44 protein-coding genes are annotated in these 57671 nt (G+C 50.4%); 20 read left to right on the plus strand and 24 right to left on the minus strand.

The annotated features are described in order from the left end of the window. Window positions 1-135: 135 nt before the first annotated feature. The 4 genes from IC617_RS13385 to IC617_RS13400 all read right to left on the minus strand — a co-directional run bounded on the left by IC617_RS13385 (window position 136) and on the right by IC617_RS13400 (window position 6273). Window positions 136-2313, minus strand: coding sequence for a M3 family metallopeptidase (locus tag IC617_RS13385; RefSeq protein WP_191145497.1), 2178 nt, complete (start codon window positions 2311-2313; stop codon window positions 136-138). A 252-nt stretch (window positions 2314-2565) separates the two neighbouring features. Further along, on the minus strand, window positions 2566-4173 hold the full coding sequence (locus IC617_RS13390) for a polysaccharide lyase 6 family protein (protein ID WP_191145498.1): 1608 nt from the start codon (window positions 4171-4173) through the stop codon (window positions 2566-2568). 184 nt (window positions 4174-4357) lie between these two features. Then, window positions 4358-4840 carry a response regulator gene (locus IC617_RS13395; RefSeq protein ID WP_191145499.1) on the minus strand — a complete coding sequence of 161 codons (483 nt, stop codon included), beginning with the start codon at window positions 4838-4840 and terminating at the stop codon, window positions 4358-4360. A gap of 11 nt (window positions 4841-4851) precedes the next feature. Then, on the minus strand, window positions 4852-6273 hold the full coding sequence (locus IC617_RS13400; protein WP_191145500.1) for an SLC13 family permease: 1422 nt from the start codon (window positions 6271-6273) through the stop codon (window positions 4852-4854). Window positions 6274-6655: 382 nt separating this feature from the next. Between IC617_RS13400 and IC617_RS13405 the strand changes: the two genes are divergently transcribed. Together IC617_RS13405 and IC617_RS13410 are read left to right on the plus strand one after the other, a co-directional pair. Next, a complete protein-coding gene (locus IC617_RS13405; protein WP_191145501.1) occupies window positions 6656-7771 on the plus strand; it encodes a methyl-accepting chemotaxis protein in 1116 nt (371 codons plus the stop codon). 10 nt (window positions 7772-7781) lie between these two features. After that, window positions 7782-8600, plus strand: coding sequence for a nitrate- and nitrite sensing domain-containing protein (locus IC617_RS13410; protein WP_191145502.1), 819 nt, complete (start codon window positions 7782-7784; stop codon window positions 8598-8600). Window positions 8601-8676: 76 nt separating this feature from the next. On the opposite strand, the gene IC617_RS13415 is transcribed toward IC617_RS13410, so the two are convergent. Beyond that, window positions 8677-8865 carry a hypothetical protein gene (locus IC617_RS13415; protein WP_191145503.1) on the minus strand — a complete coding sequence of 63 codons (189 nt, stop codon included), beginning with the start codon at window positions 8863-8865 and terminating at the stop codon, window positions 8677-8679. 361 nt (window positions 8866-9226) lie between these two features. On the opposite strand from IC617_RS13415, the gene IC617_RS13420 reads away from it, so the two are divergent. The 3 genes from IC617_RS13420 (at window position 9227) to IC617_RS13430 (ending at window position 14849) form a co-directional block, all read left to right on the plus strand. After that, the gene (locus IC617_RS13420; protein WP_224746005.1) at window positions 9227-11980 is read left to right on the plus strand and encodes a bifunctional diguanylate cyclase/phosphodiesterase; all 2754 of its coding nucleotides are present in this window, start codon (window positions 9227-9229) and stop codon (window positions 11978-11980) included. A gap of 2 nt (window positions 11981-11982) precedes the next feature. Beyond that, window positions 11983-13461, plus strand: a complete 1479-nt coding sequence (locus IC617_RS13425) for an alpha-amylase family glycosyl hydrolase (RefSeq protein WP_191145504.1) — start codon at window positions 11983-11985, stop codon at window positions 13459-13461. Between the two features lie 149 nt (window positions 13462-13610). Beyond that, window positions 13611-14849: an ROK family protein gene (locus tag IC617_RS13430; RefSeq protein ID WP_191145505.1), complete on the plus strand. Its 1239-nt coding sequence runs from the start codon at window positions 13611-13613 to the stop codon at window positions 14847-14849. Window positions 14850-14863: 14 nt separating this feature from the next. Here IC617_RS13430 and IC617_RS13435 read toward each other — a convergent pair whose 3' ends face one another. From IC617_RS13435 to IC617_RS13455, 5 genes are all read right to left on the minus strand, one after another. Continuing rightward, window positions 14864-17287, minus strand: coding sequence for a glycoside hydrolase family 3 protein (locus IC617_RS13435; RefSeq protein ID WP_191145506.1), 2424 nt, complete (start codon window positions 17285-17287; stop codon window positions 14864-14866). Between the two features lie 201 nt (window positions 17288-17488). Further along, entirely contained in the window at window positions 17489-18064 is a 576-nt protein-coding gene (locus IC617_RS13440) for a PqiC family protein (RefSeq protein ID WP_191145507.1), read from the minus strand. Further along, a complete protein-coding gene (gene pqiB, locus IC617_RS13445) occupies window positions 18061-19680 on the minus strand; it encodes an intermembrane transport protein PqiB (protein ID WP_191145508.1) in 1620 nt (539 codons plus the stop codon). The genes IC617_RS13440 and pqiB overlap by 4 nt, the downstream gene beginning before the upstream one ends. Beyond that, window positions 19677-21014, minus strand: coding sequence for a PqiA/YebS family transporter subunit (locus IC617_RS13450; protein WP_369410405.1), 1338 nt, complete (start codon window positions 21012-21014; stop codon window positions 19677-19679). The genes pqiB and IC617_RS13450 overlap by 4 nt, the downstream gene beginning before the upstream one ends. 15 nt (window positions 21015-21029) lie before the next feature. Further along, window positions 21030-21542, minus strand: a complete 513-nt coding sequence (locus tag IC617_RS13455) for a retropepsin-like aspartic protease family protein (protein ID WP_191145509.1) — start codon at window positions 21540-21542, stop codon at window positions 21030-21032. Between the two features lie 98 nt (window positions 21543-21640). Between IC617_RS13455 and IC617_RS13460 the strand changes: the two genes are divergently transcribed. Next, a complete protein-coding gene (locus IC617_RS13460; protein WP_191145510.1) occupies window positions 21641-22990 on the plus strand; it encodes a hypothetical protein in 1350 nt (449 codons plus the stop codon). On the opposite strand, the gene IC617_RS13465 is transcribed toward IC617_RS13460, so the two are convergent. Then, window positions 22987-23307: a DUF3301 domain-containing protein gene (locus tag IC617_RS13465; RefSeq protein WP_191145511.1), complete on the minus strand. Its 321-nt coding sequence runs from the start codon at window positions 23305-23307 to the stop codon at window positions 22987-22989. The two genes, IC617_RS13460 and IC617_RS13465, sit on opposite strands and share 4 nt — an antisense overlap. A gap of 74 nt (window positions 23308-23381) precedes the next feature. Next, on the minus strand, window positions 23382-23705 hold the full coding sequence (locus IC617_RS13470) for a hypothetical protein (RefSeq protein ID WP_191145512.1): 324 nt from the start codon (window positions 23703-23705) through the stop codon (window positions 23382-23384). A gap of 510 nt (window positions 23706-24215) precedes the next feature. Here IC617_RS13470 and IC617_RS13475 point away from each other — a divergent pair. From IC617_RS13475 to IC617_RS13495, 5 genes are all read left to right on the plus strand, one after another. After that, window positions 24216-25505: an alpha/beta hydrolase gene (locus tag IC617_RS13475; RefSeq protein WP_191145513.1), complete on the plus strand. Its 1290-nt coding sequence runs from the start codon at window positions 24216-24218 to the stop codon at window positions 25503-25505. 17 nt (window positions 25506-25522) lie between these two features. Then, complete coding sequence (locus tag IC617_RS13480; protein ID WP_191145514.1) at window positions 25523-26281, plus strand: MlaA family lipoprotein; 759 nt, start codon at window positions 25523-25525, stop codon at window positions 26279-26281. Between the two features lie 117 nt (window positions 26282-26398). Next, window positions 26399-27535 (plus strand): efflux RND transporter periplasmic adaptor subunit, encoded by a 1137-nt coding sequence (locus IC617_RS13485; protein ID WP_191145515.1) that lies wholly within the window; start codon window positions 26399-26401, stop codon window positions 27533-27535. 18 nt (window positions 27536-27553) lie between these two features. Beyond that, window positions 27554-30682 carry an efflux RND transporter permease subunit gene (locus tag IC617_RS13490; protein WP_191145516.1) on the plus strand — a complete coding sequence of 1043 codons (3129 nt, stop codon included), beginning with the start codon at window positions 27554-27556 and terminating at the stop codon, window positions 30680-30682. 95 nt (window positions 30683-30777) lie between these two features. Then, window positions 30778-31362 carry a Tll0287-like domain-containing protein gene (locus IC617_RS13495; RefSeq protein WP_224746006.1) on the plus strand — a complete coding sequence of 195 codons (585 nt, stop codon included), beginning with the start codon at window positions 30778-30780 and terminating at the stop codon, window positions 31360-31362. On the opposite strand, the gene IC617_RS13500 is transcribed toward IC617_RS13495, so the two are convergent. The 4 genes from IC617_RS13500 to IC617_RS13515 all read right to left on the minus strand — a co-directional run bounded on the left by IC617_RS13500 (window position 31359) and on the right by IC617_RS13515 (window position 34965). Beyond that, the gene (locus IC617_RS13500; RefSeq protein ID WP_191145517.1) at window positions 31359-32150 is read right to left on the minus strand and encodes a hypothetical protein; all 792 of its coding nucleotides are present in this window, start codon (window positions 32148-32150) and stop codon (window positions 31359-31361) included. The genes IC617_RS13495 and IC617_RS13500 overlap by 4 nt on opposite strands. After that, complete coding sequence (locus IC617_RS13505; protein ID WP_191145518.1) at window positions 32140-32694, minus strand: sigma-70 family RNA polymerase sigma factor; 555 nt, start codon at window positions 32692-32694, stop codon at window positions 32140-32142. Before IC617_RS13505 ends, IC617_RS13500 begins: the two co-directional genes overlap by 11 nt. After that, window positions 32678-34498, minus strand: a complete 1821-nt coding sequence (locus tag IC617_RS13510) for a vWA domain-containing protein (RefSeq protein WP_191145519.1) — start codon at window positions 34496-34498, stop codon at window positions 32678-32680. The genes IC617_RS13505 and IC617_RS13510 overlap by 17 nt, the downstream gene beginning before the upstream one ends. A gap of 77 nt (window positions 34499-34575) precedes the next feature. Then, window positions 34576-34965: a YbaN family protein gene (locus IC617_RS13515; protein WP_191145520.1), complete on the minus strand. Its 390-nt coding sequence runs from the start codon at window positions 34963-34965 to the stop codon at window positions 34576-34578. Window positions 34966-35094: 129 nt separating this feature from the next. Between IC617_RS13515 and IC617_RS13520 the strand changes: the two genes are divergently transcribed. The 3 genes from IC617_RS13520 (at window position 35095) to cspE (ending at window position 37202) form a co-directional block, all read left to right on the plus strand. Next, window positions 35095-36048, plus strand: coding sequence for an acetylxylan esterase (locus IC617_RS13520; RefSeq protein ID WP_191145521.1), 954 nt, complete (start codon window positions 35095-35097; stop codon window positions 36046-36048). Between the two features lie 20 nt (window positions 36049-36068). Next, window positions 36069-36797 carry an esterase family protein gene (locus tag IC617_RS13525; RefSeq protein WP_191145522.1) on the plus strand — a complete coding sequence of 243 codons (729 nt, stop codon included), beginning with the start codon at window positions 36069-36071 and terminating at the stop codon, window positions 36795-36797. 198 nt (window positions 36798-36995) lie between these two features. After that, on the plus strand, window positions 36996-37202 hold the full coding sequence (gene cspE, locus IC617_RS13530; RefSeq protein ID WP_191145523.1) for a transcription antiterminator/RNA stability regulator CspE: 207 nt from the start codon (window positions 36996-36998) through the stop codon (window positions 37200-37202). A gap of 70 nt (window positions 37203-37272) precedes the next feature. Here cspE and IC617_RS13535 read toward each other — a convergent pair whose 3' ends face one another. The 3 genes from IC617_RS13535 to IC617_RS13545 all read right to left on the minus strand — a co-directional run bounded on the left by IC617_RS13535 (window position 37273) and on the right by IC617_RS13545 (window position 41418). Next, window positions 37273-38013 (minus strand): DeoR family transcriptional regulator, encoded by a 741-nt coding sequence (locus IC617_RS13535; RefSeq protein ID WP_191145524.1) that lies wholly within the window; start codon window positions 38011-38013, stop codon window positions 37273-37275. Between the two features lie 79 nt (window positions 38014-38092). Beyond that, entirely contained in the window at window positions 38093-40516 is a 2424-nt protein-coding gene (locus IC617_RS13540; RefSeq protein WP_191145525.1) for a formate C-acetyltransferase/glycerol dehydratase family glycyl radical enzyme, read from the minus strand. A 2-nt stretch (window positions 40517-40518) separates the two neighbouring features. Continuing rightward, entirely contained in the window at window positions 40519-41418 is a 900-nt protein-coding gene (locus IC617_RS13545; protein WP_191145526.1) for a glycyl-radical enzyme activating protein, read from the minus strand. 204 nt (window positions 41419-41622) lie between these two features. On the opposite strand from IC617_RS13545, the gene IC617_RS13550 reads away from it, so the two are divergent. Then, complete coding sequence (locus tag IC617_RS13550; protein ID WP_191145527.1) at window positions 41623-42297, plus strand: fructose-6-phosphate aldolase; 675 nt, start codon at window positions 41623-41625, stop codon at window positions 42295-42297. An 87-nt stretch (window positions 42298-42384) separates the two neighbouring features. Here IC617_RS13550 and IC617_RS13555 read toward each other — a convergent pair whose 3' ends face one another. The 5 genes from IC617_RS13555 to acs all read right to left on the minus strand — a co-directional run bounded on the left by IC617_RS13555 (window position 42385) and on the right by acs (window position 49250). Continuing rightward, window positions 42385-44847 (minus strand): ricin-type beta-trefoil lectin domain protein, encoded by a 2463-nt coding sequence (locus IC617_RS13555; RefSeq protein WP_191145528.1) that lies wholly within the window; start codon window positions 44845-44847, stop codon window positions 42385-42387. Between the two features lie 451 nt (window positions 44848-45298). Further along, complete coding sequence (locus IC617_RS13560; protein WP_224746007.1) at window positions 45299-45541, minus strand: hypothetical protein; 243 nt, start codon at window positions 45539-45541, stop codon at window positions 45299-45301. Between the two features lie 32 nt (window positions 45542-45573). Further along, complete coding sequence (locus IC617_RS13565; protein ID WP_191145529.1) at window positions 45574-45807, minus strand: hypothetical protein; 234 nt, start codon at window positions 45805-45807, stop codon at window positions 45574-45576. A 190-nt stretch (window positions 45808-45997) separates the two neighbouring features. Then, the gene (locus IC617_RS13570) at window positions 45998-47179 is read right to left on the minus strand and encodes a DcaP family trimeric outer membrane transporter (RefSeq protein ID WP_191145530.1); all 1182 of its coding nucleotides are present in this window, start codon (window positions 47177-47179) and stop codon (window positions 45998-46000) included. Between the two features lie 166 nt (window positions 47180-47345). Further along, entirely contained in the window at window positions 47346-49250 is a 1905-nt protein-coding gene (gene acs / locus IC617_RS13575; protein WP_191145531.1) for an acetate--CoA ligase, read from the minus strand. Between the two features lie 335 nt (window positions 49251-49585). Here acs and IC617_RS13580 point away from each other — a divergent pair, with 335 nt between their 5' ends. From IC617_RS13580 to IC617_RS13600, 5 genes are all read left to right on the plus strand, one after another. Further along, entirely contained in the window at window positions 49586-49852 is a 267-nt protein-coding gene (locus IC617_RS13580; protein ID WP_191145532.1) for a DUF4212 domain-containing protein, read from the plus strand. 2 nt (window positions 49853-49854) lie between these two features. After that, window positions 49855-51561: a sodium:solute symporter family protein gene (locus IC617_RS13585; protein ID WP_191145533.1), complete on the plus strand. Its 1707-nt coding sequence runs from the start codon at window positions 49855-49857 to the stop codon at window positions 51559-51561. A gap of 66 nt (window positions 51562-51627) precedes the next feature. Further along, complete coding sequence (locus IC617_RS13590; protein WP_191145534.1) at window positions 51628-53436, plus strand: DUF294 nucleotidyltransferase-like domain-containing protein; 1809 nt, start codon at window positions 51628-51630, stop codon at window positions 53434-53436. Next, complete coding sequence (locus tag IC617_RS13595) at window positions 53437-54126, plus strand: exonuclease domain-containing protein (RefSeq protein ID WP_191145535.1); 690 nt, start codon at window positions 53437-53439, stop codon at window positions 54124-54126. A gap of 62 nt (window positions 54127-54188) precedes the next feature. Next, entirely contained in the window at window positions 54189-57617 is a 3429-nt protein-coding gene (locus IC617_RS13600; RefSeq protein WP_191145536.1) for a hybrid sensor histidine kinase/response regulator, read from the plus strand. The last annotated feature ends 54 nt before the right edge of the window (window positions 57618-57671 follow it).

Below are 57671 nucleotides of genomic sequence, written 5' to 3' on the forward strand. Positions count from 1 at the left end.
AAGTGCTGTGGCAAGGATGGCTCAAATTACAAGCCATCCTTGAAGGGTACGAATTAGCCAAGTCTCTTGAACTCTAAGATGTGATCAAGAGACAGGGCAACATGCCTGGCTTGATTAATGACGAAGCGATAGCTTTTAGCTAGCAGGTCCCGCCAATCCGCGGCGGATCAGCAAAGCTTCGGTAGTCGGCTGCTGACCGCGAAGCAACTCATAGCTGGTTGCTGGCAGCTTGCTGTTACCGACAGAAAGAATGAATTTGCGGTACAAATCACCGTTCTCACGGGTCAAACCGCCGTTTTGCTGGATAAAAGCAAACGCATCAGCGGCAAGGATCTCACTCCACATGTAAGCGTAATAACCGGCCGAGTAACCACCGGCAAAGACATGGGCAAAGTATGGTGACTTATAACGCGGTGGAATTGCGGCGATATCAACACCATGCTTTTTCAAAGCTTGCTGCTCAAAGGCCTCTGCATCTTGCAGTGGCGCATCGGCACTCAAGGCATGCCATTCCATATCCAGCAATGCCGAAGCCATGTACTCAAGCGTGTCAAACCCTTGATTAAAGCTACGTGATTTCAGCACCTTGGCTAACAACTCCTGAGGGATCGGCGCGCCGGTTTCATAATGACGGGCATAATTGCCAATAACCACAGGATCTTTCGCCCAGTCTTCTTGGAAGGTCGATGGGAACTCAACGAAATCGCGTGAAACACTGGTACCAGCGAGCGTCTGATAGTTGACGTCGGAGAACATGCCATGAACGCCGTGACCAAACTCGTGGAACATGGTGGTGACATTGTCATAGCTAACCAATGTAGGCTGGCCTTCTGGCGCTTTTGGAATATTCATGACATTGACGATTACAGGCTTGTTGTTCAGCAAGCGGCTCTGCTGAACAAAAGCACTCATCCAGGCGCCACCGCGTTTACCTTCACGTGCAAAGTAATCGCCGTAGAAAATCGCCACGCTGCTACCATCTTCGTCAAACACTTCATAGGCCTTCACATCAGGGTGATAAACCGGCAAATCTGGGCGAGGTTTCAGGGTGATACCAAACAAGCGGTTCATGGTGAAGAACACGCCATCATTCAGCACTCGCTCAAATTCGAAGTATTGCTTAACCTCGGCTTCATCCAAGTCATATTGGTCCTGGCGAACCAACTCGGCATAGTATTCCCAGTCCCACGGCTGCAGCTCAAAATCGCCACCGGTTTTGGTGATCATCGCCTGAATCGCCGCTGCTTCTTTCTCGGCATTGGCGACCACAGCTGGCACCATGCTGGCAAACATGTCCATCACGGCTTGCGGCGTTTTCGCCATGGTGCTGTTGAGTTGATAATCAGCCCAGCTATCAAAACCCAGTAACTTGGCGCGTTGCGCTCGGATCTGAGCCAAACGAGTCAGCACAGGGCGGTTATCCAATTCGCCAGATACACCACGACCCGCCGATGCCTGCCACAGCTTTTGACGGCTGTCACGGTTATCCATCGATGATAGCAGTGGGTGGCGTGTGGTATTGGTCAACTCGACCACGTACTGCCCTTCCAAACCTCGATCAGCAGCGGCTGCCGCGGCAATGGCAAGCTGTGCCTCGCTGAGACCGGCAAGTTGCTCTTTCGAGCTGAATACCACCGCGCCTTGGCGAGCAATTTTTAGTAAGTTCTGACCAAAGTCATTGGTCAATGCCGCATGTTCCTCATTCAAGGCGCGGATTTGCGTTTTTTCAGCTTCAGTGAGCAAGGCGCCGGCGGCGACGAAATTGTCATAATACACTTCCACCAAGCGCAATGATTCGGCATCTAATGCCAGCGACTGGCGATTCTGATAAATCTGCTGAACCCGCTTAAACAGCGCGTCATTCAAGTAAATATCATCTTCATGAGCACTGAGCATTGGTGCCATACGGCCTTCAATGGCGCGAATTTCTTCGGTGCTATCGGTACCCGCTAGATTGTAAAACACACTCATCGCGCGATTCAGCAACTGGCCACTGCGCTCCATCGCGACAATGGTGTTATCAAACGTGGGCGCTGCTGAATTTTCAGCAATCGCTTTAATTTCTTCCGCTTGCTGGGCAATACCGGCTTGCATTGCTGGCTCAAAGTGCTCACTGCGAATCACGGTAAAATCAGGCGCCTGATATTGCAGTTCGCTTGCTGTCATCAGTGGGTTTGACGCCACCGCAGGTGTTGGTTGCGTAGTTTTCACTTCGGTAGTTGGTTGTTCAGTAGACTGAGTGGTCGCTTGCTCGGAGCAAGCGGAAAGTGCCAGTGCAGAAGCAACGACGCTGGCGATTAGCGTAAAACGCATGGAAAACCTCATTGTTGTCGGTATGGAGTAAAGCGCTGCCGCTTGATGCGGCTAAGTCATTGTTATATTCCAACTTCCCGATTTCGACCTGACTTCTGCAAACATATATATTTCATTTTAAATACAATATGTTAACAATTTAAAAGAGAAGTGGAGCGTCGATTGTACTCAGCCTTTGGCTGGGCACAAGCGACCTCGGGAAAAAGCTGCGATAGACATGATCCGGAACAAAACTGGCGCAGCCCGACAACGTTAGGAGCAAGCAGAGTAAGTTTTGGCCTCATCCAGCCAATTGCCATTCAGCCAAGCTGGCCCTAATTTGGCAGATTTCATTTGTTGCTGCCAAAGCAAAGGTGCCGCCATCAACGACAGATCCGCGCCAGCGCCATTGAGCGGTTCGAATAGCTCATCACCAGTCGCAAATGCATCACAGCCTTTGAGCTTGGTTGTGCGATCAATGCGCACCCCTTGCTTAACTAAATCAGACACAGCCCAATCAGAAATATTGCCGCTAAGGGCTTTAAACGATGGATAGTATTCCGCCACATTAGGTCGGCCCTGCTTATTGATGTATTGCGATTCAGGCGTAAAGTCGACACTGATCGACTGCCCTTTCACCCAATATTCATCGAGTGGTTGGTAACCCATTTGCATCACCAGATTATTGGTGAACGTGGTTTGCTGCGGAGGCCGAGTCATATCCTGATCGCGCTTGTACCAAGCCGACAACATCACCGGCTGCACCGAGCGCACCACGGTATTGTGGTCAAACACATTATTGACGCTGAGCTGATAACCATTGATATGGGCTTTATCATCAGCTTCAGAGTAACCGGCCGCCATACCAAGCGCTGTGCGATAGGTTTTTCCTTCGGTCTCGCCCTTTGCCCCTGCCGCACCATCGATATAGTTGTTGCGCTCGACATTGTCTTTACCGATCACTCTTACGCCACCGGAGCCTGCGCGCTGATCCTGTAAAAACCAGTTGTATTGCACCGTATTGCGATCCCCATGGCGCAGCGTCAAGCTCGCGGAGGTATTGCGAATGGTGTTGTATTGATAGAGATTATCAGACGACTTGTTGGAGATGACTTCCGGCTCGCCAGCAACCGACGCATCATCAAACAGGTTCATCTCCACCCGCACTTGCGCCGACACATGTTGACGGCTGGACTCACCAATCAACAATGCTTCGCCGCCATTGTCCAGCGCTTCTCCTTCATTTCGGGAGGCAAAATAGTTGTATTGGATGCGGTGGTTGGCTGGTTTGTTTTCTTTATCGGCATGCTTGAGGTTTACCTGCAGCACTCGGCCCTGAGATTTCTTGGCACCAAAATAGTTGTGCCGGACAATGTTGTAGTAGCCATAAATATCGACCCAGCGATAATCGTCAGCTAAGGCATCATTGTGCTCCTGATCGATACGAATATGCTGCAAAATACACATGTGGCACATATCAGCCGACTTTTCCGTGCTTGCTCCCGGTTTCATATTGGCAATCGGCGCCCGCAGCTTGTTTTTGTAAACTGAAGGTTTAATGTTTTTCAGATCAAAGCCATCAACAACCACGTACTGACCGTAGTAATAAATCCAGCTTTCACCGGTCAGCACGACGCCGCCGGGCGTTTGCGCTTTCAGTCGGACCGGCTTGGCGCGTTTACCCTTGCCTTGAATGGTGATCTTTAAGTTATTGTATTCGCCATCTGGAATGACAATGACATCACCGCCGCGAACGCCGGTTTTCTTCCATTCCTCATTGCCGTTTCCGTCATAGTTAATGGTTTTGGCCTGACCCTGAGCCAATAGACCTAGCCAGATAAAAACAATATAAATAAGCTTTTTGATGAGGTTAGCGCACACAACAGCACTCCAGTTAATTGATCACAACCGAAAACCATTGTCATACCAATAAACAAATTTATCCAAACCAATATTTATAAAATAGATAAACCACACAAATATTGGTTAAACCAATATTAAAAAGCCCGCGAGTTCTGAGAACTCGCGGGCTCTGGCGTATTGCGCTGCACGTCAATGGCTACGGCTAACCTCTGCCAGCAACCAACTCAAAGGTTTTTTCAGCATCCAGCACGGGTTGATAGTCAAGGTAATCCAGGCCGGCAGCAAAGACAAAGCGAGTCAGCGCTCGCTTACATTCCGCCAGCAACTCATCGGGATCCCAAGCCTTTTCAAAATACTGATCAATGCCCGCCTGATTAATCGCTTGTATCGTGTCTTGGTGGGTTGCCAAGCCGGTTAGCAAAAACAGTCGCGTGGTTTTGAAACGACCGTCGCTTGCGATTTCGGTCAGCATTTGGACGCCATTTTTCTCTGGCATCACATGATCCGAGATCACTAACGCAATGGGTTTGCCTTCGGCATCTAACTCTTCTAGCAGGTCAAGACACTCCTGCGCTGACTGACATTCTTCAATATCACAGTGAGAGCTTAGCGAGCCGATGTCACGAGCCACCGCATTAAGAACTTCCGGTTGGTCATCAACACAAATAATCGTTAATTTTTCCATCTTGTTATTCCTTATACGTAGCCAACAACGCGCATCAAATACACCATGACGAATGTCAGGGCGACACCAATGGCGCCCAACGCTGCGCCAACTTTCGCCATATCACCGGTTGTGGTGTGACCCGCGGCATGAGCCAAAGCATTTGGTGGCGTACTAATCGGCAGTGACATGCCAAGAGACGCAGCAAAGGTCACGCACAGCAAAATCGCTTTGGTGCCGCCAAAGCCTGCCAAGCTATCCATGCTCACCGCTAAGGCAGCCACAATTGGCATCAGCAAGTTAGCCGTTGCCGTGTGTGACATGAAGTTGGCCATCAGCAAACACAGTAAAGTGACCGCAAAAATAACCAGCAGCGGCGAGAATTCAGCAAATGGAATAGCACTCACCGCATGAGATGCTAAACCTGTTTTATCTAACGCCAGCCCTAGCGCAAAACCACCGGACACCAACCACAGCACATCCCAAGAGATGTTCTTCAAATCATCCTTGCCGATGATTTTAGTGACCGAGAATACCGCCACTGGGATTAATGCCACGGTGTAGGAATTCATCCCATGTGAGCTACCCATTAACCACAATAAGATGGTGACCGCGAAAGTGACGTAAACCACAATGGCTTTGGGCGTTTTGAGGAACTTGCCTTTGATCGCCAATTCCATTTTATCTTGCTGGCTTGGGAATAGCGTTTTCAGTAAAAACCATGCGATCAGTAGCATCACCACCACAAATGGCACGGCAAAGGACATCCATTCACCAAAGCCAATGTAGTTGTCCCCAGTGAGGTATTTCAGAGCAATGGCGTTGGGCGGCGTGCCAATCGGTGTGCCGATGCCGCCGATGTTAGCCGCAACTGGAATAGCCAGTGCAAACGCAGCTTTGCCACGATCGCCGGGGGAGAAAATCGACAGTACCGGAACTAGGATCGCCAACATCATCGCGGTGGTCGCCGTGTTCGACATAAACATCGAGAAAATTGCCGTGATCACCATCAAACCGAGCATGACGTTGGCCGGCTTATGGCCAAAGGGCTTGAGCAACACCCGCGCTAAATTGACGTCAAGACGATACTTTGTCGCTGCCATGGCGAGGAAGAACCCTCCCAAAAACAGCATGATAATCGGCGAGGCAAAGGTCGCCATAATATCTTTGTAATTCAGAACCACACCGAAATCAGGCTGTTCCACACCGCTTTTAAAGAAGATCAGTGCTTTGTCTGATAACACCAATAGTTCAAGCACAATCACCAACACCGAGGTTGCATAAATGGGGATCGGCTCTAACACCCAACACAATGCGGCCATCACAAATATTGCGACAACTCGTTGTTCCTGAATGGTCATACCCTCAATGCCAAATGCCGATAACGGCAAGCATAAAATGACAATAGGTAAGCCAAAGGCGAGCAAATACCGGAGCGCTTCCTTAAGTTTCACAGCAGACAAATCCTTCGATTGATGGGAGGTATCGAGATGACGGAACTTGAGAGTCTAGTCAAATCAACAGGCATTGCGAATGCGTCAGATCAACTCGCCACACATGTGCGTCATGTTGCACCCAATTGGACAAGCAATCTTGCACAAATGAGAAGCATTCATAGTCAACCACATCCATATGCACCATCAAGGTTCATTTGGCTCACAATTGAATAACGAACGCCAAAACAACGAAAAACACAATTAACCAAACAAATACAATAATTTAAATAAACACTGCTTTATATTAGTGCGTTTGGTTCGGTACTTGCTTAGAAAAACTGTCATTAATTTTTACAGTAGTAACAATGATTCAGTTCAACACACAGGAAGCGAGTCACGGATGATAAGTCGACTATTACAGCAGCTAGGATGCTCCGGCTGCTACAAAATCAGCTTGTTGATGCCTATTCCAGCGATTGTAAGCGCTTTTTTCGGCCACATGGAAATAGCATTTGCATGCGCCCTAATCGGACTAGGTATCCAAACCATTTTATTCAAAGTCATCGACAACGACAGCGTTGCCTTGAATGAGTATTTGCATGAATTAGAAACACAACATGACAATCATGTTGAACGCTGGCTGAAAGGTCCGCTACGGCAAATTCAAGAACCATTCGTTGATATGCTGCGCAGCAAAAGTCGCAGTCTGGAAAGCTTGCAAGCCATCGTTCACGAAATGGGTTATTCCAGCGCTGAGCTGGCTAACAACGCCAACCAAGTTGCCACCCACTCCGAAGATCAGTCTGCCGCCACCACCAGCACCGCAGCAGCAACCACCGAGATATCCCAGAGTATTGATGAGGTGGCCCAACGCATTGAAGATACCCGCACCGCCTCCGAAAGTGCCAAAGCGATCTGCTCCGAGGGCCATCAAGCGCTGCGCTCAGCACAACAGCAAGTCAACACAGTCACAGCTCTGGCCAACGAAACCGGCGCGAGAATTAAGTCGCTGGAGGACAACCTATCGACAGTGGTAAGCATGTCTCAGATCATTCGAGAGATTGCAGAGCAAACCAATTTACTGGCATTAAACGCTGCCATCGAAGCCGCCCGAGCGGGTGATCATGGCCGCGGCTTTGCTGTGGTTGCTGACGAGGTTCGGGGACTGGCGCAACGCAGTCACGAGTCGGCCAATGCCATTACCGAACATGCTTCGGGCGTTACTAACAACATGAAACAGGTGGCGGATCACATGGATCATGTGGTGTCGCAAAGCGATCAATGCCTGACCAGCGTGTCTTCGGCAGTGGACGTACTGGAGCAAATTGTCAGTACGTCTGACCAAGTTTCCAATGAAATTGCCGGTATCGCCAGTGCTACTGAGCAGCAAGTCATTGCCACCCGAGAAATTTCTTCTCATATCGAAAACGTCGCTGTTACTGCTAAGGAGAATGCCTTTATGGCAAAGCAAACAGCCGATGTGGCTCAACACCTCCGAGCCTTAGTTCAGTCATAGGAATATTCTGATGGATAATTATCTCAATATCGTTTTGGTGGTGTTAGCGGTATCCGCCCTTCTCGCAGTGGTCGTATGGTTTTCCAACTATCGCATCCGCCAGCAAACCAACATGCGTTACCAGCAAGGGATTGACTGGTTACAGCAGTTACGCGAACTGCTGACCGCAGTGCAGCAGCATCGCGGTCTCACCAATGGCTACCTCAATGGTGATGAATCGGCCAAAATCAGAATTGCTGAGTTGCAGCGACAAATCGGACAAGCCATTGCCAAGCTGAACCAACAAGGCCCCTGGATCCAACGTTCTGAGCGCTGGAAGAGTATTCAGGATCACTGGGCACGGCTATCCACTAACTATATCAATCATCAGGCCAGTTACGCGCTGGAGCAGCACAACCGCCTGGTGTTGAACGTCTTGCATCTGATTGAAGACTGCGCCGAGCAACACCACTTGCAAGAGCTGCAGCTGGCTGCTAACCAACCCGCCGAGGAATTGTGGAAGTCGACCTTGTTTAATGCCGAATACATCGGTCAGGCCCGCGCATTAGGTACCGGAGTCGCGGCATCGGCTCATTGCAGCAGCGTTGAGCGGATCCGCTTAAAGTATTTACACAGCAAGCTTGAGGAATACCAACTGTCGGTGGCTACCAGCCAAATTAAAGGCAAGCTGTCGCCCTTGTTATCGAGTATTGAAACCAACGTGATGGTGTCACATCCATCAATTCAGCCAAGCGCTTACTTCGCCTTAGCAACGGAAGCCTTGGACAGTGTCATTGTCGGTTTTGATCAAGGTCTGGAGCAACTGAACCGCCAGATCAAAACCAGTTGAAACGATGATTAAGATGCAAAAAACGCCAGCTAAGTTGTTAGCTGGCGTTTTTTGTTGCGTACTTACGGCAGATGGCTTAGTTGGAAAATGGTGGACTTGGATGCTCGTCTTGTAGTGATAACAAGGTTTCTCTCACCAAATCATGGGCACGTTGCTTTTGCTTTGCATCATGCAAATGCAGGCCGCTGCCAAGCTCCTGGCTATCGTCTGAGCCATTGCTTGCTGTTCCGATTGGTCGACATATGTTGTGGTCTGCGTTCGCCATAGTGGCACCTCTGGTTGGGATAGTTCACGTCTACTAGCCGTTATTTTGTTTTTTATTGGCTCGATTGCTTATAGCTAATAATGATTATCACTCTGAGTCAAAAAAAATAATTGGCCAAGTAATTAAGGTCAAGTTGCGAGCTGGATCATGTAGTTGAACATTTCCCACGGTCCACGACCACTCCAAGTCGCCGATGCCGCAAAACGCAACTTAGCGGGTTCCCTACTTGCCTGCCTAAGCGAATTGTAAATTATGATAAAAATCATGCAGTAATCACTATTAAAAACAAGCCAAATTGAGCAAACATGCTAAGCTCAATAAGTTTGTAAAGCATGGACTTCTGCCGAAGGGAATTTAAATCATGATGGCAAGCAAGCAAGCAGACGACTCTCGGCCACTGACTTTAAGCCAGCCAGAGAGCGGCTGGCTCAATTTAAAAGAGTGGTTTGTTATCGCAATCGGGATGATCATTTGCCTAGCTATTTATTTTGGCATTAGCGTTAATTCAACGCGGCTGGCCAAAGCTCAGCAAGCCAACGAATTGATTAGCCAAGCACACACTGCCAGCAAAGAAGCACTGTTACTCATTCAGTATGATGATTTACTCAGACGGCATGACGCCGTTGCTCCCTTTCTTGCCCAAGCAGAACACTACTTAACCTTGTTACAGCAAGGCGGCACGTACAATCAACAAACGATTACGCCTGCGATCACACCAGCTAAACAAAGCGCCCAATTAGCCGCTGCTCAACAAGCTATTAGTCAATTGCGAAGCGGTATTGGCAACGACCAAGCTCATCAGCAACAACAACTAGCCGCGATGACGTTAGAGCAATCGCTGGCGCAGCTAGAGCAGTATTTTCAGCGACAGCAACATAGTCAGTTTGATTCCTTTTATCTAATGGAACTAGCCCTGATTGCAATCGTGTTACTGCTAACTGCCGTTGGCGTGATCCTGTTGCGCCGCAGCAATGCCATTCACCAACAGAATGAATACAATCTCAAGCAATCGGAAATCGCCGCCAAGCGCGCCGCGGAGCAATTGCAGTTGGTTATTGATGGTGCCGAATTAGGCTTTTACGACTGGGATTACAGCTCCGGCAAAGTGTTAGTCAATAGTCATTGGCTGGAATTTCTCGGACTACCGACCGACAACAACTTGCTCAATATCGAAGACATCATGGGCCGCACCCATCCCGATGATACGGTCATGCTGCAACAGCGCTTAAACGAATGCATCCAAGCCGGCTCTGGCTATACCTTGGAATATCGACTGCAGCACGAGCAAGGCCACTGGGTGTGGTTTGAAGATAGCGGCAAGGTCGTCGAACTAAGTGACCACAGCAACAATCATGCGAACGATGACGTGCAACGCATCTGTGGCACTTTGAAAAACATTAACAACCGCAAACAAGCTGAACTCGAATATCGTGAAAACGAGCGCCGTTTTCGACGTTTAATTGAAGCACTACCGACGGTGGCTGTTCAGGGCTACAACCGCAACAGAGAAGTCATTTATTGGAATGATGCTAGTCGCCGCGTTTACGGCTACAGCAAACAAGAAGCTCTCGGGCAAAAACTTGAGCACCTAATTATTCCCGAGCCCATGCGCGAGGCGGTTGTCCAGGCTCACCATGAGTGGGTGGTCGAAGGCAAAGAGATCCCCGCCTCCGAGCTGAGTTTATTGCACAAAGACGGCCACTTGGTGCCGGTTTTTTCCAGTCACGTGATGCTCAAACAAGACTCCGACCAACCAGAAATGTTTTGCGTCGATGTTGATCTCACCGATCAGCACCGCACCGCGGCCGAGCTCAAACGGCTGGCATCCAAAGACTTACTGACCAACTTGCCGAACCGACGTTTCCTCGAAGAAGAACTCCATCGTCGATTGGCCGAAGCCAGCCGATTCGGGCAACAGCTCGCCGTACTATTTATTGATTTAGATTTGTTTAAAGACGTCAATGACTCGATGGGGCACAACGCTGGCGATCACTTACTTCAGCAAGTTGCCGATCGCCTGAAATCCCATCTACGTCATTACGACACACTGTCACGCTTCGGTGGCGACGAATTCATCATTGTGTTGCCCAATATCGCCGGTCGCAATGAGATCCAAACCGTGGCCGACAAAGTCATGTCTGAGTTTGAACAAACTTATCGGCTTTACGAGCAAGATATTTATGTCACCGCATCCATTGGTATCAGCATGTATCCCGACGATGGCGAAACCACCGCTGAGCTCTTGAAGTATGCTGATGCCGCCATGTATCAAGCCAAGGAATCGGGTCGTAATCGCTATCGATTCTTTGCCGCGTCCATGAACGAGCAACTCAACCGGCAACGGCAAATCGCCACCAGCTTGCGACAATCACTCGACGGCGACGATTTTCATCTGGTATTCCAACCGCAAATCGATCTGGCCAGCCAGCACATAGTGGCATGCGAAGCCTTATTGCGATGGCAACCCAAAGAAGCATCCAACTGGGCCTCGCCAGCTGAGTTTATCCCCGTCGCTGAGCGCTCTGACTTGATTATCCGCATCGGCCAATGGGTGGTGCAGGCCGCTTGCCGACAAGTTGCCAAATGGCGCTCGCAGCAATTATTGCCGATTCGAGTCGATATCAATGTGTCGGGCAAACAACTGCACCAACCCGGATTTTTTAACTTTTTAAATGACACTATTGCCGAATATGGTTTAACGCCGAAAGACATTGGTATTGAGCTGACCGAAAACGTCCTGATTGGTGCGGATGACGACTTGTTACGTCGCCTAACTCAGCTTCATGACGCAGGCATGGAGATCTCTATTGATGATTTTGGTACCGGCTACTCGTCACTCAGCTATCTCAAACTATTCCCCGTGCGAACATTAAAAATTGATCGCATGTTTGTGGAGGAAGCGCCCTATCAACAAAAAGACAGGGCTATTTTTGAGGCCATCGTTAATGTTGGCCACAAACTGGGATTGAACATCGTGGTTGAAGGCATTGAAACGGAACAGCAAACCCTGTTTTGCCAGCAATTGCATTATGATTTAGCGCAAGGTTACTATTTCTACAAACCCATGCCTGCCAGTCAATTGGCCGATTTACTCACTCGCTCAGAGCCGAATTAATCATGTCGCCGAGCTCATCACCACATCCATTGCTGCTGCAAATCAATACGCGGGTTGAAGTCAACCGTCTGAGCCAGCAACTCGGACGTCCAGCCACCCTTGATGACATTGACGAACAACAAATCGGCTGCTGGCAAGACGCTGGCTACCAGTGGATCTGGCTGTTGGGCGTCTGGCAAACCGGTTTGGCCTCACAACAGGTTTCAAGGAATCACCCTGCTTGGCAGCAAGAGTATCGCGAGACGTTGGTTGATTTGACTGAGCAAGACATTGGCGGCTCCTGCTTCGCCATTGCCGACTATCAGGTGCACCATGATCTCGGAGGCCCTGAAGCTTTGGCGAAGTTGAGGCAACGGCTCGCGCAACGTGGTCTGAAATTAATGCTCGATTTCGTGCCGAATCATATTGCCCTCGATCATCCATGGGTTAGCCAGACTCCCGCCATGGTGATCAACGCAAGTGAGCAGCAACTTTGCCTGCAACCTGGCAATTACTGCCGTTTGAGTAATGGCCCAATCATCGCTTATGGCCGCGATCCTCACTTACCGGGGTGGCCGGATACCGCGCAACTCGACTACAGCCAGCCGGCCGTCCAGCAAGCCATGATGACAACATTGCAGCATATCGCCGATCAGTGCGACGGCGTCCGATGCGATATGGCGATGTTGCAGCTGCCGGAAGTATTTGCCAGAACTTGGGGCCTTGCCATGGCGCCATTCTGGCCACAGGCCATTGCTCAGGTAAAACAACACCACCCTGACTTTATCTTTATGGCTGAAGTGTACTGGGATATGGAGTGGCCATTGCTGCAACAAGGCTTTGATTATGCCTATGACAAACGTTTGTATGATCGCCTGTTCAGTCATCAGGCAGAGGCAATTCACGCTCACCTGAGTGCCGATCTGAATTACCAACGTCAGTTGGTTCGATTTATTGAAAATCATGACGAAGCGAGAGTCAGCCAACAGCTTAGCGCGGAACAACACCGAGCCGCGGCGCTAATTGCACTCACCGCTCCGGGTTGCCGCTTTATTCACCAAGGTCAGCAGCTTGGTTATCGCGCGCGGATCACGCCACACCTGATCCGAGGCCCCAATGAGCCAACAGACGCTCATTTGGCGGCGTTTTACCAGCAGCTACTCAGCTGTTTGCGTGAGCCGGTCATGCACTTCGGCGATTGGCAATTATGCCACTGTGATTTGGCGTGGCCTGACAACCATTCGTGTCAACGCATCATTGCCATGAGCTGGCATCAGGCTGATGAGCAATTTCTGGTGGTGGTCAACTACGCAGCGGATGCCAGCCAAGGCTATCTGCGCGGGCCTTTTATCCCTCGTCAGTCCGAGCAACTGGAATTTTCCGATCTGCTCAGTGATGCGTGCTATGTCCGCGATAATCGCCAATTGCAGCAACAAGGCTTGTACCTCGATCTGCCCGCCTGGGGCTATCACCTGTTTCAAGTCAGCGCCAAGGCCAACTAACGGGCCGGCCAGCTGATTAATCAGACATCCGCAGCAACAATTATTCAATATCAACACTGCCACGTTTAACTTCGATTAAGTTACCGTGACACTTGCGCTACCATAACAGCATTAGACGGTTTCATTGTCGTAAATAAATTAAGAGCCGCATGACCCACAAACAGCAACAGCAACGTCAACTGACGCGCTACAAACAACAATCGACTTTGGGTTTGGTCTATCAAATAATTGATCAACTTGGCCCAGTGTCGCGCATCGAAATTGCCGACCACGCCCACCTTGCCCCTGCCAGTATCACCAAACTGACTCGGCAACTACTGCCACTGGGGATCATTGAAGAGCAAGAGCCGCAGGCTTCTACCGGCGGTCGTCGCGCAATTAACCTGGCGACATCACCCAGTACTCACCAAATCGTCGCGGTCAGAATTGATCGCACCCAGCTGCATCTGGGCCTTTGTGATTTGAGCGGGCAAACCCTCGCCAGCCGGCTGGTGGATTTGCACGCCAGCAATGCCGCTGAATTACTCAGTCAAATCAGTGATGAAGTGTCGACCTTATTGGCCATTCACATCCGCAAAGAGCATCACTTAATTGCCATTGCCATCACCTGCCCTGGGTTACTCAATACTGAAACTGGCGTGATCAGCTACTCCCCCCACATTCCATTAGAGCAGCCGCTAGCCATTGCTGATGAGATCAGCGCAGTATTCAATGTGCCTTGTTATCTGGGCAATAGCACCCGTTCACTTGCATTGGCAGAGCACTACTTTGGTAATGCCCGAGATTGTCGGGACGTCGTCGTGGTGCGCATCGATCATGGCATTGGTGCCGGCATCATCATGGATGGCGAAGTACTGATGGGCCAAGGTTTAAATCGTGGTGAAATCGGCCATATTCAGGTTAACCCGTTGGGCGAGCGTTGCCATTGCGGTAACTTCGGTTGCCTAGAAACGGTGGCGGCCGATGACGCAGTGGTCAAGCGAGTACAACAACTCAATGGCTCGGGCTACCCAACTCACTTAACCGTCAACGAGTCAACCACTGGCGAGTTGACCATGAGCAAAATCTGCCAAGCGGCCTTAAATGGCGATCAATTGGCTCAACAAGTACTCCGAGAAGCCGCCGAATTCATTGGCAAAGCTTTGGCGACCACGGTTAATTTGCTCAATCCACAAAAGATCATTATTGGTGGCGATCTAATCCAAGCCTGGCGCATCATTGAGCCAGTGCTCAATGCCACCTTGCAGCAACAAACCTTGGCAACTTTCTATGACCGCCTGCAAGTCAGGGCTTCAAGTATTGAGCAAGACAGCTTGCTGGCGCCGTTTGCCTTGATCAAGCGGGCTCTCAACAAAGGCCCACTGCTGCACTCAATGATTGAAAAATAGTACTGCAGGCCCCGTTAGGTTGCCGGCGGACACAAACGAATGTCGGCAAGTTCAATGTGGGCTTTACCAGCACAACTGAGCACAAATTTATTGGTCACCTGAGTCCAGCTAAACCCTGCTTGACTCAACGAGGACAGCGCCACTTTGAGTTGCTGCCACTGGCCATCACCACTTAGCATGGCCTTGATATCAACCGCCTTAGTGACTTGGTCGTTCGGTGCGGTCATGGTCAGTAGCAAAGGCTCAGAGGGCTGCTCAACCACCCGAATCATAAACACCAATTCGGCGTCGTTATCGGCAAAGGTCGTTAAATTACGAGCATGGCCAGCAATGGCAAATGCCGCCTGTTGGCCGCCAAACCATTGCAGTCCCAGCGCATCTTCCTGAACCTGCCAGTCGACGGTATGGATTGCCAAAACCTCACCCAACTGCTGGGTACTGCTAACAACCAGCTCCTGCTGCTGCGCCGATTCAAGCTGCAGATGCATGTTTTCCCCCGGCACACGATGGAAAATCAGCAGATCAGCCGACGGTTTTGGATAGGGCAAACTGTTTTGCTCCGGCAGCGGCGCCAAGGTTCGATCATGCTCCTGATAACTCAAGCCAAAGCCGTATTCAAATAACGGATCGTAATGGCTATCTTCTCGATTCAATACCAGCTGATCATCGGTTCGCGGCCAAGAAAATGACAACTTACCCTGAAAGTCATAGCGGATCCGCCCTGCCGCATCTGCCACCAGCACATCAGCGACACCAGCCCCTTCGCTACCGGGCAACCAAGCCACCACAAAGGCATCGGCAGCGTTCAATTCCTTGTTGATCCACAACGGACGGCCAGTAACAAAGACCGCAACAACTGGGATCCCCTGAGATTTGAGCGACTGCAACAACTTCAAGTCATCTTTGTGTTGATAGTCATATTCGATGTGTTCGATATCGCCAACCCCTTCGGCGTAGGGGATTTCACCAAACACCACAACAGCCAGATCGGGCCGGCGCTGAAAGCTACCGTCAGTTGACAGCTCGCTGGTCCCCTGTTGCGCGCCAATCGCCTCCGCTAGACCAGCACCAATAGCGGTTGCTCCGGGGAAATCATCATTGCTGTTATCTGTGCCCTGCCAGGTGACGCTCCAGCCACCACATTGACGGGCAATATCGTTGGCCGCATTACCGGTGATCAAGACATGCTGGCGCGGCTGTATGGGCAGTAGGTGATCGTTGTCTTTGAGTAGCACCAGCGATTCGCGAACCGCCTGACGAGCAATGGCTCGATGTGATTCATCACCAATCAATTCTTGTTTAGCCGCCAGCGGCCGCTTTGATGGTGGCGGCGCATCCATCACTCCGGCGCGATACTTAACCCGTAAGATCCGCCGCACAGCATCATCAATCCGCGCGAGCTCAATCTCGCCATTGCGGACCTGCTCAACAGTGTTATCAAACAGCCCCTGCCAATGTTGCGGCACCATAATGATATCGACGCCAGCGTTGATCACGGCAGCACAGCTGTCGTTGCGACACCCCGGCACTTGCGCATGACCATTCCAATCGCCGACGATCAAGCCATCAAAGCCCATCCGTTGTTTCAACACCTCGGTCAGCAAGTATTGATGACCATGCAACTTGTCGCCATGCCAACAATTAAACGAAGCCATAATGGTCTGGACTCCGGCCTCAATGGCGCTGGCGTAGCCTTGGCCGTGAAGGTGATAAAGCGCCTGCTCATCGCTTAAGTTGTTGCCCTGATCGATACCATGTTCGGTGCCACCGTCACCAATAAAGTGTTTTGCACAAGCAATGCATTTTTCAGCGTTAAAGAAGTCGCCCTCAACATCGGCCGCGACGCCCTGAATACCTTCAACCATGGCTTTGGCATAGCGTCGAACTAGCTCAGGACTCTCTGAATAACTTTCATAAGTTCGCCCCCAGCGATTGTCACGCACCACCGCAACGGTCGGTGCAAAGAGCCACTCAATACCGGTTGCCAGCACTTCTTTGGCGGTTGCCTGACCAATGGCCTGAATTAATTCGGGGTGATGGCAAGCGCCAAGGCCAATGTTATGGGGAAAAATCGTTGCGCCGATGACATTATTGTGGCCATGAACGGCGTCTGTTCCCCACATGGTCGGGATCCCTGCGTCACTGGCAATCGCCGCGTGATAATAGCGGTCGGCGACTTCAAGCCAGTCCTCTGGCTTGGCATGTTTGTCGTTGTTGGGGTAAGAGCCACCGCCGTTGAGATAAGAGCCAAAGCCATATTGCTGCATCTGCTGCTCGCTGATGAAGCGGATCTCAGGCTGAATCATTTGGGCAACTTTTTGCTCAAGTGACAAGGCATTCAGCTGCTGCTCGATTTGCTGTTCCAGTTTTGGATCCAAGCCTGGTGCTGGCTGCAATTTCGGCCAACAGTGAATGTCATGGTTGTTGCTCAAAGGCATATTATTCTCCGACGCTGAACGGCAATCACCAGTCCGTCGCTTTGCTGTGCGTGGCGACAGGATAGCGAAATAGAACACCAAATGAAATCGTTTTCAAACAAACCAAGGTCGCTCACTGCGAAATCACTGGAACCAAAAACGCCCAGCAAAGCTGGGCGTTTTGATGAGCTGTCGTTAACAGCCACGGCACCATAAAAAGTGCTACTGCTGAATTTCGCTGGCAATGCGCGTCATTTCATCAATCCAGATTGCCCGCATTTGATTCACCGCATCATCATAATTATTAGCGGCAAAGGTCGCTTCTCGCTGAAATTGCCCAGTGATATAGCTGCCATCCGGTTGTTTCAGCTGATAGCGGCCAGCAACACGCAATTGCGAATCGGAGATCAAATGAAAGCGGTTGACCTCCACGTCAAGCACCATGGTTTCTTGCTCACTGCTAGAGCCAGCTAACACTTTCAACCCCGGCAAGGCACGGGCAAAGGTCTCAACGGTCAGCGCGGATAACTCACCGGCTAACGGGCTAGCCCAGCGCTGACGCGGCAAGCTTACCAACTGATTGTCGCCAATTTGAACCATCAGCCGGGGGTCGTTCAAGTAATCGGCAACGTTCACCCGACGCACCTCTAATAAGCCCGAAAGGGAGCTGTTGGTAACCCCATCAATCTCAACCGGTGAGGCGATCAATGAATACTGATTTGGCTGCGGCGGCGGCGATGCACAGCCCACTAACAACATTGCAACTAGCGTGGCCGCGTAAATCTTGAGTGCATTCATTCAGTCGTGTCCTTTTTCAAAACCGGATCCTTAACCTGACCGCCAAAGATAAAGGCATCAGGTTTTTGATTCACCATTTCCAGCAACGGCTTAAGCTCCCAAAGCACATGCTCCAGTGATTGCACCGTCTGACGCAAATCCTGATGCAAGGCGCTGCTACTATCGTAGGTCGCCAACGTTTTTTGCAGTTGCTCGAGTGTCGCAGCTAAATCAGCATCAGATTCTTCATTGATCAAAATCTTGTCGAGTTTAGCGGCAGCACCATCAAAGGTCGCCATCGCTCGGTTGGCGTTGCTCAGCACCGCGTTCAGCTCTGTCACTGTGTTTTCTAGCGGCAGTTGCTCAATTTTCTTCATGATGCTGGAGATTTGCTCTGCCATTCGAGTCAAACCACTGGGAATGCTTGGCATCATCTTAAAGCCAGCGTTGTGAGCAACTTGAATGAGCGGTTCTGAAACTGGCGCAGCATCATCATAAAAGTCGAGGTCTATATAGCGGGCGCCTGTCAGCACATTGCCGGTTTGAATGGTGGCGCGAAAACCGCGGCTGATCATTTCCTGCATTTCGGCATACCATTCTTCGTTGGTTGGGATGTCACTGCCATCAAACCAACGCTCAAACTCGAAATGAACCAACACTGGAATAATGCCGTTTTTCGACATCACTTCGGATTCGATGGGTTTACGGTACGGTGCTTCAATCACAGTTCCCACTCGAATACCCCGGAATTCCACTGGCGAGTCGGGTCCCAAATTAGCAATCGACTCTTCAAAGAACATCAACACCGGAACAAAGCGTTCAAAATTGCCTTCGGTCGCCTCTTTTTCAGAGACATGAAGCTTGAACGAGTCACCACTGGCCACTCGCCCGACGGGATTTTCTCCCTTTGCAAAACCAAAGGTGACTCCACCGCTGAGCAGGCTCTCCATGGAGTCCATCTGAACACTCAGCCCCTCGGTGTTCATTTTTAGTTGAATCGCCGATTGAATCCAAAACTTACTATTAGTGGCAATCAGATCATCAAACGGCGCTTTGATAAACAAGATGTAATCAATTCGAGCGGCCTCTGTGTTGTAGCTCACTTGCTCAACCTGACCCACTTCAAAGCCTTTGTAGTTGACTGGCGTGCCAGCCTCTACCGACTTATTGCCCTCGCTGTACAAGCTCAGGCGAATACCATCAGTGTCCGGATCGCCTAACGGCGGCTCTTGCAACAGCGTGTATTGATCGCGCAACTTGTCACTGACACCGGGGCGGACTTCAATATAGGCACCTGACAAAATGGTTGTCAGGCCGCTAACGCCACCGCGACCGACGCGCGGCTTGACCACCCACAATTGACTATCCTCCACCAGCATTCCGGCATAGGGCTTGTCGATTCGAGCCTGCACAATGGTGTGAGAGTAATCGTCACTGAGAATAATCGACTCCACTTTACCAATATTCACCGAGCGCGATTTCAGCGTCGTTTTACCCGCCGTTAAGCCATCGGCATTGGCCATTGTAATGGTGACCAATGGCCCCAAGCTGCTGTAGTGCTGATACGCCATCCACAGCCCAATCAGTGCCGCAACAATCGGCACAAACCAAACTGAAGATATCTTTGCCTTACTCATGAACGGTGGTTCTCCTTGCTGTGGCTATCATCCCAAATTAATCGCGGATCAAAACTCATCGCTGAAATCATGGTCAAGATCACGACGCCGGCAAAAGATACGGTCGCCGGACCAGGGTAGATGACGATTAAGCCGTCAATACGAATTAATGCTGCCAGTATGGCAACGACAAAGACATCGATCATCGACCAACGCCCGACAAATTCAGTCAGCCGGTATAACTTGAGCTGCTTTTGAGGCTCAAAGTTGCGGCTCGATTTGACACTGTATGCTAACCATGCAATCGCCACCATTTTAGCCAATGGCACCATCACGCTAGCGATAAAGATCACCATCGCCACCGGATAGGACTTTAACTGCCAAAGCAAAATCACACCGCCCATAATGGTGGCCGGATCAGAGCCGCCCAATAAGCTGGTATCCATGATGGGTAAAATGTTGGCAGGAATATAAAGCACCATGGACGCCAGCAAAAAGGCCAGCACCCGATCTAAATTCGGATCTTTACGGGCATGAGTGTGATGATGACAGCGGGGGCATGTGGCGACATCAAGGCCGTTTAAGTGGCCGCAATAATGGCAGAGTTGAAAGTTGTTGGCATATGCCGAGCGCTCTTTATCTGTCACCTCGACATCGTCCATCGGTGACACCAACTGGCGCCAAAGCCAGGGTAAATCGGTCACTATGGTTGTTTTCACCAACAGAATGGTAAACAAACAAAAGGCCCAAAAACTCAGGCCAAACGTGACATCCGCCATCCCCATCACTTTCACCAGCGACACCAGAATACCGATCAAAAAGACATCGACCATTAACCAGTGTTTGGAATGCTGCAACATCAACAAACAAGCTTTGGCGCCGGGCGGCTTTTTATTAAGCAACATGGCACTATGCAAGTAGCAAATGATCAGTAGGAAACTGAGCGGAAAAACCACCAAGGTGACAAACAACAGCAGCGCCAATTCGTTGTAACCATAGGTAATTAAGCTACGGACGGTCTGGGCAAAGTTCATGGTGGCCGAATGGCCTGCCGAAGCAAACGACATAAAGGAATACATCAGCGAAGCAATCAGCATCATGATGGCAGCGCTGGCATAAGCAATGGGTGCCAAAACAGGCGAGCGATGCACCACTGAAATATGGTGATGACAACGGGGGCAATGAACGGCTTCGCCGTCATCAGCAACCGCCTTATCGATAAGGTGGTCACACTCCTCACAAGCGGTTTGCGCGGTCATTGACTGGCTTGATTCAGAAATTTGATGGGCCACGGGCTTGGTTTCAGCAAACTCGTTAGTCGGAGAGGTATCCGCGCTGGTCGCTTGAGCGCTCACTATGTCGTCAATCCATTAATTTTGCGGCGTTAAGATTAACCTATCATCAATCTGACGCCATTCAAAATACTTCAAAAAACTCATTCCCAAAAGCACCACACCGCCCTGTTCAGCAGGGTTAATGAAGGCTTCCACCTGATGTCGTTTTAGACCACCGAGCCGAACTTCGTCAACTTGGGTGCGATAAACCCGAATCCGGCCATTGGCCGTACTCACGGCTGCAGCTTGCCCACGCCTAAGTCCGGCTTGGTCGGCAACCTCGGCTGGAATACTCAGATAAGTGGCGCCGGTATCGAGTAAAAAAGTGACCTCGACTCCGTTTATCTGGCCAGGAGCCAAATAGTGTCCTGCCCGATTGCGAATCAACTCCACCCGCATCGAACCATCAATCTCGAGGCCGCGATTGGGCTCTTGTTTAGCCGTTAGAAATTCATTGAAAAACAAACCTGCTAGACCGAAAAAGCACAGCCAAGCCATGATCGCCATGAACCGTCCCATCGACTTCGTCGTTGTTGCTGGCGCTGCCATCTAAACTCCTGTTGCAAAACGCGCCATTCAAAGTACTACAAAATGCCAAGCCCTGCTAAATTGACTTGCATATTGATGTCTCTGAGGGCTATTGCCACATGTACGCCGTATCAATAACTAACAACAGCAAGAAACTCAGCACCCTGCTCATTGCACTACCACTGATGCTGCTGGCCGCCTGTGGCGGCGGTGGCGGCTCTTCGACCTCATCCGATAACAACAATGACAATAACAGCGGCCCGAGTACCACCTTAGCCAGCATCTACCCCTATCAAGACAGCGCCTACAGCGGTGTCTTAAACGACTGCGTGCGAGCCTATCAGGACGAGCTATCATGCTTTGTCGACGTGCTGCCGCCGCTGGGAATCGGCGATGATGACGTCACTATTGAAGACATTATGAGCCGTGTTGTGGTCAGTCATGATTGGATGGGGCAGCGCTTCGAGCGGTTTTTGCAGCAAGCATCACCAAGCATGATTGCTATGTTCGAGCCGCTCACTGCAGTAGTGATTGCCTTTGATATTCGACCGGCGTTTTATCATCCATTAACAGGCGCCATGTATATCGATCCGGCGTTTCTTTGGCTCAGCCCCGCTGAATATGCCTCCATCGACGATTCACCAGACTATCGCTCAGGGTTCGGCAACGAGTTAGCGCTCGATACCGGCTGGCGCTACGTCAACAGCCATGGCAACTACATCACCACCAGCAATTTTTCGGATGGCAATGATAGCCGCACATTTGACGACATTATCCCCGGCATCACCAATTTGTTGTTCCATGAACTAGCCCATGCCAATGATTTTCTGCCGCCAGATATTCGCAACGAGCTGCTGCTACCACTGGGCGATGATTCTTTTTTTGATGTCATCGATCAGGTATTTGCCGACAAACAATCGATTCAGCAACGTGTCACCGAGCCATTCCCTTTGATCAACAATACCCTGAAAACATTGGCCTCCGTACTGTTTGGTGGCGAAGATGCCAGTAACAACTTGCTGCAACTGAGCGCCGCCGAGGCGGGCCAGATGTTTGCCATCGATGGTGCATCCGATATGTATAACTACTACACCAGCGCCGAAGACGTGGCGATGTTGTTCGAAGAAGCCATGATGTCTTACTCAATGGCTGCGCTGCGTGATGTCGCTTTTCTCAACAACGACAACGACAATTATTGCGACCAGACAATTGGCTGGGCTCAGCGCGGCCGAATAGGTGAATTTCAAGTAAACAGTCGAGCACAAATGGTGGTGTCATTGATGTTGCCTGAGCAGGCAGAACAAGTGAATGCTCATCTGGCCGATCTGGCACCGGCCCAGGTCATTCCGTCGGGTTTGCAATGGTGCGATTCGCGAACAGCGCTAAACACTCAGCCTCTAACGCTGCGTTCAGCATCCAATGCACCGAGTAAAACTGCAGCAGAACAACGCCTGCCTATTGGTCACTAACTCATGCGGTGGGGCTCGACGCTGATGCTGAGCAGTTTCGCCCCGCGCATCACCACATCCCCCGTATAGCGCTCATAACCGGTTGAGGTGAATTCAAACTGGTAGCACCGCTCAATGAGCAATTGGCCCGAATCATTGCGGCCAAAGCGCCAATGGCCTTGCACCACGCACTCATCGAGCAATTGCAAACCAAGATTCTGGCAATAGGCCCGAGCGGCCCGTAGCGCTCGCTCCTGCGCCTCTCTAGCTTTCCACCAGAGCAGGCATACCGCAGCGAGACACATCAAAACAATGACAGTAGATAAATCGAAAACCATCAACCGAGAAACGCTCAATCGCAAAAAGGCTGCATAGAGTTACACATCAGCAGCAGATTGCAACACGGCCAGCATCAAAGATCTTTGTGATCAACTTTACTGGCAATGACATGATCCAGCACCGGCGTCATGGTCACAGGGCGTTCTTTGCGAATAATTGCCGACATCATTTTCTGCCGTGCTTCCTGATCGGAGTCATCAATCCGAAGCGCTTTGAGCCAGTGCTCTTCACTCGGCCAATAGGAGAATGAGCGCCACCAACCATCACTGCATTTGCTCAGCTTGGAGCCTAACGCGCCATACTTATTGACATTGCGATGGACGATCTCACTCCACCCTTCTTGAAAAACCTGCTCTTTACCCGCTTTTAACTGCCAACGATAAAGTACGTGAAACATATTTATTTTTCTCCAGCAACAAGTGCTTAATTAATAGCACTCCTCGTACGGCGTAATGATGAGTAATCACTCAATTTAAACGCTTAATAGTGAGGCAATGGCCACAATTTTGCGACAAACAAAGCCTGCGCTTAGGGTCTGTTGCTCTTTGCTGTATATTTTTGCAGCACTTTATGGGCGATTTAGGCAAGAAAGCGATTGCGAGGTTGACTGGCCGTCAATAAGCCATCGCTGACGCCGAATAAATTGACCATAAAGGCTGCCCGAAGGGTTCGTCAAAACACTCATTTCGCTGCATCGCTCACTATTTTTGTATAGATCGCTATACGGCATAGCTCGCTCCTTGCTCAAAAGAGCGTTTTGAACGAACAAAATTTATACAGCAAAGATCAACAGACCCTAGTTAAACACCCATTAACAAGTTAGCTTTATTTTTCACATTTTTAGCGCATAATGGATTTGGAAACACCTACAAAAGCCTTAAATTACAAAGCGCGTGGAAATAAACATATGAAAAGGATAATGCGATTAGGGGCATTGTTGTTAGGGATGGTTGGTGTTGCGCAAGCAGCGCCAACAACTGACGACTATCAATTCCCTTTTTCTGACCCGTTCAAAGCAACCGTTTTCGGTACGCCAGCTGACTTCAAAGCAGACCTTCCCGACGATATACACCGCCGTGAATTCACCATTGACCTCTACCCAGGGCGTGAAACACCAGAAGTATTCTGGTATCACGAAGGGTTTCAGTACTCCGTGGTTTATCAGAAAAAACCGGCGCCTTTGGTGTTTTCAATTGCCGGCACTGGCGGCAAGTACAACGGCGGCAAAATGATTGCGTTGGAAAAAGCCTTCTTTAAAGCGGGCTACAACGTGATTTCGATCACTTCACCAACCCACCCTAACTTTATTGTTAGCGCGTCGAACAAACAAATGCCTGGCTATCTGGAAAAAGATGCCGAAGAAATTTATACCGTAATGGAAAAAACGCTGGCCCATGCTCAGGACAAGCTCGGTGATAAACTTCAAGTTACCGACTTTTACCTCACCGGCTACAGCTTAGGCGGCGCCCATTCGGCATTTGTCAGCAAGCTGGACGAAGAGAAAAAAGTATTCAACTTTAAAAAAGTGTTGCTGGTAAACCCTCCGGTTAGTCTCTATAACTCAGTCGTTATCCTTGATGGCTATGTTGAGTCAGTCGGCGGCGAAGGCATTCGCAACACCGTCAACGGCATCTTTGATCGAGTTGGTGACAGTGTCTCTCACGCTACTCGCGTCGAGCTGACGCCTGAATTTTTATACAAGATGTTTGTCGCTGCCAACGTTAGCGATCAGGAGCTGTCACAGCTAATTGGCTTGGCTTTCCGGCTCAGCTCAACCGATATGATTTTTGCTATCGATGTGATGCAAAATATTGGCGCACTGACCTACAAAAACCACACGATCAGCAAGCACGAAAGCATCAGCCACTCATTTCTGCGCGGCGCATCAATTGGTTTCCTAACCTACTTTGAGCGTGGCATGGTGCCCTTCTATCAAGGTCGCAACCCAGACTTATCCAGAGCCGACATGATTAATCGCCTTAGCCTGAAAGAACTCGAAGATTACCTCAAGAGTTCAGACAAAATTGGCATGGTGACCAACGCCGATGACATTATTTTGGCGGGCCCAGATTTGACGTTCTTGAAACAAACTTTTGGTGATCGCGGGTGGATTTATCCACATGGCGGCCACTGCGGCAACATGGACGAAAAAGTGTGGGTGGAAGACATGCTCGCGTTTTTCGCCAGCAGTAAATAAGCAGGGAGCAATCAATAATGAAACAACTCTATTTTGTGCGCAACCTCATGCTTGCCGCTGGCGTCGCTTTGCTAACTGCGTGTAGCGCGACTCCCGATTTGGAAGCCGATGCCGAAGAGCCAAGAATTCCACTTCCTGACACGTCGGAAATGGACCCTCGTGGTATAGGTTATGTTGATAATGACCCGTTGGAAGGCTTTAACCGCCGGATGTACTACTTCAATGCCAAAGCTGACGAGTATGTTCTCTTGCCAGTGGTTCGCGGTTATGAATACGTCACTCCGGAAGTAATGCAAACCGGCGTCAATAACTTCTTTACCAACCTCGGCGAAATCAACACCTTCATGAACTCGGTGTTGCAGCTAAAGGGCGAGCGCGCCATCACCACCGCATTCCGCTTTGTCACCAACTCAACCATTGGTATTTTGGGCTTGTTCGATCCGGCCACAGCCATGGGCGTGTATCGTGAAAAAGAAGATTTTGGCCAAACCTTAGGTTACTGGGGCGTGGGCGATGGACCTTACATCGTGTTACCATTACTCGGCCCATCAAGCGCCCGAGATGGCTTCGGTTTGCTGGTCGACTCACTGGTCTACAACGAAGTGGTTGATGAAATGGGGCTAAAAACGAACGAAGAATTAGCCATGATGATTATCCGTTCGATTAATGCCCGTAAACAAATTCCGTTCCGTTACTACGCGACCGGATCGGCGTTTGAGTACGAGTTAATTCGCTTCTTGTACTTCCGTGCTCGCGACATCCAGATCCAACGTTAATTATGGCTCACCAGACTCCGCTTCGGCGGAGTCTTTTTATTTGATAAAAAAGAAAAGTTGCTGCTTAGCGGCATTAAAAACAAGCTTCGCGATTTTTGCGATGCAAGGATTAGGTTGATGAAAAATTATCCCTCTCATTTAAGAGCTCTCGCATTGCTCGTCGTTTCCAGTTTTGTAATCAGTTGTACCGATGCGCCACCGCCTGCGCCCCCTGCACCAAAAATCGAATACCATACCATTAGCTTAAAGCCACTTAATCCTGCCGTTGAATTTGTTGGCCGTACCGTAGCTTCTGAGGATGTATCAATCAAAGCTCGAGTCAGCGGTCAGCTGCTGGCCCGCCACTTTAACGATGGCGCCCAAGTCGAACAAAACCAGCTTCTGTTTGAAATTGATCCTGCTTCGTATACCGCCGAGCTGAACCGTCAGAAAGCGGCACTGTCGCAAGCGAAAAGCGCTTATGAAGTGGCCTCATTGCAATACTCCAGAGGCAAGCAACTGAATGAGAAAAAGTTACTGTCTGATATGGACATGGATGAGCTAACCTCACGCATGTTGCAAGCCAAAGCCTCGGTAGAAGGGGCCGAATCGGCTGTTGAAGTCGCCGAATTAAACTTGGAATACACCAAAGTATACGCGCCAGTGGCAGGCCGCATGAGTAAGTCGGAAGTCTTTATTGGCGATCTCATCACCCCCGAGCGACAAATGGCCAGCTTAGTGCAAGTCGACCCCATGTGGATTGATTTTCAGGTCTCTGAGCGTAGCGTATTAAATGCGCGTCAGAAGCTGCGAGAAAACGGTGCCGATTCGCTCGACCAGTTAGACATCAGCTTGCGTCTGCCGAACAACACCGTCTTCGACCAAAAGGGCCGCATCAATGCCTCAGAAAACCGTATTGACCAAGCTACAGGTACCATTTCGATCCGCGCCATCTTTCCCAACCCAGATCAAATTCTGATCCCCGGCATGTACGTCACCCTGATTATCGAGGGCGTTAAGCCGGTTCAAGCCGTGCTCATTGAGCAGCGGGCAATTTCTCAGGATCAGCAAGGCCATTTTGTCATGGTGGTAAAAGACGACAACACCGTCGAGAAGCGCATCATCAAAGTGGGCAATCAGCAAGGCATCTATTGGCATGTTGAAGAGGGTTTAAGTGCCGGCGAGCGAGTTGTGATCAACGGCTTGCAGCGCATTCGTCCGGGCATCACTGTCGATCCTGTTGAAGTATCTGCCGTTCCATTTGAAAGCAACTAACAACAAAGGTGACGAACAATGATCAGTAAGTTCTTTGTCAATCGCCCCAAGTTTGCTTTTGTCATTTCGATCGTCCTGACCATCATGGGGTTAATTGCCATTCCGGTATTGCCGGTGGCTGAATTCCCAGAAATCGCGCCGCCGCAGGTGGCCGTCAGCACATCTTACCCCGGCGCCAACGCCGTTGTGGTACAGGACACCATTGCCAAAATTATCGAATCGGAAGTGAACGGCGTCGAAGACATGATTTACATGTCTTCGAAATCAGCCAACGATGGTAGTTACAGCCTGACCGTGACGTTTGAAGTGGGCACCGATGCCGATATGGCGCAGGTCAATGTCCAGAACAGGGTACAGCAAGCCATGCCGAAACTTCCCGAGGAAGTCGCGCGGCAAGGTATTAAGGTCAATAAGAAAAGCTCGAGCATGTTGATGATCATCAACTTGGTCACCGAGAAAGATAAATTTGATTCGCTGTTTCTAACCAATTACGCCGGCATCAATATCGTCGATAACCTGACTCGGGTAACTGGGGTTTCTGAAGTGAGCGTCATCGGCGCCATGGACTACGCTATCCGCGTCTGGTTAAACCCCGACCGAATGGCGGCTTTGAACATCACCACATCCGATGTCTCCAACTCGCTACGCGAACAAAACATTCAGGTTGCTGCCGGCCGAATTGGTGCCGCTCCGGTGCCGCGCGATCAGCAGTTCCAATATACCCTGTCGACCCAAGGCCGATTATCGTCAGTAAAAGAATTTGAACAAGTTATTCTGCGAACCAATCGCGATGGCTCGACCGTATCTTTAGGTGACATCGCCCGCATTGAACTTGGCTCCCAAACCTACGATGCCGAAGGTAAGCTCAACAACGAGCCAAGTGCACTGCTAGCCATTTATCAAATGAGCGATGCCAACGCATTGGATGTAGCCGATGGCATCTATCAGGAAATGGACCGTTTGTCGCAAGCATTTCCCGATGGCATGGATTACAAAATTCTCTACGACACCACTGAATTCGTAAAGACATCCATTAACGAAGTGGTAACGACGCTATTTATCTCGGTGGCATTAGTAGTCCTTGTGGTGTTCATCTTCTTGCAAGATGTGCGCTCCACCTTGATTCCGGCAATTGCCATTCCGGTGTCGCTGATTGGTACATTTGTATTCCTGCTAGCGGCGGATATGACCATCAATACGGTGTCATTATTCGCCCTCATCCTAGCCATTGGTATTGTTGTGGATGATGCCATTTTGGTGGTGGAAAACGTCAGCCGAATCATGGCTGAAGAAGGGCTACCTGCACCAGAGGCGACCATCAAAGCCATGGCCGAAGTGTCTGGCCCAATTATCGCAACCACCTTGGTATTGCTTGCGGTATTTGCGCCAACGGCGGTCATGCCTGGTATTACCGGACAAATGTATGCCCAGTTTTCGGTGACCATTTGTATTTCAGTGATTATTTCATCGATCAATGCACTGACCCTGAGCCCTGCACTTTGCGCCTCGTTACTGAAAGCGCCGAAGCAGAAGAACACTGGCTTCCATGGTTTATTCAACAAATACTTTGGCATCCTGACCGAGAAATACACCGGCTTAGTGCGCCAAGTACTGGGCAAGTTCTTGCTAGTCGGGATCTGCTATCTCGCCATCATTGGCTGCACAGCTTGGCTGGGCTCCTCATTACCGACCGGTTTTGTGCCACAAGAAGACAAAAAAGCCTTCATGGTGGATGTTCAATTGCCTGACGGTTCATCAATCAACCGCACCGATGAGGTGATGGAAGAAATGGTCAATATGGTGCTATCAGAGCCTGGTGTCGAGAACGTCATTCATGCCTCTGGTTTTAGTATTCTGACCAACGCCATTGCCTCCAATGCTGGCTTAATCGTTGTGAGCTTAAGTGAGTGGGAGGAGCGCCTTGATCCCAACATGCATGAGCAGCAAATCCTCCGGCGGGTGCAAGCCAAACTCAATACCATTGCCGAAGCTCGAGCGGTGGGCTTCTCGCTACCACCAATCTCGGGCGTAGGTAACGTTGGTGGCGTTGAGTTCGTGCTGCAAGATTTGCAGGGCCGCGGCGCTGCCGAATTATCGAATGTGATGACTGGCTTTATCATGGCCGCCAATGCGCAGCCTGAGATTGGTGTTGCCTTTAGTAATTTCCGCGCCGATGTACCGCAGCTTTACGTTGATGTTGACCGCCGTAAAGCGAAAGTCCAAGGGGTGCCGCTATCAGAGATCTTCGGCACATTGTCGACTTTCCTCGGTTCGGCCTACGTCAATGACTTTAACCTGTTTGGTAAAGTGTTCCGGGTGATGACCCAAGCAGAAGCCGAGTTTCGCGATGATCCACGAGACATCCAACGCTTCTATGTGCGCACCGGCAACGGCGAAATGGTACCACTCAGCACATTAGTCCAAGTTCAGCCTAAACTGGGGCCAGAAGTACTCGATCAATACAACTTGTATCCATCGGTCACCATCAACGCGCTGCCAGCCCCAGGCTACAGCTCTGGTGAGGCCATCCAAGCATTAAGTCGCGCGGCCGCTGAATCGCTGCCTTCGGGCTATAGCTTTGAGTGGACCGGGCAAACCTATCAGGAATTGAAAGCAGGCAACTTAGCCATGGTTATTTTTGCCTTGGCGATTGTCTTTACTTACTTGTTCTTGGTTGCTCAATACGAAAGCTGGACCATTCCGTTGGCCGTTATGCTGGCTGTACCACTGGCCGTCATGGGCGCCTTCCTCAATGTTTGGTTTGCCAGCTCGGACGTCAACCTCTACACCCAAATTGGTTTGGTCTTGCTGATCGGTTTGGCCAGTAAGAACGCCATTCTGATTGTCGAGTTTGCCAAGGTCTTGCGTGAAAACGACAAGCTACCGATTCTAGAGGCAGCGGCAAAAGCAGCTCGGCTCCGTTTCCGTGCCGTACTGATGACGGCAATTTCCTTTATTTTCGGAATATTCCCATTGGTGGTGGCTGTCGGCGCCGGTGCTTCGAGCCGCAACTCACTAGGTTACGCGGTGTTTGGTGGCATGTTGGTCGCCACATTAGTTGGCACCTTAATCGTGCCGGTATTTTTCGCTATGTTGCAAACCATGCGAGAAAAGGTCAAAGGCAACACCAGCACAGAATCAGCTTAAATCCCATTACGATCCTGCAACCGAATGCCGCCCATTGGCGGCATTCTTTTTTGCCCTATAAACTGATTGATAAAGAGTCAACACAAGGACGCACCATGTCGACAGCAACTCTGACGATCGCCGCTGTAGTCATTGCCGGAATGGTCAATGCCGGAGTAGTAATCACCGCACACGCCGAGCCCCCTAAGCAAACGACCTTAAGAGCAGAAGCGCAGCAGTTGGTACAACAATTTGGCCAACGGCTAAAACCGCAACTCATTAAAAGTATGCAACAAGGTGGGCCAGTTGAGGCCATCGAAGTGTGCGCGAGTAAAGCGCCTGCCATCGCCTATCAGCTGAGTCAAAGCTCTGGCTGGCAACTCAAACGCGTCAGTCTAAAAGCGCGAAATCAACAAACCGCTCAACCCGATGAGTGGGAAACTGAGGTCCTAGAAGCATTTAATCAACAAGCGGCAACAGCAGCGCCGGTAACCCCATTGATAGCGGACCAACTGCAACCGACCCGTTACCGCTTTATGCAAGCGCAGCCCGTTGAACCACTTTGTTTGCATTGCCACGGTAAAAATCTCACCCCCGACATCAAAGCCAGCCTTAAGCAGCATTACCCCAACGACGTAGCGACTGGTTATCAGCTCGGCCAGATCCGTGGCGCATTTAGCCTGACCAAGACCTTTGATTAGCGATGGAGGTTGCAGACGGTGAAGTCCTCTGCTGGCACTTCAGCGATTTGCCATTGATCACCGTCGGCCCGAACCAGATAGGCGGTTTGCGCAATTTCAAGCAATTGCCAGGATTGCTCCTGCCATTCCAGCGACGGCCCTGATAACACCGAGCCACGGTCGGCACCATCAGGCAACTCATGCCGGATCACCAGTTCGTCACGTCGAGCCAATTTGTACTGCAAGCAAAAACTAAACTTCAGCAGTTGTTCTGAATGTTGCCGCTGCGCTTGTTTTTGCGCTTGCTCGAGCTTGTGGCGGGCCACTGATTCTTGCTCTGCTTTTCTCAGCTGTTGCTGATGCTGCAATGCCAATTCGGCGGCCAGTTGTTGCTGCTCGGCAGTGTCAGCCGCGGCAATGGGTTGCTCCGCAGGCGGTTGCGACTCGGTCGCAGCTGGTGCCGCAACTTTTTGCTGCACCGACATCGGCGCAACGGCAGCCAAGCCATCATCAGCAGCGGCAAAAGCTGGCGCTTGGCTGTCTACCACAGGCGAGTCGTCATGCGGCCGCTGTTGAAGCAAATCAGGCTGCCACAGCCACCAACCGACCACGGCAACGCCAATCACAGACGCTGCTCTTGCCCACATCGGAACCGATGCCCAATCCCTGCCCTTGCGTAATTGGCTATGGGCCTTTAGCCGCAGCGCTTCATCGACCTCGGCGTTTGGTTCAAGTTGCGCGACCGCTTGTTGATAAGCTTGTTCCAACTCAGCATCAGTTGGACTATTTGGCTTGGATTCATTTGTCATGGTGGCGCTCCCAACAACTGCGCAGTTTACTGTAGGACGCTCGAATTCGGCTTTTCACAGTTTCAAATGTGGCGCCAAGAATGAGGCTGATTTCTTCCACTGCCAGACCTGTTTGTTTCAACATAAAGACATCTCGCTGGGCCTTTGGCAATCGCCCAACACACATTAGGATCACATCATTGGTTGCCTGTTGCAGTTGAATGATTTGTGGATCAATGTCATCGCTAATAGGCTCAATATTGCCGTCATCATCTGATGTCTGGCTGGGTTGGCGTTGCTGGCGGCGCCAGTAATCGGCAATTTTTCTTCTGGCAATGGTAAACAAATAGCCGCGAAAACTGCCGCAAGGCATGTAGTCCGCCGCTTGTTCAATCACCACCATCCAGCATTCCTGAAACACTTCATTGGCAATGGCATCGGGTAATTGTTGTCGAATAAAGCCAAACAAAGGCTGACGAAAACGCTGATACAAAATATCAAACGCGGCGGCATCGCCGCGCTTGCCATAATCAGTTAACAGTTGGTCGTCATTTCGCAGGGTCATTCAGGGCTCTTTCTATCACTACGCCAGGACGCGCAGGCTTCGTGTTCATAGTCTGGGTTAACTGTGGTTGATCGCCAACTTGTTCACCAGTTTGTTGGCTCAAACTTTGAGCTAGTCGTAATAAGCGAACAAATTCAGCACGATAGCCAAATGGATCGGCGCCTTTTCCGGCATTGGCCAATGTAATCAGCTCAGCATAATCGAAATTGGCGAGATAGTCGTTATTTCGCAATTTTTGACCAAAAGCAGCCACGGCAATGGCAAACTGGTCATCACTCGATAAGTCTTGCGCTGCTACTGGCTGCTGCTCAATGCGGATCCGTTGCAATTGCGATGGTTGTTGCTGGGCCAGTTTGTAGCGCACTCGTAATTCAGCCAAATCGGCACCTTGCGAGCGTTGGCGATTATCGGATTGAAAGACCAAAGGCTCGATTCTGGACGGCGAACCAACCAAAGTCAGTTCGTATAAGGCTGTGACCGAATGACCGGCACCAATGTCGCCAGCGTCCTTGCGATCTTCATTAAAATCTTCTCGGTTCAACGCTCGATTTTCATAACCAATCAAGCGATACTCCGCCACCACCGCCGGATTAAATTCAATCTGCAATTTGACGTCATGAGCAACCACTTGCAAAGAGCTGCCGAGCTGATCAACCAGAATTTTCTGGGCTTCGTGCAAGGTATCAATATAACCAGCCATGCCATTTCCCAAGTCGGCCAATTGCTCCATCAGATGATCGTTATAATTGCCCTGACCAAAACCCAGCGTCGAAAACTGCACGCCATGCTGTCGTTTGGTTTTAATGAGTTGTTTTAACTCATCAATATCAGTGATCCCGACATTCAGATCACCATCAGAGAGCAACATAATTTGATTAATGCCTTGGTCAATCATGTGCTGCTGCGCTTGTTGATAGGCCAGCTGGATGCCGGCACTACCGTGAGTCGAGCCACCTGCTTGCAATCCCGCGATGGCTCTTTCGATGGTGGTCCGCTCACTCACAGGTGTACTGGCCAGTGCCACCTCAGCGCCTCCTGCATAGGTGACGATGGCAATGCGATCCTCGGCTCGCAATTGGCTCAGCAATAAACTCAGCGACTGTTTCACCAACGGCAACTTATTGGCGGCTCTCATCGAGCCAGAAACATCCACCAGCATCACGAGGTTAGCATTGGGCCGTGCGCTGCTATCTGGCTGAAAGCTATTGATGCCAATACGCAGCAAATGACGGTTGTGATCCCACGGCGCCGTTGTCAGCAAGGTATCGATGTTGATCGGCTCAGCTGCGCTGGCTGCTTGCGGGTAGTCGTAGCGAAAATAGTTCAGCATTTCTTCAACCCGAACAGCATCGGTGGGAGGCAGTCGGCCTCCCTCAAGCCAATGCCTTACATTGGCATAGCTGGCCGTATCAACATCAGCACTAAAAGTCGACACCGGCTCCTCAGCGACTAGTTTCACCGAGTTGTCGGTTAGCTTTTGATAGTTGTTACCGTGAACCGCAGCAATGTACCCACTGCTATCTGCCGCGATGCCTGCGCTTAACACCATCGGTTGGGGCGCGACCATTCGCTTAGAGGACTGCTTAATAGCCTGATCCTGCTGATATTGTTCCGCCGCCATTTCTGCCGGAGGGGGCAGCGTCGCAGCAATCACTGCCACTTGCTCGGCAGGCGGCGTTGGCGCCGCTTGTTGCGCGGCTTGATTATCACCCGCAGTCTTGGTTTGACTGCAGGCCGATAACGCGAAAACCAGACAACTGGTGGCAAAGAAATAGTTAGGGCGCTTGAGTTGATGACTAAACATCGGGATTTCCTCGTGTGAAAACATGAATCACAGAGGTAATCGCTGCTCAGGCAAAAACGAGGCAAACTTTTTTAAATTTATTTATATACGGGGGCGAGATTGGCGAAACGTGACTTGGCGCGCCAGAGGAACAGCGACACCGAGCAGGCAATAATGAGCAGCAGTAACCGTACCCACCAAAGTGGCACCAGATAGGCGCTAACTGCCATGGTGGGCCACATCACCAACATCGCCAACCAAAATGCTTTGGGGCTGACTGCACGATGCTCCTGATAATGACGAAGCGACTTGCCAAACACCGGGTGATTGATGAGCCAAGCGTGTAATTTGGGTGACGCTTTGACACTCAGAGCCGCCGCAGCCAACAGAAATGGCGTAGTCGGTAACAGCGGTAAAAAGGCACCAAGGATCCCCAAACCGACACAAATCAGCGCGAGCAGGTGCATGAGTAAGTATTTAATCCGCATGGGCTCATGTTAGATCCGGCCATCAAGCCGGTGCAACCTTGATTTGCTCGGCGCTACCACCCAAGCTTTGATTAGCTTACACTCTGCGGCTGTCAGCACAGGTTTTCATCGATTCAGACAGGTCTTGCTTTGGTTCAACGCGATTTCGACCCCGGTTACGGTTACACAAAATCTCAGTTACTTGCAGTGCCAGCGCCGCAAGAGCCCGATGGTTTTGTCGATTTCTGGCAGCAACGCTACGCGCGCGTCAGCAATCTCGCACTCGACTACAAAGTAAAAGACACAGGACGCAGCGCCGACGGTTTTAAAATCTATCGCTATAAATTCACTTCAACCCGCGACGCAGTGATCCGAGGCTGGATGCTGGTGCCAATCGAGTCGCCGATTCGTCGGGGCTTTATTATCGGCCATGGCTATGGCGGTTGTGACGGTCCCCAGTCTCACTTGCCCTTTGCCGACGCAGTGATGATGTTTCCTAGCTTTCGCGGTTTAGGGCAAAGCCCTCACCCGCGCATTTCATCGCAACCCCATTGGCACGTATTGCATAATATTCAAGATGTGAATCGTTATGTCATTGGCAGTTGTGTGGATGATTTATGGCTCAACACGTCTTTAATACTGAAGCTGTTTCCAGAGCTAGCGGGCAAATTGGGTTATATGGGAATTAGCTTCTCCGGCGGTATTGGTGCCCTCGCCCTGCCTTGGGATAACCGCATTAAAAAAGCCCACGTCAATGTGCCAACATTTGGTAACTATCAGGTCCGGCTGCAATTGCCAACACTGGGCAGTGGTTTTAGCGTGCAACGCTTTCATAAGCGTCATCCAGATGTCACACAAAAAACACTTTCTTTTCATGATGCTGCCATCGCAGCGAAATATATCCGTGCTCCAATGCACTTTGCTTGTGCAAAAAATGACCCCGTTGTCGCACCACCGGGGCAATTTGCCATTTACAACGCAGTACCCAGTCCTAAGCAGCTATACTGGTTAAGCCACGGCCACGCTGAGTATCCGCAACAACAAAAGGAAAATCAGGAGCTGTTGGCACAGCTAATGCATTTTTTCAGCGATTTGTCATCGTAACCAGACTAGGCTAGGAGCCAATGAAAAGGGAATATCATAAATGGTGGAGTGACCGACTTGGCCGTGACATGGAATTGTTAGTATTCGGCCACAGCGGTGATCGCATGTTGGTTTTTCCAACTCGCTATGCGCGTTTTTATGAATATGAAAATATGCGCATGATCGAAGCAATTCGCAGCAAAATTGACTCAGGACACCTACAAGTGTTCTGCGTTGACTCCATCGACTGTGAATCCTTGTATGCCAATTGGGCGCATCCGGCTCACCGTATTGGCCGTCATTTGCAGTACGAGCAATACATCCTACAAGAAGTGTTTCCGCTGATGGACTTGCTCAACAGCGGCGGGCGCACCATTTCTCATGGTTGCAGCCTTGGCGCCTTTCATGCCGCCAACATGGTGTTTCGTCACCCAGACAAGTTCCAAAAACTGATCGCCTTTTCCGGCCGATATGATTTGACCATGGGCGTCGAGTGGTTCACCGATTTATTCAATGGCTATTATGATGACAATATTTACTTCAATACGCCGACTCACTTCCTGCCCAACCTGCAATGTGAACACAGATTAAAAGCCATTCGCGATACCGACATTACCTTGGTGATTGGCGAACAAGATCCATTCCGCCAAAACAATGAGCATTTAAGCCAGATCCTTTGGCAAAAAAGCGTTGCCCATGATTTAAAGTACTGGAGTGAGCGCGCTCATCGCGGATATTACTGGCGAAGAATGGCGCCAATGTTTATTTAGGGTAAAACTTGTTCAGTTTTTTAATTGACTTGCAGCGATAACTCTATACACTTGCGGCAGCAAGAAAGAAGCACAAAATTTAAACGCACCAAGTTCGGCATATTATTCGTAACATCTCGTCCTGACGCATTAAGTTCTCGTTTGTTTCCATGCGACGCAGCCTTCGGGCTTTCAATTTTTTATTCAGGATATACAAATATGTCTAAAGTTACTGGTACAGTTAAGTGGTTCAACGAAACTAAAGGTTTTGGCTTCATTCAACAAGACAACGGCCCTGACGTGTTCGCTCACTTCAGCGCAATCAGCAGCGAAGGTTTCAGAACCCTAGCTGAAGGCCAACGTGTTGAATTCATCGTTGGTCAAGGCCAAAAAGGCCCTCAAGCCCAAGATATCGTGGCTATCTAACGAACAACCAAGTGTTCGTTTAGAAATTGAAGAAGCAAGGCTCATGCCTTGCTTTTTTTATGCCGCCAACTTAGCCAAGAATCACCTCAACTCCAGCCTGACGAAGAAACTCGACATCACTTTCAGATACGGCGGAATCGGTCAATACAGTGTCAATATCAGCAACTTGACTAATGCTTGAAGAATAGATTTGGCCAAACTTACTGGAATCGGTCAGCACGATATTCCGTCGCTGCTTTGCCACAATTGACGCAGCAACATCAGCGCGCATCATATCCCGACTGGTAAAACCAGTATCACGATGAAAGCCATCAATACCAAGAAAAGCGGTACTGAAATGAATATGGTCAATACACAGTTTGGTGAGCGGCCCAACTAAACTTTCACCCTGATGTTGATAGACCCCTCCGAGCAGAATAATGTTGGCATCTGAATGGCGCAGCAAGTGGGCAATGTAAGCCGATGGCGTAATAATGGTGACATCACCACGCTCCGCCAAAGTCCTTGCTAATAGCGCGTTCGCACTGCCGCCTTCAATCAGCACTGTTTCGTTACTGGCCACCAATTCTGCGGCTTTGTTAGCAAGCGCTTGCTTAATGTCAAAGCGCACTTCTAAGCGGGCATCGACATCATCAATTTGTAACGCCACCGCGGCGCCATGCACCCGCTTTAAGTAGCCTTGTTGCTCCAACAAATTCAGATCTTGACGAATGGTTACGCCAGAAACCCCCATGGCTGCAACCAGTTCGGTCACTTGGATGCGTTTGCGGTCATTGACCAACTGCAGAATTTCCGATTGTCTTGAATTCACGCCAAATCCTTAACTAAAACAGCGAGGCGCAGTATAACGCCCCGCTACTTTCATTTGAAAGTCAGTAGAGTCGCCAAAATCACAGTTGATGCTCAGTTCGAGCAATAATGTCGTCCTGGGCATCGGGCGATAAGGCAGTAAAAAACGCCGAGTAACCCGCCACCCGAACCACCAAGTCTCGATAATTTTCCGGCGCTTGCTTCGCTGCTAACAAGGTGTCCCGCGATACGATGTTGTATTGCACATGCCAGCCTTTGTGAAAATTAAAAAAGGTTCGGATCAGCATCGACAACTTTTGCTTATCACTGTCAGTAGCGACAGCCGCAGGTGACAGCTTCTGATTCAACAACACGCCGCCGAGGATTTTATCGGCTTGCAGTTTACCGACCGAGTTATAAACCGCCGTTGGCCCTAAGCGATCCGACCCCGATGACGGGCTAGCACCTTCGGCCAATGGCGAGTGGGCTTTGCGGCCATCTGGGGTTGCCATGGTTGATGCACCAAATGGCACATTAGCTGAAATACTGGAGGTGCCGGCATAATAACCGCCACCTATTGGCCCACGACCGAAGCGAGTGTTAACAAACTTAGCCAACTCATCGACATAGACCTGATAAGCCTTGGCCAACAGTAAGTCCACTGAGTCATCGTCATTACCGTATTTCGGGGCATGATTGATCAAGCGCTGACGCAATTGCTCATGCTCGGGGCCATCAAAGTCATCTGCCAACGCTTGCGCTAGCTCGGCTTGGGATAGCTGTCCTTGGTCAAACACCAAGTGTTTAATAGCCGCAAGACTATTGCCCAAGTTGGCGATCCCCACTTGCAAACCAGACACCCAGTCATATTTAGCACCGCCCTCTTTTACCGTTTTCCCCCGCTCCAAGCAGTTATCGACCAAGGCCGAGCAAAAGATATCCTGAGCCTGCTGCTCCAACACAGAATCCACCACGGTATCGATTTCTATGGACTTTCTGGCGTAGTAGCGAACCTGCTCTGCCCAGCTCTGTTGGATTTCGTTAAAACTGGCAAAATTGCCTTTGGCTAATGATTTGTCGTGTGGCAAAAACGCCTTGCCAGTGGTGGCATCCACCCCTTCGTTAAGCGCCGCCAGCAATACGCGAGCAAAGTTGATAAAGCTCATGCCAGTGCAACGATAACCCCATTTGCCCGGCACCGCCGTCTCGATACAGCCAATGGCGGCATAGTTATAAGCATCCTCGCGCTCAACTCCAAGCTTGATAAATTCGGGAATGACGATCTCGTCATTGTTAAACGCTGGCATGCCAAAACCACATTTGATGACGTCGACACACGCCATCAAAAAATCCTGATCGAGATGTTGATGGTAGCGGACACTCAGGTTCGGTTGCGTCGAACGTAATTGGCCGCACGATTCTAAAATGGCCCACGACAGTGAATTAACTGCATCTTCTGGCTCACCTTGGCCATTGAGCTTTTGGCCACCGATGCAGACATTTTGATAGAGCGGCGAGCCCGCAGAAGCTTTGGAGTGGGCCCCCGAGCGGATTTTGTTCACTTCGAGAAGCTTCAACCAGCAGCTTTGCAGCATTTCCAATGCCATTTCAGGGCTAAGCACACCAGAATCAATGTCGGCCTGATAGAAGCGATGAAGAAATTGGTCCATGCGACCAAATGACACCGAGTGGCCGTTGGATTCGATTTGCAGTATCAATTGAACAAAATAACTCAGCTGCAATGCCTGCCAAAAGTTCTTCGGTGGCTGCTTGGCAATGTGATAACAGTTCTCGGCAATTTGTAGCAGCTCCAATTGTCGATCGGGCCGCTGCTCGCTTGCCGCCATGGTACTGGCTAAATCGGCAAAACGAATGATGTGTTGCTCGATGGCGCTAACAACAATCTCCACCGATTTATAAAACTGCTCTTTGTGCAGCCCTTCGAGCGTCGCCACATCGTTTGCAGCGCGGCGTTGCTTGACCTCGGCTAACAAGCCCCCCAGACCAACCGCTAGGATTTTGTCGTTATCGACCGCAAGGTGAGCATCGCCCGAAGTCATGTTGCCTTCAGCTTTGATAATGGTTGATGCCAAAATGTCCTGCTGCTCGTCGCTAAACAAGCCGTAGCAACGATCTTGGACTGTTTTGCCTCGCCAATATGGGGTGATGGCATGAATCGCTCGTTTATCTCGCTCAGTCACGGCAAAGCCCGCGCCCGGACGATCAGCTAGCTGGTCAATTTCGGCTTCAATCCAACGTACCGTGTACTCCGGAAAAATTGGCGCCGCGCGGACCTTGCTCGCTTGGTTACCGACAATCAATTCATCGTGTTTGATCCAAATTGTTCTGGTACGCAAATGCTCTTGCAATGCCAGCGCTCGTTGAACAATGACAGGCTTGTCTTCATTGGCTTGATAGGCTCGGGTGTAGGCTTCGGCACGTTCAGTACAGATCGGCGGCGTGACAATATTTACCAAAGCAGATTTATGCGCCTTAATGCGCTCGGGAAGAAAGTTCAGGTTCATGTTCAACCTCTGATTACAACGTCAAGGTGAGTATTGGAGTGAGCATAAGCTTGGGCGTCCTGCAACAGCTCAGGCTTGTTCAGTGGCTTGTCAGCACATTCATAGGGCTGATCAAGCAAACGATATTTGTTAATGCCAAGGGTGTGGTAAGGCAATAAATGCAGCTCATGGCAATTGCTCAGCGACTCGGCAAAATCAATAATGCTTCGAAGCTCTTCGATGCTGTCATTAAAACCAGGCACCACAGGCACGCGAACCACAAGACGTTTGGCAATGGCCGCCAAGCGAGCGAAGTTCTGTTTAATGCGATCAATCGAGCCATGGGCCCACAGGTTAAATTTGGCCGCATCGGTATGCTTTAAATCTGCCAGCCAACAGTCGATGTGCGGCGCCACCAACTCAATATTTTTCCAAGGCACATGCATGCAGGTTTCCACGGCAGAGGAGACCGATTGCTGTTGTAGTCGCTGCGCTAAATCAGTCACCAGCTGCGGCTGCAGCAACGGTTCGCCACCGGAAAACGTGACCCCGCCGCCACTTTGTTGATAAAACGGCTTATCGCGCAATAGCTCAGCCAATAACTCGTCGGCATCGGCTGGCTGGCCACAAACCGATAATGCTTCGGTCGGACAAACCTGCTGCAAGGCGATGAGCTGCTGCTGATCGATCATCGAACGTTCGATACACAATTGCTCAGATTGGCGCTGGATATGCGAGCAAGCCGCAGCGCACATCTGGCATTCATCCAAACAGCTGCGTTGGTCATATAGCAGCGAATATTTAGGGCTTTGGCTTTCTGGGTTCTGACACCAAGCGCACGACAAGCTACAGCCCTTTAAAAACAGCATGGTCCGAATGCCATCTCCGTCGTGGGTCGAGAAGCGCTGAATATTAAAGTACATGCTTACCTCGTTCAGTGGGCGTAGTCAGTGCCGCTCAGTTAAAGCCTGATTGCCGAGATCATCTCGGTATTCAGAGTTAACCAACAAAATTTCATTTGAGAAAAACTATAGACTTTCATTTGAAAGTTAAATTGATTCAAATCAAGATCAAGTTCCATTGACCACCTATAGTTTCCGCATCGACCAAAGACCAAGGCCAACACCATGTTTGAACTCTACTTAGATACCGCTGATGTGAATGAAGTGAAGCGTTTTAATTGCTGCTTGCCGCTACATGGCATCACCACTAATCCAACGATCCTGGTTAAATCGAATCAGGGTTTGAACGACACGCTGCGGGCGATGGCGGAGGTCATTGACGGCAAGCCTAGATTTCATGCGCAAGTGGTCAGCACCACAGTGGATGCCATGGTTGCCGAAGCCAAGCAATTAGTGGCATTGCCCTATGACATGGTGGTCAAAGTGCCTGCGACAGAAACCGGCTTAGCCGCAATCAAGCAAATGAAACAGGCTGGCATAACGGTATTAGCAACGGCGATTTACACAGTGCAACAAGGCTTACTGGCAGCATTATGCGGGGCGGATTACTTAGCGCCATACGTCAATCGAATTGATGCGTTAAATGGCGATGGCGTGGGCGTGGTGGCTGATATTCAAACCTTGCTTAATCAACATAATCTCAAGGCCAAGATCTTGGCTGCGAGCTTCAAAAACAGCCAACAAGCGATGGATGTCATGCGCTTAGGTATTGGTGCCATTACCCTGCCGGTTGATGTTGCAGCTCAATTATTCCAACATCCGGCAGTGCAACCAGCAGTTGATCAATTTAGCGCCGATTGGCAACAAAGCTTTGGTAGCAAGCTTTCATTTGAAAGTTAGTGGCAAAAAGTAAGGGCGTAGTACTGAACGAGCCGGACAAAAAAGCCAGCAAAACTGCTGGCTTGAATGATCTCGACTAGCTAAGTACTACATCCGCCCAAGCACTTTACTTTGCTTGAAGTGTTGTAGTGTGACTGAACTGACATGGCCGCCAGAGTCTGGGAAAGTCACTTTAATGGTGTTGTTCGCTGACAGTATGTTGTACGGCACGGGAATTTCAATTACGCCGAAAAAGCGATCTCGGCCAATGCCATTGTGGTACTGATCATAACCGCGAAAATCGGTCGGTACCGCCACTTGGGTACCATTGACCAACACCGTCGGCGTCAATGAAGCGCCATGGTCGCGGCCCATACCAATTCTTAGTACAGCTTCACCATAGTTGCCTTTATCGACATTGTTGATGCTGTAGCTTTGCGTCTGCCAAGCAGAAATTGCTTTGACTCCCTCGCTCACAGCGTAATGCTTGGTTTCTTGGCTAGAATGATTAATTGCGACCACGTTCTGATAGCTAACTTTAACAATCAGCGTCGACTCCGACCCCAACGTGACCGTATCAGGCAAGCTAGCTTGATTCCAAATCGCCAGCTGCGGTTTTGATTGCGCGTCTGGGTACAAATGGCGGAACTGGACATTGGTCACCGCGTTACCGCTGTTGCCGAACATATTGAGATCAATTGAGGTAGCGTCGAATTCCAGACTATTCAGAATCAAATACACATCTTTGCCATCGACATAGGCATCAACCTGAATATCTAAATCGGTTGCCGCCGTATCCACCCGCTGACCATTGACATCGGCCCAGAGTTGATAAAACTTCACTTGATCGGTGAATACCCATTCGTCACCTGTTTCGCCTTGGCCCTCAAACTTCTGCCGCATTAAACGCCAGTAGTAAGGAATCGATTCCGAAATTCTGCCCCACTCGGCTTTGACTGGGATAAACGGAATGGCTTTTTCGATGCGATTTGGCCGCTCAAGAAAGTTCATCAGCAATGAATTCATCGCTTTGAGGCACAACCAATCGCGCTCTGGACTCCACGGCAAGTTAAATGAACCTTGCAGCTGTGAACCATACTCGGAGATCACAATGGGTTTGATACTGCCCCACTTGTACGCCATGTATTGCTCGAGTAAATCCAAGGTCGCCTCAACATTACTGCCTTTGCGGTATTGCACTCGCTTGGTCCCATCTGGGTATGGAATATTTGGAAAGTCATAAAGGTGAATGGAAATAAAGTCCATATTGCCACCAGCGAGATCAAGGAAGTACTTGTCGCGAGTCGCCCAATTGTTGAAGTTATTTTTTTCGTAATCCGGAAAAGCGACTGTGTAGCCACCGATTAGCACATCAGGGTTGGTTTCTCGAATCTTGTTCGCAACCGAGTTGTGCATCCGGAAAATGTCGTAAATGCTGGCTGGCTGATGACCTGCGGCAGGATAATCCACCAGCTCAAATAGCGGTTCATTCATTACCTCAACATAAGTGGGCTTCTTCTCGCCATAAGGGTCCGATTCGATCTGTTTAAAGAACTTAGTCAGATATTGCGCCATGAAGTCGCCGGTCGCTGTGCCAAACGGCTCATTGGCAGTATCGGTTTGGGAAAATGACCAGCCCTGCGAGCCCACTTCGGTGCCATCGGGGTAGTAAGGGTGCTGCTGGGCGCCAACAATAGATTCAGTATCGCGATGGGCGTGACGGCGCATAGTCGCACGTTGGGCACTGGTGTCTTCGGAATATATCCAACGAGTATTGCCGCCATTAGTGGTGAGCACCTCTGCACTGGCATAACCTGGCTTATTGGCATCTTCTGGCGCCTGCGACAATTGATAGGCCATACCGCCGGTATCTCGGCCAAAATACACATCGTAGGTATCGAGAAAGTTATCCATTAAATTGGCATCTTCATTATCGGCGTAGCGACTTTGAACATTGCCACCAAACCAATCATTTTCGGTATGGGTCGCGTGGATGGTGATGAATTTGCGCCGATCAAATTGATACTCTGCGCCCACTGCATGCTTGGTATCAAGATTCACTGCCACCTGTACACTACCGCCGCCGGAAGCTCCCTGAGTTTCCACGGTGAAGGCCAGTCGGTCTTCATTGCAACCCTCCCACATCACTAAATTAGTGTTGTCGGCTGGATTTGCCGAGCCCCCATTCGGGTGAACACATTTGTTACTCGAAAGGTGCTGCATGCTGTTTTGGTTGGTGGCAGAAAATCGCACGCGGTCAGCAAAATCACAGCCATCCCAAAGCACTAGCTTTTGACCGTTTTCGGGGATTGCCGCACCGCCGGGATGAATACAGCGACCACTCGGACTGTGCTGGATACTGCCGCCTGAGGTCCAATTAAATTGCGCAGCTTCACCGCTACAATCACTGTGCAAAACAACTTCTGTGCCATTGCTTGGTGAGGCGCTGCCATCAGCGGTTCTCAGGCACATGCCTGAGGTTGATTGCTGAATCACGGTTGCTCCCAAGGCAGGACAAGCGAAAGCAGTCAGTAGCAAGCTACCGGCTGTTGCTTTTAATCTGGTTTTCATAAAAAAAGACACCTTTTGTATATGGGTATTTGCTCTTTAATGAGCTGTATTTATTGTTTTTATTGAACATTACTGGACAAAACGCCCAATAACATTTTGTTAACAATAATATTGTTAACAAATAAACAAAAGATGTAAGGCGCCATCGCTTGCTAATTTTGAGCAGGCGATCACGTCATCAAAAATAGAAGGGAAGATATTGGCAATCGAGAAGAACCGCTTAACTAAAAAGTTCAGCGCCTTGTATCAACTTCAATATTAAGCAGGATTAGCGGGGTAGATTGCGATCAGCGTGTAGACAATAAAATTGACACTCTGATACGTCCTAGAGAGTTGCACATCATCCATTAAGTTCATCCGAACACTTGCCTAGTGGTACAACTCTATCAGAGTTTGCCAAACAACCTTCGCAATCAAAGCACTATAGTCTGATAAGCGACGCTGTATTGGCCTAGGGCTCATTGCCACAATACTGAGCAAAGGCCTTTGCTGTGTTATCAAACGTCTGTTTTTCGGCGAGCTCCCACGGCCGTTCGCATTGCTTAGTACGAGCACACCATTGATAGCCAGCTGAGCCAATACAGCCGTGTTCGTCGCGATCGGCGCCGAGCGCTTTGGGAGCCGCAGGTTCCTCCACACCACAAGCGGTCATCAAGCTCAGTAGCAAAAAACAGACAGAGAATTGTCGATGCATAATGAATTACCTTTTTTGAATATAACAAGTCATCACTGACCATCAGTGTTTTTTGAGGAGCTGTTCGCTTGAATCACGGTGGCGGCAATGGCCAACATCGTGGTAATACTCAACATGACGGACATAGACAGGCTCCAAATCGGCTCAAGCTCAAAGTCGAACAGCATGGAAATGAAATAGAAAACACCGAGGGTGGCGAAAAAAACATGGTACAGATAAAGCCATTTGCTTCGTCTGTAGAGCAGTTGATACGTTTCTTTAAACATTAGGATTGTCCTTAATCCAGCGTCTTAAAGTGCTCCATAAACCATAGTCGTCAATAACCAATGCAGCAACGTTAGCTCATTCCATTTAGACAACGCATAAAAAATCCCGGCTGCCCTAAGCCGGGAAAAACGCAACTACATCGATGGGGCTGCGCCACCTGTGCCGTGGCGCTTAGGAACCAACTTGAATTTATAAAGCGTACTTCGCGGAGAAGATCAGACGATTCATATCGCCGGTTTCGCCACTTTCAATCTCGCGCTCCGCGTAAAAATATTCCACCCCGAAGCTTAGCGGCGGGATCGGTGAATACACCAAGTTAAGATGGCCAGAGACCACTTGCTTAGTCACTCCCTCGCCGGTCAGCTTGGTGTCGTTATCGGCACTAATCGCCGAAACAAAGATGTTAGAGCGCCATTTGTCACTCCACCAGTGACGATACCCGACAAAACCACTGACGGTATCAATGGCCTCGAGATCGCCATTTTCGGTGTAAACCGCGCCATTGATGGCGTTCAAACCAACATAGCGGCCCAGGCCTGAGCCATAATTAGCCATAAAGCGAATGTCGTTTTTATCACCCACCATGACCTTACCTGATGCGCTCACGCCATAGGCGGTTTCCGTTTCATCACCGTCGTCTAAATTACGGAATAGGCCGGCAAGGGCTAAATGGCCCCAATCGGCTTTATGGTTATAACGCACCACAGCATCTGGAATGCTGCTGTCATCCACCGAAATACGTGAACCGCCGCCATAAGGGGTAATGGTTGTTTCTGGGTTTTCCAGCGCAAACTGCCAGCTACCCATTGTGTATCTAATCTGGGTTTGGCGCTCAAAGATGGTACCTTCGGAAACACCAATGAAATCCATACTTTCGACCAGCGCACCGGTATTCTGGAAGGTACTCCAAGTTTGCCCCACTAACACATTGTCAAACTGGATAAAGGCATGGCGCATCCGCGGGCTGTAACTATTGGATACTCGCTCGTTACCATTGGGGGTCGCAGCAAAGTCCATTTCCAGAAAGGTTTTAATGGTGTGATCACCATATTGGGTGGTGCTGCCGAAGTTGAATCGAGTGGTGCGGGCATGGGCATCAAACTGGGCATCGCCGCTGTCGCACTCGCCACTGCACACAGGAATGGTTGAAGGGACATAAAACTGACGACCAATGTTATTGCTCGCCAGCTTGCCGTCACTGTAATCACTCCAGAAGCTATCGACTTTAATAAAGCCGCCGAAGCTCAATTTAGTTTTCTTGATGGCATCTTCAACGGTGCCGATTTCCACCGCCGCTGTTGCCGTCATTGGCACCATCGCCGCAAGCATGGTGGTCGCTAGAGTATGTTTCAATAGTTTGTTCGAACGCATGGTTCATTCGCCTCTCATTGCTGTCTGATGCAGCCGTACAGCTATTGTGCCGGTTCGCTGAATGAAACATTCCCCCGTTGAATCAGCACACTTTCGACTGTTTTTAGGTAAAGCGATCCCCCGACCTCATTTAGGCCGTTTAAAAAAGTCGGGGGATAAAGTCGGTTTATTCTTCGAGCGTACTCAAATCACCCTCATCCTGGCCGAGGGCGCGTGCTCTTAGAACCCGTCGCATAATTTTGCCACTGCGCGTTTTGGGTAGAGACTCAACAAATTGCACATCTTCGGGTTGTGCAATTTTGCCCAGCTCTTTGGCGACATGCTCTTTAAGCTCCTGCTCAAGAGCTTTGTCACCAACCAAACCATCACGCAAAATGGCATAGGTGTGAATGGCATTACCTTTCACTTCGTGTGGCAAACCGATTGCGGCGGCTTCCGATACAGCTTGGTGGCTGACCAACGCGCTCTCGATTTCTGCTGTGCCCAGACGATAACCGGATACCTTCAACACTTCGTCCATCCGGCCAATCACCCAGACATAACCATCTTCATCGACCTTGGCGGAATCGCCCGCCTTGTAGTATTCCTTGTCGCCATAGTCGCCCCAATACAGCGAGGCATACCGCTCATCATCGCCGTAAATGGTCCGCGCCATACCTGGCCAAGGATTTTTAATCACCAGCTTACCTTCTTCACCGGCTGGCACTTCGTTGCCTTCATCATCGACCACCGCCACTTCATTACCAAAGAATGGCTTGGTACAAGAGCCCGGTTTCAGTGGCGTAATTGGCAACGGCGCAATCATCACACCACCAGTTTCGGTTTGCCACCAAGTATCAATAATCGGGCACTTGCTATCGCCGATAACCTCGTAATACCACTTCCAAGCTTCAGGGTTAATTGGCTCACCAACCGAACCTAAGATCCGCAAACTGCTCAGATCATGACGCTGTGGCCAGCGCTCACCAAAGCGCATCAAGCCACGGATTGCTGTTGGCGAGGTGTAGAACAGGTTAACGCCATATTTTTCGACCATTTGCCACAAGCGATTGGGATACGGATAGTTCGGTGCCCCTTCGTACATGACGATAGTGGCCCCGTTAATCAGCGGCGAATACACCAGATAGCTGTGACCGGTGATCCAACCTGGGTCGGCCGCACACCACCAACGGTCTTCCGGTTTGACATCGAACAAACAGCGGTGAGTGGTTGAGGTATAAACCGCATAGCCAGCGTGAGTGTGGAGCATCCCTTTCGGTTTGCCCGTGGTACCTGATGTGTAGAGGATGAACAGCGGATCTTCAGAGTCCAGCACTTCGGTTTCGCACTTGTTGCTGGCGACCGGCAACGATTGCAAATCGTGATACCAGAAGTCGCGCTCCGACTCCATTTCGACATCAAGACCGTTGTTGCGAACGGTGATACAGACCTCAATGGTTGGGCTGCGCTTCATTGCTTCATTGGCAATGGATTTGAGGTCAATCGGCTTACCGCGACGGAAGCCGCCATCGGCCGTAATCAATACGCGACTGTGGGCATCTTCAATACGCGCCGCCAATGCCTCGTAGGAGAAACCACCATAAACCACTGAATGAACGGCGCCAATTTTGGCACAGGCCAGCATGGCAAAAACCAGCTCTGGCACCTGCGGCATGTAGATGGTGACCACTTCGCCTTTTTTGACGCCCATACTTTTTAAGGTGTTGGCGAACTTGCTGACTTCGCGGTTAAGTGCGTGATACGAAAACGAGCGCACTGCACCGGCTTCACTCTCCCAGATGATGGCCAGTTTGTTGCGGGTGGCGTCTTCTAAATGACGGTCAATGGCGTTGTGGACAATGTTGAAATTGGCGCCAGTGAACCACTTGTAAAACGGTTTGTTGCTGTCGTCGAGGACTTTGTCCCATTTCTTGTACCAACGAAGATGATCGGCCTGCTCGGCCCAGAATTGCTCCCGGTTTTCACACGAATACTGGTACAGCTGCTCGTACTCAGGAACGTTGGCATTGGCGACGACTTCTGCGCTTGGGTGGTAAATTTCTGACGACTTCTCAATCGAGTTATCAGCCATGAGGGTTTTCTCCAGTTTGACTTATTATGTACCGCCCCGATCAATCCTCAACGGAGAACAAAATCGGGCGATGAGTTGCGTTGCCAGAAAAAGCTAGATGGCCAAAAAACAAACAACCATTGGACTTTGGTCTAACCAAAATGAATTTGTGACATAGCACTAAGAGCTTGGTCTCAAAACGTTTTTATTTAGACTAAAGTCGACTTTCTAAATTGGTGAACCCTTTCTAGGTTGATTTTCAGGCCGACAAAGCCAGTTGATCTCCGGGGTGTTTGGGACGTTGAGATCAGGTGCTCAATGACGGTCCTCAAATACACAAACAAGGGAAAAAACCCATGGCTTTCGAAAATGAACAACTGGCCAAAGAGTACTGGAAAGCGAACCTTCGTCTGATGTTGACGTTGCTCGTGATCTGGTTCGTGGCCTCCTTCGGACTCGGCATTTTGTTGGCTGAACCACTCAACGTGATCCGCCTTGGTGGCGTCAAACTAGGCTTCTGGTTTGCTCAGCAAGGCTCGATATATATCTTTGTCGCCCTGATTTTCGTCTACGTCTGGCAGATGAATAAGCTCGATCAGAAATTCGGCGTCAGGGAGGAATAATCATGGATATCCAAACACTTACCTTCCTGATTGTGGGGGCATCATTTGCTCTTTACATCGGTATTGCGATTTGGGCCAGAGCCGGTTCTACCAAAGAGTTTTATGTGGCTGGCGGTGGTGTTCACCCCGTTGCCAACGGTATGGCCACGGCAGCTGACTGGATGAGTGCGGCATCGTTCATTTCGATGGCTGGCTTGATTTCGTTCATGGGTTACGACGGTGGTGTTTACCTGATGGGGTGGACCGGCGGTTACGTGTTGCTGGCCCTTTGTCTGGCGCCATACTTGCGTAAATTCGGCAAATTCACCGTGCCCGATTTTGTTGGTGATCGTTACTACTCGCAAGCGGCGCGAACCGTTGCCGTGTTCTGTGCCATCTTCGTGTCATTCACCTACGTTGCCGGTCAGATGCGCGGCGTTGGCGTGGTGTTCAGCCGCTTCCTTGAAGTCGATATTGAATGGGGCGTGGTCATCGGCATGGCGATTGTGTTCTTCTACGCCGTACTCGGTGGCATGAAAGGCATCACCTACACTCAGGTGGCGCAGTACTGCGTACTGATTTTTGCTTATCTGGTACCTGCGGTGTTCATCTCCATCATGATGACCGGCACGGTATTCCCTCAAATCGGTTTGGGCAGCGAGCTTGTCAGTGAGCCTGGGGTCTATTTGATGGACAAACTTGACGGCTTGTCGACCGAACTTGGCTTTGCCGCCTATACCGATGGCTCCAAGGCGACCATTGACGTGTTCTTTATTACCGCAGCCTTGATGGTGGGAACCGCCGGATTACCACACGTTATTGTGCGTTTCTTCACTGTACCCAAAGTACGTGATGCGCGGATCTCAGCGGGCTGGGCATTGGTATTCATTGCCATTCTCTACACCACTGCACCTGCCATCGCGGCGTTTGCCCGAGTCAATATGATTGACACCATCAACGGCACCGATATGCAAGGCACTCAATATGAAGAAGCACCAAGTTGGGTGAAGAACTGGGAAGAAACCGGTCTGATCAAGTGGGAAGACAAGAATAACGACGGTCGTATGTTCTACGCTGCTGATGAGCGTAATGAAATGAAGATTGACCGCGACATCATGGTGCTTGCCAACCCTGAAATTGCTAACCTGCCGAATTGGGTGATTGCCTTGGTTGCAGCTGGTGGCGTTGCCGCCGCACTGTCAACCGCTGCGGGTCTGCTGCTGGTGATTTCAACCGCTATCTCTCACGACTTGTTGAAACGAAACTTTGCCCCCAATATCTCTGATAAACAGGAGCTACTCGCCGCCCGACTGGCCGCTGCGGCTGCGATTTGTGTGGCCGGCTACTTCGGTATTAATCCGCCGGGATTCGTTGCTCAGGTGGTGGCATTCGCCTTTGGCTTGGCAGCCAGCTCCTTCTTCCCGGCAATTATTCTTGGCATCTTCTCTAAGACCATGAATAAAGAAGGCGCCATTGCCGGTATGTTGTCAGGGATCACCTTTACCGCCGCATACATCATCTACTTTAAGTTCATTAACCCAGCAGGCAACGTGCCTGAAAACTGGTGGTTTGGTATCTCACCAGAAGGTATCGGTACGCTGGGTATGATTGTGAACTTTGTAGTGTCCATTGCGGTGAGCAAGGTGACTGCGCCGGTGCCTGAAGATGTGCAGGACATGGTTGAGTCCATTCGCTTCCCGAAAGGCGCGGGTGAAGCTCACGATCATTAACCCCCCCGAGCATCTGCCACATGGATGTGGCAGTTGGCTATCACAACAAAAAAGAGGGTCAGAAAAATGGATGACGCACAACTTCCTGATGTTCTGACTTTTCTTGCTCAAACAGCGCCGTTTTCGGAACTTCCGGAAGCGGCGTTAACCGATTTATGCAACCACCTTCACATTCGCTACCTTGCTCGCAATCAAACCAGTGACTTGCTGCAGTCATCCCAACTTCATTGGCTGCGAAGTGGTGTCGTCCAGCTGATGAAAAATCAGCAAATTGTCGACCATATTGATACCGGCGGCTGCTTCGGCCAGCCTTTACCCGGCCATCCCGCAGGCAGCTCACTACAAGTGTTGCAAGACGCCTTAGTTTATTCCTTTGAGCACGCTGCCATTGCCGAGTTGGCTCAACAATATCAGGCCATCGGTCGTTTCTTAGAGCAATCAGACAAACGTTATTTGGCGCTGGAAAAGTCCAATGCAACACCATCATTGCAAGCGCCTATTGGTGACTTACTCAAACGTCAGTTAGTTTCCATTAAACCCGATGCCAGCATCGTTCAGGCCGCTAAGCGGATGACCCAAGAGCGGGTGTCGGCTTTGGTGGTGATGCGAGATGACCGTCTATTTGGCATGCTGACCGATCGTGATTTACGCAGCAGAGTGCTGGCCGCGGGCTTATCGCCCGACATTTTGGTCGATGAAGTAATGACGCATCCGGTGCATACCATAGAACAAGATGCCAGCGTCATTGATGCGCTGTTGACCATGTCAGCGCAACAAATTCACCATTTACCCGTCACCGATGGCGACACCATTATCGGTTTGATTTCCAGTACTGATCTGCTGGCTCTGGCACAAGCCAATCCACTCTATTTAGTTGGTGAAATCGCCCGCCAGAATAGTCCCCAAGACGTCGAACAGTGTTGCCAGCAGTTACCGGCGTTAATTGACACCATGTTGCGTCAAGGCATGCGCAGTGATCGCATTAGTCAGCTGATCACCTTGGTTGCCGATATCGCTTGCCGCCGGTTGCTGGTGCTTGCCGAAGCGGAATTAGGGCCACCGCCGCAAGCCTATGCGTGGTTGTGTTTTGGCTCTCAGGCGCGGCAAGATATGTCGGCCAGCAGCGATCAAGACAACGGCCTGCTGTTGGCTGAACCACCGACTCACGAGCACGAAGTCTACTTCCAACAGCTGGCTGAGCGGGTTTGCCAAAGTCTCGACCGCTGTGGCTTTGTCACTTGTCCGGGCAATATCATGGCCAGCAATGAGCAGTACCGGATGGCGCGGTTAGAATGGCTGGCGCAGTTTAGACGCTGGTTGCAAAGTAGCGATCCTCAAGCATTGCTCAACGCCAGTATTTTCTTTGATTTTCGTGCGATTACCGATCCCCATGGACTGGCCGAACAACTGCACAATCAGCTCAAGTCGCTGTGCCAACAAGACCAAATTTTTCTTGCCGCTTTGGCCCGCAATGCCACCGCCCAAAAACCACCGATTGGTCTGTTTGGCCGACTCATTCTGGAGCGTGACGGTCAAGGCTCGAAAGGCATCGAACTGAAAAAGCGAGCACTCGCGCCTTTAGTAGAGATCAGCAGGGTTTATGGCTTGGCCGCCGCCGCAGATGAAGCCGGCGTCGCAGCGAGGCTAAAAGCAGCCCAAGTCGATGGCAAATTGAGCACCACAGATACCAATAACCTGATTGAATGCTGGCAATTTTTGCTCGGCTTGCGCCTGACATTAAATCAACAGCAACAAACATTACTCAAACCACAGCAACTGACCGATTTGCAGCGTCATCAGCTGAAAGAATGTTTTGCCCTCATTGAACAAGCGCAACAAGCGGTGCTGGTGAAATTTTCCGGAGGGCGCGGTTAGATGTGGCTGCAATTTCGTCTCAATCGCCAGATCGCCAAAGCACGTCGAGCGCTAATCAAAACGCCCAATCCAGTCCTATCCGAGTATTTGAATGCACTGCCAAGGCGCTTTGACCAACCCTTATCGCAAAGTCAGATACTGGCGCTTGATTTGGAGCTGACCGGCCTTGACGCCAAGCGTCATCAAATTGTCTCCCTTGGTTATGTCGCGACCGATAACTTGAGTATTGCACTGGGTACGGCGCACCAACACCTGATCCAAGTAGCAGGAAGCGTGGGTGATAGCGCCATTATTCACCATCTCACCGATGCCGATTTAGCCGCTGCGCAGCCCTTATCTGAGGCGATGAATCAATTAGTTGCAGCAATGTGCGGACGAGTATTGTTGTGCCACCATGCACCGCTGGACGCAGCATTTTTGCAGCAAGCCTTTGTCAGCTGCTTTGGCACACGACTGCCGCTACTCGTGATCGACACTCAACAAATTGAAAAACGCCGACAAGAACGCACCGCTCCCAACGTACCTTTGCACCGGCTCCGTTTACATCATTGTCGGCAACACTATGGTTTGCCATTGTCGTCGGGCCATCAGGCTCTTGGTGATGCCATTGCTTGCGCCGAGTTACTGATGGCACAGCAGGCCCACCAAACATCTGTGAGTCGTCTTGCCGATGTCGTGCAATTGGCTTGACGCTGCAACGCTTCAATGCCAAGGTCTGGAGCAACGAATTAGAGCTTAGGATTGAGTAAGTTATGCTGACCCAATGGCAACTGATTGTGATCAGTTTTGGCTACATCGGCCTGTTGTTTTTGTTGGCCTGGTTTGGTGATCAGCAAAAGTTTCAGCTCAGTGCTCGGATCCGTCCTTGGATCTACGGCCTTTCACTGGGGGTCTACTGCTCATCGTGGAGCTTTCTGGGCACCTCGGCACAAGCTTCTTCGGCAAGTTTTTCACACCTGCCGATTTACCTCGGCCCCATCGCCCTGTTTCTATTCGCTTGGCCATTAATTCAACGCATGATGCGAGTCAGCCACAAACTGCAGCTGACCTCGATTGCCGATTTAATTGCATCTCGTTTTGGTAAATCGCAAGGCTTAGCGTTGAGCGTGACCTTGGTCGCGCTGATTGGCACCATGCCTTATTTGGCGCTGCAAATTAAAGCCATCGTTTACAGCGTGCAATTGATGAGCCCAACCACGTTCAGCGATGCTGAATTAGGCTTTATGATTGCTCTGGTGCTGGCGATATTTACTATGTTGTTCGGCATCCGCACGGTCGATATGACCGAGCGTCATCCTGGCATTATGCTGGCCATTGCCTTCGAGTCCATCGTCAAAGTACTGGCCTTTTTGCTGGTTGGCTTGGTGGTCTGTTTTGTGTTTTTCTCATCCCCTATCGAGTTGTGGCAGTCGGCAGCTGAAGCCGGCATGTCAGAGCAACAAATCGGTTGGCCCAGTATGCCCGCCATGCTTGGCTCCACCATTGTCGTTGCGGCCGCCTTCTTATGTTTACCACGCCAGTTCCACGTCATGGTGGTGGAAAGCCGAGGTGCCGAAGAAGCAAAAACATCACGCTGGTTGTTCCCACTTTACTTGCTGGTCTTTGCCCTGTTTGCCGCACCACTTGGGGTTGCCGGTTATCTCATGTTGGGACAACAGGTTGATCCGGACGCTTACGTATTAATGCTGCCACAACACCAAGGCTATGAATGGCTTTCGGTACTGGCATTTCTGGGGGCGTTATCAGCTGCCAGTTCGATGGTCATTGTGTCTAGCATTGCGCTGGCGACCATGGTCAGCAATGAAATCTTCCTGCCGTTGATGTTCAAACGTGGCTTTGATCAGCGCGCGCGCACCTTTGATGATTTTAACCAGCGCGTGCTTTTTATTCGTCGCGGCCTGATTGTGTTGGTGATCATCCTCGGCTACACCGCTTTTCTGCTGGCGCCGCCAGATACCCTCAGCAGCCTCGGTGAAATTGCATTCGCCGCCATTGCGCAATTAGCGCCAGGCTTACTAGCCGCATTTTACTGGCGCTGGGCCAACCGCATCGGCGTCGCCCTTGGCTTATTGCTCGGCGCAACAAACTGGTTGTTGTGGGTCGTATTCCCCCACTTTGGCGTCCTGTCGGTGCCACCTTGGTTAGAGATTGATGGCATCTCGGCGATCACCGCTGGCACCTTATTCAGCCTTGGCAGTAATGTGTTCGGTTTATGGTTTGGTAGCAGCTGGGCCAGACCAACCGTCGTTGAGCGCATTCAGGCAGGTCAGTTTCAAGAGCGTCATAATCCCGAAAGCCAGCTACCGCGCCGTATTAGCCAAATCAGCGTCACTGAGATGAAAGCCCTGGCGGCACGTTTTGTCGGCGATCGCCGCGCCGATTCCACTTTTCGACAGTTTGAGCGCAGCATGCGCAACCATGACATCAAACCCGGGACGGCTCGTTTCCAGCAAACCTTATTAACCCATAGCGAACGCTTGCTTGGCAGTGTCATGGGCGCCAGCTCAGCCAAGTTGCTGTTATCCTCTGCGCTGGAAGGCCGCGACATTGCCCTTGATGAAATTGCGCAATTGGTTGAACAAACCTCGTCTGAGCGTATTGAGTTCAGTCAAACCTTACTGCAAGGGGCGATTGAAAATGCCGGCGAAGGGATGTCGGTGATTGATGCCGATTTACGCTTGGTGGCATGGAACAAGCGCTACCTCGATTTGTTTCAATACCCTGATGGCATGGTCGAAGTGGGTACGCCCATTGCCAACTTAATTCGCTATAACATTTCCCGCGGGCTGTGTGGTGAAGGCGCTATTGAAGAGCAAGTTCAGAACCGCGTTGCTCACCTGCGCCGCGGTACATCACACACCTCGGAGCGGACTCTGCCCGATCATCGGGTGATTCTGATCCGCGGTAACCCAATGCCTTCGGGTGGTTTTGTCATGACGTTCTCCGATGTCACAGTCTATCGAGAAGCCCAGCATGCCTTGCAGCGAGCGAACGAGGAGCTGGAAACCCGCGTCACCGAGCGAACCCATGCGCTGCAAGAAGCCAACAGTGCGTTGGAGCAGGCTAACTTTAACAAGAGTCATTACTTACGCACCTGCAGCCATGATTTGATGCAACCGCTAGAGGCCGCCCGCCTGTTCAGCTCGGCATTAGGACAGCAGCGCGATCTAACCATTTCCCATCGAGATCTGCTCACCAATCTCAATAAATCGCTGGCCACGGCCAGTGAACTTCTTAATGACATGGGCGATGTTGCTCGAATTGAATCTGGCCGGATCAAGCCAGTGACAACGTCATTCCCAGTGAAAGATTTGTTCGATATTTTGAGCCGCGAGTTCTCCGCACTGGCTACCCAATATCAAATCGATTTTCGAGTTCAGAGCAACAGCATGTGGTTGCACTCGGATCTGAAGCTGCTGCGGCGGATCTTGCAGAACCTGCTAACCAATGCCTTTCGTTATGCCAGCGGCAGCAAGGTATTACTAGGCTGCCGACGCAGTCAGGGTGAAATGCTGATCCAAGTGATTGATAACGGCCCGGGCATTGATCCCGATAAGCATCAAACTGTGTTTGAGGCTTTTACCCGCCTTGAGGGTCAAAAACGGGTCGCCGCTCAGGGCTTGGGCTTAGGCTTGAACATTGCTCAGGGTTTCTGTCGTATTCTCGGCCACGATATTGACTTGCAGTCGCAGCCGAATCAGGGCTCTGCATTTTCAATTCGAGTGCCGCGAGTTTGTCCAACACAAGCGGCTGCGCAACTGGCAGCTCCGGTGAGGCGGCCTGGATTTGAAATGATTGAAGGCCGAACGGTGCTTTGCGTTGATAACGATGAGGCGGTATTACACGGTATGGCGGCCCTGCTGGAAAGTTGGAAGGCCAATGTGTTGACGGCCTACAGCATTGCTCAGGCGATTGATGTGGTCGAAAGCTGCGAAGAGCCGGTGGCCATTATGCTAGTCGACCACCAGCTCGATCAGGGCGAGACCGGCTTGCAATTAATGGATGCGGTGCGACAAATCTGCGGCGTCCCCATTCCGGGGATTTTGATTACCGCCGACAGCAAAGTCGGGCTGCAGCAAGATGCCGAAGCGCGGGGTTACGGCTTTATGCGCAAGATGGTGAAACCTGCGCGGTTACGAGCAATGATTCAGCGCTCATTGGCTGAGTTGGAGCAGAGCTGATAACGTTAGCCGAACAAGAGGGTCGCTCAGTTCAACTGCTGTTGAGTTGTGAGT

It is taken from the genome of Neiella litorisoli, assembly GCF_014773395.1.
Lineage (GTDB): Bacteria > Pseudomonadota > Gammaproteobacteria > Enterobacterales > Neiellaceae > Neiella > Neiella litorisoli.

Bases quoted from the DNA above. Each gene is read 5' to 3' on its own strand.
- IC617_RS13505 (WP_191145518.1), bottom strand. From the start codon at position 32,694: ATGACCCTGCGAAATGACGACCAACTGTTAACTGATTATGGCAAGCGC.
- IC617_RS13570 (WP_191145530.1), bottom strand. From the start codon at position 47,179: ATGCGTTCGAACAAACTATTGAAACATACTCTAGCGACCACCATGCTT.
- IC617_RS13560 (WP_224746007.1), bottom strand. From the start codon at position 45,541: ATGCATCGACAATTCTCTGTCTGTTTTTTGCTACTGAGCTTGATGACC.
- IC617_RS13430 (WP_191145505.1), top strand. From the start codon at position 13,611: ATGACCCACAAACAGCAACAGCAACGTCAACTGACGCGCTACAAACAA.
- IC617_RS13565 (WP_191145529.1), bottom strand. From the start codon at position 45,807: ATGTTTAAAGAAACGTATCAACTGCTCTACAGACGAAGCAAATGGCTT.
- IC617_RS13550 (WP_191145527.1), top strand. From the start codon at position 41,623: ATGTTTGAACTCTACTTAGATACCGCTGATGTGAATGAAGTGAAGCGT.
- IC617_RS13415 (WP_191145503.1), bottom strand. From the start codon at position 8,865: ATGGCGAACGCAGACCACAACATATGTCGACCAATCGGAACAGCAAGC.
- IC617_RS13480 (WP_191145514.1), top strand. From the start codon at position 25,523: ATGAAACAACTCTATTTTGTGCGCAACCTCATGCTTGCCGCTGGCGTC.
- IC617_RS13595 (WP_191145535.1), top strand. From the start codon at position 53,437: ATGTGGCTGCAATTTCGTCTCAATCGCCAGATCGCCAAAGCACGTCGA.
- IC617_RS13485 (WP_191145515.1), top strand. From the start codon at position 26,399: ATGAAAAATTATCCCTCTCATTTAAGAGCTCTCGCATTGCTCGTCGTT.
- IC617_RS13525 (WP_191145522.1), top strand. From the start codon at position 36,069: ATGAAAAGGGAATATCATAAATGGTGGAGTGACCGACTTGGCCGTGAC.
- IC617_RS13465 (WP_191145511.1), bottom strand. From the start codon at position 23,307: ATGGTTTTCGATTTATCTACTGTCATTGTTTTGATGTGTCTCGCTGCG.
- IC617_RS13385 (WP_191145497.1), bottom strand. From the start codon at position 2,313: ATGCGTTTTACGCTAATCGCCAGCGTCGTTGCTTCTGCACTGGCACTT.
- IC617_RS13545 (WP_191145526.1), bottom strand. From the start codon at position 41,418: ATGTACTTTAATATTCAGCGCTTCTCGACCCACGACGGAGATGGCATT.
- IC617_RS13555 (WP_191145528.1), bottom strand. From the start codon at position 44,847: ATGAAAACCAGATTAAAAGCAACAGCCGGTAGCTTGCTACTGACTGCT.
- IC617_RS13470 (WP_191145512.1), bottom strand. From the start codon at position 23,705: ATGTTTCACGTACTTTATCGTTGGCAGTTAAAAGCGGGTAAAGAGCAG.
- IC617_RS13420 (WP_224746005.1), top strand. From the start codon at position 9,227: ATGATGGCAAGCAAGCAAGCAGACGACTCTCGGCCACTGACTTTAAGC.
- IC617_RS13395 (WP_191145499.1), bottom strand. From the start codon at position 4,840: ATGGAAAAATTAACGATTATTTGTGTTGATGACCAACCGGAAGTTCTT.
- pqiB (WP_191145508.1), bottom strand. From the start codon at position 19,680: ATGAGTAAGGCAAAGATATCTTCAGTTTGGTTTGTGCCGATTGTTGCG.
- IC617_RS13515 (WP_191145520.1), bottom strand. From the start codon at position 34,965: ATGCGGATTAAATACTTACTCATGCACCTGCTCGCGCTGATTTGTGTC.
- IC617_RS13600 (WP_191145536.1), top strand. From the start codon at position 54,189: ATGCTGACCCAATGGCAACTGATTGTGATCAGTTTTGGCTACATCGGC.
- IC617_RS13490 (WP_191145516.1), top strand. From the start codon at position 27,554: ATGATCAGTAAGTTCTTTGTCAATCGCCCCAAGTTTGCTTTTGTCATT.
- IC617_RS13440 (WP_191145507.1), bottom strand. From the start codon at position 18,064: ATGAATGCACTCAAGATTTACGCGGCCACGCTAGTTGCAATGTTGTTA.
- IC617_RS13580 (WP_191145532.1), top strand. From the start codon at position 49,586: ATGGCTTTCGAAAATGAACAACTGGCCAAAGAGTACTGGAAAGCGAAC.
- IC617_RS13475 (WP_191145513.1), top strand. From the start codon at position 24,216: ATGAAAAGGATAATGCGATTAGGGGCATTGTTGTTAGGGATGGTTGGT.
- IC617_RS13510 (WP_191145519.1), bottom strand. From the start codon at position 34,498: ATGTTTAGTCATCAACTCAAGCGCCCTAACTATTTCTTTGCCACCAGT.
- IC617_RS13435 (WP_191145506.1), bottom strand. From the start codon at position 17,287: ATGCCTTTGAGCAACAACCATGACATTCACTGTTGGCCGAAATTGCAG.
- IC617_RS13540 (WP_191145525.1), bottom strand. From the start codon at position 40,516: ATGAACCTGAACTTTCTTCCCGAGCGCATTAAGGCGCATAAATCTGCT.
- IC617_RS13410 (WP_191145502.1), top strand. From the start codon at position 7,782: ATGGATAATTATCTCAATATCGTTTTGGTGGTGTTAGCGGTATCCGCC.
- acs (WP_191145531.1), bottom strand. From the start codon at position 49,250: ATGGCTGATAACTCGATTGAGAAGTCGTCAGAAATTTACCACCCAAGC.
- IC617_RS13425 (WP_191145504.1), top strand. From the start codon at position 11,983: ATGTCGCCGAGCTCATCACCACATCCATTGCTGCTGCAAATCAATACG.
- IC617_RS13495 (WP_224746006.1), top strand. From the start codon at position 30,778: ATGTCGACAGCAACTCTGACGATCGCCGCTGTAGTCATTGCCGGAATG.
- IC617_RS13405 (WP_191145501.1), top strand. From the start codon at position 6,656: ATGATAAGTCGACTATTACAGCAGCTAGGATGCTCCGGCTGCTACAAA.
- cspE (WP_191145523.1), top strand. From the start codon at position 36,996: ATGTCTAAAGTTACTGGTACAGTTAAGTGGTTCAACGAAACTAAAGGT.
- IC617_RS13585 (WP_191145533.1), top strand. From the start codon at position 49,855: ATGGATATCCAAACACTTACCTTCCTGATTGTGGGGGCATCATTTGCT.
- IC617_RS13590 (WP_191145534.1), top strand. From the start codon at position 51,628: ATGGATGACGCACAACTTCCTGATGTTCTGACTTTTCTTGCTCAAACA.
- IC617_RS13455 (WP_191145509.1), bottom strand. From the start codon at position 21,542: ATGGCAGCGCCAGCAACAACGACGAAGTCGATGGGACGGTTCATGGCG.
- IC617_RS13500 (WP_191145517.1), bottom strand. From the start codon at position 32,150: ATGACAAATGAATCCAAGCCAAATAGTCCAACTGATGCTGAGTTGGAA.
- IC617_RS13460 (WP_191145510.1), top strand. From the start codon at position 21,641: ATGTACGCCGTATCAATAACTAACAACAGCAAGAAACTCAGCACCCTG.